The sequence below is a fragment of the Jannaschia marina genome (genome assembly GCF_013404595.1).
Taxonomy (GTDB): domain Bacteria; phylum Pseudomonadota; class Alphaproteobacteria; order Rhodobacterales; family Rhodobacteraceae; genus Jannaschia; species Jannaschia marina.
Genome location: NZ_JABVAX010000005.1, coordinates 108877 through 160823 on the forward strand (window position 1 = coordinate 108877; position 51947 = coordinate 160823).

A 51947-nucleotide genomic window follows, 5' to 3' on the forward strand; every position below is an offset into this window, starting at 1 on the left:
CGGTTAACCTTAATGCTGCCATCGACCGGTTAACCTTAATGCTGCCATCGACCGGTTAACCTTAATGCTGCCATCGACCGGTTAACCTTAATGCTGCCATCGACCGGTTAACCTTAATGCTGCCATCGACCGGTTAACCTTAATGCTTTCGCCTCCCTGAAGGGAGGCGCATCCGCGCCTCTCTCGCGATACCGAAACGCATTGGCCGCCGCGTTTTCTGCGCCCGCACGGTCGCCGCCTTCCTCTGGCCCGAAATACGCATCGCGCCCTCCGCCGGACGCGAGCCCGCCGGGACGGCCGATCCCGTTTCCCTCCTGTGACACGACTGCTAGATCTGCGCCATGAGCATCTTCCACCTCGCCTTCAACGTCCGCGACCTTGATACCGCGCGCGATTTCTACGGCACGCTTCTGGGATGCACCGAGGGGCGCTCGACCGAGACCTGGGTCGATTTCGACTTCTTCGGCCATCAGATCTCGCTCCACCTCGGCGCGCCGTTCACCCACCACCCCACCGGCAAGGTCGGCGACCGGATGGTGCCGATGCCGCACTTCGGCGTTCTGCTGCCGATGGAAGAGTGGCGCGCGCTGGCCGACCGGCTGCAGGCCGCGGGAACGGCGTTCGTTCTCGCCCCCTTCGTTCGCTTCGAGGGGCAGCCCGGCGAGCAGGCGACGATGTTCCTCCTCGACCCGTTCGGCAACCCGCTCGAGTTCAAGGGCATGGCCGACCTCGCCGGAGCCTTCGCCACGTGACGCGCATCCTCTTCGCGGCCCCGGAGCGCACGCAGGCGGCCTATCGCGACCTCCTGCCCGACGCCTTGCGCGCGGTCGGCGTCACCGCGACGATCCTGCCCGGGGCTGTCGAGCACGATCCGGCCGAGATCGACTGGATCATCTATGCGCCCTCCTCCGAAATGTCCGATTTCTCCGGCTATACCCGCCTGAAGGGGGTGCTCTGCCTCTGGGCCGGGGTCGAGGGGATCGAGGGCAACCGCACGCTCGCGGCACCGCTCACGCGGATGGTCGAGCCGGGGCTCACGCATGGAATGGTGGAATGGGTCACGGGCCATGTGCTGCGCCACCACCTCGGGATCGACGCGCACCTCGCGGCGACGGCATGGGAGCCGGTCGCGCCGCCCCTCGCCCGCGACAGGCCGGTCGCGATCCTGGGGCTGGGTGAACTGGGCGGGGCCTGCGCCACCGCGCTTGCGGCCCTGGGCTTTCCCGTGACGGGATGGTCGCGCAGCCCAAAGTCTCTGCCGGGCGTCCGCTCGCTCACCGGGCGCGACGGGCTGCGGACCGCGCTCACCAAGGCGGAGATCGTCGTGCTCCTGACGCCACTGACGGCGGAGACGGAGGGCCTGATGGACGCGCGGGCGCTCGGCTGGATGCGCGACGGGGCCATTCTGTTGAACCCGGGGCGCGGGGCGCTGATCGACGATGCCGCCCTCCTCGACGCTCTGCCGCGGCTCGGCCACGCGACGCTCGACACCTTCCGGGTGGAGCCGTTGCCGCCAGATCATCCGTACTGGCACCACCCTAAGGTGACCGTCACGCCGCATATCGCCTCGACCACCCGCCCGGCCGGAGCGGCCCGCGTGGTCGCCGAGAACATCCGCCGCGGCGAGGCCGGGCTGCCGCTTCTGCATGTCGTCGACCGCAGCGCGGCGTTTGCGCGGCCCGCGCCAGGGAGGAGGATGCAATGAAACTCACGTCCCTGACCGAGAGCCTGCCCGCGACCGTCCCCTTCGTCGGCCCCGAGGCCCAGGAGCGGGCGCGGGCCGCGGCCTTCGCCGCCCGGCTCGGCGCGAACGAGAGCGTCTTCGGACCCGCGCCATCGGCGATTGCCGCGATGGAGGACGCCGCCCGTGACGCCTGGATGTACGGCGACCCGGAGTGTCACGATCTGCGCCACGCGCTTGCCGCGCACCTTGGCGTCGCGCCGGAAAACGTCGTCGTGGGCGAGGGAATCGACGGGCTGCTCGGCTATCTCGTCCGCCTGCTGGTCGAGCCGGGGCGCGCCGTCGTCACCTCCGACGGGGCCTATCCGACCTTCAATTACCACGTCGTCGGCTATGGCGGCACGCTGCACAAGGTGCCCTATGCCGGGGATCACGAGGACCCCGACGCGCTCGTCTCTCGCGCGCGGGAGGTCGGGGCGGGCCTGATCTACCTGTCGAACCCCGACAATCCGATGGGCAGCTGGCACGACGCCGCGCGCGTGCAGGAGATGATCGACGCCCTGCCCGAGGGCTGCCTGCTCTGCCTCGACGAGGCCTATGCCGATCTTGCCCCGCCCGAGGCGATCCCGCCGCTCGACGTGCGCGACCGCCGGGTGATCCGGATGCGGACCTTTTCCAAGGCGCACGGGCTGGCCGGGCTTCGCGTCGGCTATGCCTTGGGGCACGAGGATCTGATCGGGGCGTTCGACCGGGTGCGCAATCACTTCGGGCTCGGTCGCGTGGCACAGGCGGGCGCGATGGCGGCGCTCGCCGACGGCCACTGGCTGGCCGAGGTGCGGGCCCGGGTGGCGCAGTCGCGCGATGCGATCGCCGCCATCGCGCGCGAGGCCGGGCTGACGCCCCTGCCGTCCGCGACCAACTTCGTCACCGTCGATTGCGGTCGGGACGGTGACTTCGCCCGCGCCGTGCTCGGGGGCCTTCTCGACCGGGACATCTTCGTAAGGATGCCGGGCGTTGCCCCGCTCGACCGGTGCATTCGGATCGGCTGCGGCACGGCGGCCGACATGGATGCGCTGCGCGCCGCGTTGCCGGCGGCCCTGCGGGACGCGGGGGAGTGACTTCCATTGCCCGTGAACCGCGCTAAGCTGCTGTCGAAGGAGGCCGGAGCGGATGCGCGACGACGATCATTTTGACCGGGTACAGGACTACACCAACGCCTTCCTCGGCATGGTCTACCTGCTGCTTGTCTTCGTCCTCGTCCTGATCTGGGGCGTCTGGGGCTACCCGATGGCGCTGGCGCTCTGCGCGGCGCTGCATTGGGCGATCCACCGTTGGGGCCTGCGTCGCCGGGCGCGCGAGGCGGCGTGGGACGCGCGGGTCGAAGCGATCTTGCAGAAGCGGCGGGAACGCGACTAGGGCCGGGCGCTCTCGTCCCGACCGATGTTCGAAAGCGCGTGGGCGCGGGTCAGGCTCTGAAGCCGGTCGAGGGCAGCATCGTCATGGGCCACCTGTTCGGCCAGCGTGATGTCCGGCGTCGCGGGCTCCGGATCGACGACGACCTCCGCGTCGGGGGGCGGCGTTTCCGCGGCAAGGGCCGGGGCAGCATCCAGATCCCCGGGCGCGGCCTCCCCGGCCGAGACCCGGTCCGCCGCATCGAGCACGCCGGCCAGGATCGGACCCCACATCAGCCCGAGGAGCCCCGCCGCGGCGATGGTCCGCGTCGGGCCAGCGGTCAGAAGCTCCCTCAGGGTGATCCGGTCGTCCGTGGTCTGATCCGTGTCCATTCGGGGTGTCTCGTGGTTGCGGTCCGGCCGACGCGGAAGAAGCACTTCGGGCCGGCGCGAGTTCTCGCCCAGAAACCGGGCGAAACTTGGGCGCGTTAAGTTTCCTTAACGTAACCTTAAGCGGTCCCGGCCATGACCGCCGCCGCCGCATCGAGCGCCCCCGACCCGTGGGGCACGCCAAGCGCCTTGAGCCCCGCATCGATCGTCGCGAGCGTTCCGAGCATCGAATGGCCCGAGACATGGCCCATATGCCCGATCCGGAAGAAGCCGTCGCCGGCCGGATCGCCGTGCGGGGCCATGCCGAGGCCGATGCCGAGCGTCAGACCCATCTCGTCCTCGCACCAAAGCCGCAGTTTGGTGCCCGCCTCGGGCAGGCGCACGGCCGTCACCGCGTGCGAACGGATCGCCGGGTCGCGGACGTTGAGCTCCAGCCCCGCGCCGGGCGTGTCGTGATCCTCCCACCGGGCGAAGGCCGCGTGGAGCGCACGGGCGAGCGTGCCATGGCGAGCCCAAGCCGTCTCGACCCCCTCCTCGTGCACCAGCATGTCGAGCGCCTCGCGCAGCCCGTAGAGATGATGCGTCGGGCCGGTCCCCTGGAAGTAGCGGAAATAGATCTCGGGCGTCGTGCGCGGCCGCCAGTCCCAGTAGAAGGTGGCGAGGTCCGAGCGGTCCCGTGCCCGGTCGGCGCGGTCGTTGTAGAAGACGAAGGCCATGCCCGCGGGCGTCATCAGCCCCTTCTGACAGCCGGCGAAGGCCACGTCGACGCCCCAGTCGTCCATCCGCATCTCGTCGCAACCGAGGCTCGCCATGCAGTCGGCATGGAGGAGCGCCGGGTGCCCGGCGGCGTCGATCTCGGCCCGGATCGCCTTGAGGTCGGCACGCACCGACGACGACGTGTCGACGTGGACGCAGAGGACGGATTTGATCTCGTGCGCCTTGTCCTCGCGCAGGCGCTGACCGATGGCGGCCGGGTCCATCGCGGCGCGGTTGCCGAAATCCAGCATCTCCGTGCGGATCCCCATGCAGCGCGCCACCTCGGCCCAGCCGTCGGCGAAGGTGCCCGTGCGCGGCACGAGGACGAGGTCGCCGCGCGCATGGGTGTTGGCGAGCGAAGCCTCCCAGGCGGCATGGCCGTTGCCGATGTAGATCGTCGCCTGATGCTCCGTGCGGGCGACGGCCTTGAGATCGGGGATGAGCGAATGGGTCAGGTCGATCAGCGGACCGACGTAGATGTTCGGCGACGGCCGGTGCATGGCCCGCAGCACGCGGTCGGGGATGATCGAGGGGCCGGGAATGGCCAGTGTCTGGGGACCGGGGGCAAGCGACATGGGGGCTCCTCTGCGCGACAGGCAAACCGCTACGCCCCGCGCCTTGCGGGGTCAATGTGCGCGCATGGGGGCTTGGCGCAGGCCCGGGCTTGCCCCATGTGAGGGGCATGACACGGACCATCCTGCGCATCTCCGGCGACGACCGCGAAAAGTTCCTCCACGGCCTCGTCACCCGGGACGTGCCCGAGACGGGACTCGGCTATGCCGCGCTGCTCACGCCACAGGGCAAGTACCTCGCCGATTTCCTGACCTTCCGGGATGCCGAAGCGCTCTATCTCGACGTGGCCGCGGATCTCGCGCCGGGCCTCGCGCAGCGGCTCGCAATGTACCGCCTGCGCTCGAACGTCACGATCGAGGATGCCGGGATGGACGTCGCGCGCGGCACCGGCGACGCGCCGGAGGGTGCGCTACCCGATCCGCGGCCGGGCATGGGCTGGCGGCACTACGGCGCGTCCGGCGACGACGGGACGGATTGGGACGACCTGCGGGTCGAGAACATCGTGCCCGAAAGCGGCATCGAGCTTGTCCCGAACGAAAGCTACATCCTCGAGATGGGGTTCGAGCGTCTCGGCGGCGTCGACTTCCGCAAGGGCTGCTTCGTCGGGCAGGAGATCGTGGCGCGGATGAAGCACAAGACCGAGCTGCGCAAGGGGCTCGTCCGCGTCCGGGGAGCCGTCGAGACCGGGTCGGAGATCACCTCCGGCGGCCGCGCGGCAGGCACGGTCCACACCGTTTCGGGCGACCGGGCACTGGCCTACCTGCGCTTCGACCGCGCCAAGGGCATGGAGACGGCAGGCGGGCCGCTCACGCTCGACTGAGCGCCGCCGGCGCAGGCCCCTGCGACCCCGAGCCCCGTCATCCTCGGGCTCGACACGGGAGATCACCGGGTCACGCCCGGTGATGACGCAGGCCCATCTGCAGCGTCCCTCTCGGCGGTCATCCTCGGGCTCGACCCGAGGATCTCGTGCCGCAGTGGTGCCCACAAACCCGGAGATCACCGGGTCGAGCCCGGTTATGACGCGTGCGGGTTTGGGGCGACGACAAAGGCAGCCCGCGAGGGTTTGCCCTCGGGCCTCGGGACACATAGCTAGAACGGGAAACCAGACACGAGGCCCCGATGACCCGCTTTCCCGCCAGCCTGACGACCCTGAACCGCGCCCTGCCCCGCGATGCCAATGCCGCGCCCGCCGGGGGCGAACCGCTGGGCGATCTGCCGGAGTGGGACCTGTCGGATCTCTATACCGGCGAGGACGCGCCCGAGCTCGCGCGCGACATGAAGTGGCTGGAAGCCGAATGCGCCGCCTTCGCCGCCGACTACGAGGGCAAGCTGGCCGAGCTGGACGCGGCCGAAATGCTCCGCTGCATCGAGCGCAACGAGAAGATCGACGAGGTCGCGGGGCGGATCATGTCCTTCGCGGGGCTGCGCTACTACCAGATCACGACGGACGGCGGACGGGCGAAGTTCATGTCCGACTGCCAGGACCAGCTGACCACCTTCACGACGCCGCTCGTCTTCTTCTCGCTGGAGTTCAACCGCATCGACGATGACCACTACGACGCCCTGATGGCGGCGAACGCGGATCTGGCGCGCTACCGCCCGGTGCTCGACCGGATGCGGGCGATGAAACCCTACCAGCTGTCGGACGAGCTGGAGAAATACCTGCACGACACCTCCGTCGTGGGTGCCTCGGCCTGGAACAAGCTCTTCGACGAGACGATCGCGGGCCTGACCTTCCCGGTGGGCGACGAGGAGCTCGGGATCGAGGCGACGCTGAACCTGCTCACCGACCCCGACCGCGCCAGGCGCGAGGCGGGCGCGCGGGCACTGGCGGAGGTCTTCGGCAAGAACGTCCGCACCTTCGCGCGCGTTCACAACACGCTCGCCAAGGAGAAGGAAATCTCCGACCGCTGGCGCGGGCTGCCGTCGCCGCAGGCGTCGCGTCACCTCGCCAACCACGTGGAGCCAGAGGTCGTGGAGGCACTCCGCAATGCCGTCGTCGCCGCCTATCCGCGGCTGAGCCACCGTTACTACAAGCTGAAGGCCAAGTGGCTGGGCCTCGACACCCTTCAGGTCTGGGACCGGAATGCCCCCCTGCCGATGGAAGAAACCCGCCTCGTCGGCTGGGAAGAGGCCCGCAAGACCGTCATGGATGCCTATGCAGGCTTCTCGCCCGAGATGGCCGAGCTGGCCGAGCCCTTCTTCGACAAGGGCTGGATCGATGCCGAGGTGAAGCCCGGCAAGGCCCCGGGCGCGTTCGCGCATCCGACGGTGACGAGCGTGCATCCCTACGTGATGCTCAACTACCTCGGGAAGCCGCGCGACGTCATGACGCTGGCGCACGAGCTGGGCCATGGCGTGCACCAGGTGCTCGCCGCCGGTCAGGGCGAGATGCTATCGTCCACGCCGCTGACTCTGGCCGAGACGGCGAGCGTCTTCGGCGAGATGCTGACCTTCCGCGCCATGCTCGACGGCGCGAAGGACGATGCGCAGCGCAAGGTCATGCTCGCCGGCAAGGTCGAGGACATGATCAACACGGTCGTGCGCCAGATCGCCTTCTACGACTTCGAGTGCAAGCTGCACGCCGCCCGCCGCGAAGGGGAGCTGACGCCCGAGGACATCGACGCGCTCTGGATGTCGGTGCAGGCCGAGTCGCTGGGGCCGGTCTTCGAGTTCATGGAGGGCTACGAGCACTTCTGGGCCTATATCCCGCACTTCGTGCACTCGCCTTTCTACGTCTACGCCTATGCCTTCGGCGACGGGCTGGTAAATGCGCTCTACGCCGCCTACGAAGACGCGCCCGAGGGCTTCGAGGACAAGTACTTCGACATGCTTCGGGCGGGCGGGTCGAAGCACCACAAGGAGCTGCTGGCCCCCTTTGACCTGGATGCGAGCGATCCGGCGTTCTGGGACAAGGGGCTCGGGATGATCGAAGGGTTCATCGATCAGCTTGAGGCGATGGAGGGGTGACGCACGCCAGGCGCGCTTGGTTCGGCGCGCCCGCATCGCGCCTGCCCGGCACCTCGCGCGGCCGCCTTCACGGGGCGTGGTCCGGTCTCCAGACGTAGCGATTGTCCGTCCCGTCGGTCGATTGGAAAATGAAGCCCCGCGCGCGGTAGAAGTCGTTCGCGGGGCTCCCCGCGAGGGCGATCAGCTCGATCCGCAGCCCGGCCCGGCGCGCGTCCTGCTGAATCGCTTCCACCAGACGACGGCCTGTTCCGCTCCCCTGCGCCTCGGGGTGGATGTAGAGATGGTCGAGATAGAGGTGATCCGGCCTCGGTCGCAGGACGAAGAAGCCGATCAGGTCACCGTCGCGCCGCACGATCCGCGTGACCTCCGGGTCGAAGGCGGACAAGAACCGCTGTCGCGCCCGGTCCGGGTCGAAGCGGCCGATGGCCTCGAGGCTGGGGCGCATCGCGGCGATCCGAAGCCCGGCAAGCGACTCGGCGTCTTCGGGGCGGGCGAGGTGGATCTGCAGGTCCATGCGGAGGCTTTCGCATCCCGCCACTCGGTTGCCAAGTCAGCCCAGCATCTCCGCCAGCACCGCATCCGGGCCGGATTTCTCCGCCGGCTCCGGGCGCGCGATCGCCGGTGTCTCGTGGATGTGGAGGTCGCCTTCTGCGCAATCGAGCATGAAGGCCGCGAGGTCGCCCGTGCGGGTGCGGATGAGGTCTTCGGGGATGACGTCGTCGAAGACCTGGAAATCGCCCGAGGCCGCCTCGTCCAGAAGCCAGCCGGGGCGGACCGCCGTCCAGCGCAGCCAGGGCGTCGCTTGCAGGATACGCTCCATCTCGCCCATCTGCGCGAAGATCCGCGACAGGCCGAGGCGCGCGGCGGCCTCGAACCAGATGGGGCCGCGCGACATCTCCTCCACGAAACTGGCCGAGATCGTCACCAGACGGTCAGGCCCCGCGACGCGCATCGCCGCCAAGAGGTTGCGCGTCCCCTCCGTGTGCAATGGCGGCGGGGCCAACGCCTCCTTCGGGCCTGCATCGATGCCCACGGCGTTCAGGACGGCATCGACGCTGTCGAGGTCCCCTTCGAGGCCATCGCGGGTCATCAGATCGCTCTCGACCCATTCGAGGCGATCGGCCGACCGCTCCCGCCCAGTGAGACCTTGGACAGAGGCGCGGACGCGGTGGCCGCGAGCGAGCGCCCGATCGACGAGCCGGGTACCGGTGGCCCCGTCGGCCCCGTAGATGAGTACATACATGGTGGTCCCTTTCAGCCTTGCCGGCAGAACCGCCGTGCCGGTGCCCCGGTTCCGGCTCTGGCCCCCGTGCGACCTTTCGCCTAGACCGGGTGTGACTTGCAAAGGGGAGCGACATGCAACTCTGGGTTGGCCTGGGCAATCCGGGCGCGAAATACGCGGGCAACCGGCACAACATCGGCTTCATGGCGCTCGACCGCATCCTCGAGGATCAGGGGGGCGGGCCCTGGCGGTCAAAGTTCCAGGGCCAGATCGCCGAGGTGCGCTTCGGGTCCGAGAAGGTCTGGCTGCTGAAACCCGCGACCTTCATGAACCTCTCGGGACAGTCGGTGGGCGAAGCGATGCGCTTCCACAAGCTCAGCCCCGCCGACGTGACCGTTTTCCACGACGAGCTCGACCTCGCACCCGGCAAGCTGCGCCTGAAGGCGGGCGGCGGCCACGCGGGTCACAACGGGCTGCGCTCGATCCATCAGCACATCGGCCCGGACTACGCGCGCGTGCGGCTCGGCATCGGGCATCCGGGCTACAAGGACCGCGTCTCGGGCTACGTGCTGTCGGATTTCGCCAAGGCCGAAGGCGCGATGCTCGACGACCTCCTGCGCGGGATCTGCGATGGCGCGGCGAAGCTCGCCCAAGGCGACGGACCGGGGTTCACGAATGCGGTGGCGCTGCGGGTGAACCCGCCCCGGTCGTCGGGCGGCGGCTCGGCGAAGCCGGCGAAAGCGGCAGATCCGAAGCCCGAGCCGCAACCCGAGGCCGAGGAAAAGCTCTCGCCCCTGCAACGGCTTGCCGCCAGATTCAAGTGACGTAATGCCTTGCTTGCGAGCCCCGGCCCGGCATGGTGACCTGCGGGCCGGAGGATCACGCATGAAGACATGGCTCAAACGGATCGGGCTCGTGCTGTTCGCCCTCGTGCTGGCGGGGGGCGGGCTCGCCATTGTCAAACGGGAGGAGATCACGCGCCTCATCGCCGTCAACACGCTCTTCGCGCCCGAGAAGATCGTGGCGAACTTCTCGAACATGCGCGGAGCGTTCCTGTGGACGCCGCTTTCGGAGGACGCAGGCCCGCCCCTGCCGCAGGGCACCGACACGCCCCTGCCGCCCGAGGCCGACACCTGGATCGCCGAACGGCGGATCACCGGGCTCATCGTGCTGCGCGGGGGCGAGATCACGCACGAAAGCTACCACCTCGGCACCGGCCCCGACGATCTGCGGATCAGCTGGTCGGTCGCGAAGTCCTTCCTGTCGCTCCTGACGGGCATCCTCGTGGACGAGGGGCGCATCGCCCTGTCCGACCCCGTGGAGAAATATGCGCCCGAACTGGCGAGCTCGGCCTATGCCGGAGCAACCGTGCAGGACGTGCTCCAGATGGAGTCGGGCGTCGCCTTCAACGAGGATTACTTCGACCCCGATAGCGACATCAATCGCATGGGACGTGTCATCGCCCTCGGTGGCGCGCTCGACGATTTCACCGCCGCGCTCGACACCCGGGACCGGGTGCCGGGCGAGCGGATGAAATACGTCTCGATGGACACGCATGTGCTCGGGATGGTCCTGCGCGGGGCCACCGGGGCTTCGGTCCCCGACCTGATGGCCGAAAAGCTGATCGAGCCGATGGGCATCGGGCCGGCCTATTTCGTGACCGATGGGGAGGGCACGGCCTTCGTCCTCGGCGGGCTCAACATGCGCACGCGCGACTATGCGCGCATGGGCCTGATGGTTGCGCAGGGCGGACGCCTCGACGGTGAACAGATCGTCCCCGAAAACTGGGTCAACATCTCCACCGTGCCCTCGGCCAGGACGGAGGCGGGGCGGATGCGTTATGGCTACCAGTGGTGGATGCCGGCGGACGGGCGGCCGGGCGAAGTCATGGCGCAGGGTGTCTACGGCCAGTTCGTCTACATCGACCGGGCCCGCGACGTGGTGATCGCCGTCAACTCCGCCGACCGCGGCTTTCGCGAAGCGGGCGTGAGCGAGGGCAACATCGAGATGTTCCGCGCCATCGCCGCCGCGCAGTGATCGCCCCGAGCAGCCTGTATGCTATCTGATCCTCCAGAGACAGGAGAGTCCGGATGACGACACCACCCCCCGGCCAGCTCGAGGCGCTCAACGTCCTCGGCCAGCCCCTTGCCCCCTGCGGAACCGACCCGATGACGGGGTTCTTCCGCGACGGCTGCTGCAACACGGGGCCGATGGACGGCGGCGTCCACACCGTCTGCGCGGTGATGACGGCAGAGTTCCTGGCCCATTCCAAGTACCTTGGCAACGATCTCTCGACACCCCGACCGGAATACAACTTCGCCGGCCTGAACCCCGGCGACCGCTGGTGCCTCTGCGCCGCGCGCTTCCTGCAGGCGCACGAGGAAGACTGCGCGCCTCGCATCATTCTGGCCGCGACGCATCTGCGCACGCTCGATATCGTGCCGCTCGACATACTCAGACGCTACGCCGAGGACTGACATGCGGAAGACACTGGCCGCGCTTTGCCTTCTGGCCGGGCCGGCGCTGGCTCAGGCCCCCGACCTGCGCCCGCCCGACGTGCTGCGGATGCGCGCCCTAGATGCCCATCTCGGCGCAGCCCTGCGCGAGGCCATAGCCGAGGGCGACCCGCAGGCGCTTGCGGTGCTGTTCGAGGCGATGCGGGGCGCTCCGGTGGCGCTCGATGACGCCGATCCGGAGGGGGTCTGGAACTGCCGCACGATCAAGCTCGGCGGGGGCGGCGTGCCTGCGGTGGCCTACCGCAACTTCCGCTGCGAGATCCGCACGGTAACCGACGGCCGCTGGGTTTTGACCAAGCTCACGGGCTCGCAGCGCACGACCGGGACGCTCGCCGTGCGCGCCGACGGGCGCATCCAGTATACGGGCGTGGGCCACGTCGGGACCGAGCCGGCGGTGCCCTACGAGGATCTGCCGCCGAAGGACCAGACGCCGTTGGAGCCGAACCAGACCACCGCCGATGTGGGCCTCTTCGAGATGATGTCCCCGGATCGCGCACGGCTGCTGCAACCTGCGCCGATCCTCGAGTCGCGCTTCGACATCCTCTACCTGACGCGCTGATGGAGAGCGGCTTCCATCCGATCCCGCCCGGCAAGGTCGCGGCCATCGTGACACATCTGGAGATGGTCGCGCCGCCCCCCGCGCGGGACGCGACCTGGCCCGAAGGTGTAACGCTGCGGCCGGTCGAGCGACCGAACGCGGATTGGTACCGCGACCTCTTCCACCGCGTCGGCGCGCAGGACTGGCTCTGGTTCTCGCGGCTGAGGATGGATGACGCGGCCCTCGCGGCGATCCTGCACGACCCGGCTGTCGAGGTTCACGCGGTCGAACGCGCGGGACGCGCCGAGGGCCTTCTGGAGCTCGACTTCCGCGACGACGAAAGCTGCGAGCTGGCCTTCTTCGGACTGACCCCGGAGGTTCAGGGCCTGGGTCTCGGGCGCGCCATGATGGCCACGGCGATCGCGCGGGCCTTTGCCAAGCCGATCATCCGCCTGCACGTTCACACCTGCACCTTCGACAGCCCCGTCGCCCTGCCGTTCTACATCCGCTCGGGGTTCCGGCCCATCCGGCGGGAGGTGGAAGTGGTCGACGATCCGAGGCTCGACGGCACACTGCCCGAAGAGGCCGCGCCACATGTGCCGGTGATCCGAGGGTAGGCGTCGCGCCCTCAGATCACCTCACCCATCTCCCAGCCCAGGGCTCGCGCGACGGTGAAGATGTCCTTGTCGCCCCGGCCGCACATGTTCATGCAGATCAGGTGATCGCGCGGCAGGTCCGGCGCGATCTTGGCGACATGGGCCAGCGCGTGGGAGGGTTCGAGCGCGGGGATGATGCCCTCGGTCTCGCAGCAAAGCTGGAACGCCTCGAGCGCCTCCTTGTCGGTGATCGAGACGTATTTGGCCCGACCGATCTCGTGCAGCCACGAATGTTCCGGTCCGATGCCCGGATAGTCGAGCCCTGCCGAGATCGAATGGCCTTCGAGGATCTGACCGTCGTCGTCCTGCAGGAGATACGTGCGGTTGCCGTGCAGCACGCCGGGGCGCCCGCCCGTAAGCGAGGCGCAATGCTCCATCTTCGCGTTCACGCCCTTGCCGCCAGCCTCCACGCCGATGATCGCGACATCCTTGTCGTCGAGGAACGGGAAGAAGAGGCCCATCGCGTTCGACCCGCCGCCGATGGCCGCGATGATCGTATCGGGCAGCCGGCCCTCGGCGGCCTTCATCTGCTCCTTCGCCTCCTTGCCGATGATCGCCTGGAAGTCGCGGACCATGGCCGGATAGGGATGCGGCCCGGCGACCGTGCCGATGCAGTAGAACGTATCCTCCACGTTCGTGACCCAATCGCGCAGGGCGTCGTTCATCGCGTCCTTGAGCGTGCCGCGCCCGGAGGTGACGGGCACGACCTCGGCCCCGAGGAGCTTCATGCGGAAGACGTTGGGGCTCTGCCGCTCGACGTCATGCGCGCCCATGTAGACCACGCATTTCAGCCCGAACTTCGCGCAGACGGTCGCCGTCGCAACTCCGTGCTGCCCCGCCCCCGTCTCTGCGATGATGCGGGTCTTGCCCATGCGCCGGGCGAGGATGATCTGGCCGAGCACGTTGTTGATCTTGTGCGCACCTGTATGGTTCAGCTCGTCGCGCTTGAGGTAGATCTTCGCCCCGCCCAGCCGCTCGGTCAGGCGCTCGGCGAAGTAGAGCGGCGAGGGCCGGCCCACGTAATTCGCCCAGAGATCGTCCATCTCGGCCCAGAAGGTCGGATCGGTCTTGGCGTGTTCGTATTGCGCTTCCAGCTCCAGGATCAGCGGCATCAGCGTCTCGCTGACGAAGCGCCCGCCGAAATCGCCGAAGCGACCGTTCTCGTCGGGGCCGGTCATGAAGCTGTTGAGAAGGTCTTCGGGCATGGTGTCGCTCCCCTGATGTCGGTTCCGGTGTAGAACGCGGCGCGTGGGCCTGCAACGGCCCGGGGGCGGGTTCAGGCGGTCGCGGCCGCGACGAAACGCGCGATGCGGGCGGCGTCTTTCCGCCCCGGCGCGGCCTCGACCCCAGAGGAGACGTCGACCTGCCGCGCGCCGGTCAGCCGGATCGCCTCGCCGACGTTTTCCGCAGTCAGCCCACCGGCCAGCATCCAGGGCTTCGGCCAGTCCCGCCCCGCGATCAGCCGCCAGTCGAAGCCCACGCCGTTGCCGCCCGGCAGGTCCGCCCCCTCGGGTGGTTTGGCGTCGACGAGAAGCTGATCGGCGACCCCGGCGTAGGCGTCGAGGGAGGGCAGGTCGGCTTCGGTCCGGAGGCCCACGGCCTTCATCACCGGCAGCCCCGTGCGTGCCCGCACCTCGGCCACGCGCTCCGGGGTCTCGCCCCCGTGGAGTTGCACCATGTCGAGGGGCACGGTGCCCATGATGCGGTCGAGGAACGCGTCGTCCGGATCGACGAGCAGAGCCACCTTGGCAAGGCCCGGCGGCGCGCGCAGCGCGAGATCCCGCGCCGTCTCGACCGAAACGTTGCGCGGCGATCTTCCGAAGAAGACGAGCCCCATATAGGCCGCCCCGGCCTCGGCGGTCGCGGCGACATCATCGGGCGAGCAGAGCCCGCAGATCTTGACCCGGACGCCCTGGCCCGGTCGTGTCACGCGCATCATATCTGGTCTGTCCCGGTGTTCAGCCGTCGCCGACGAGAGCGAGAACCTCATCCTTTTCCGAGGTCTGGCGCTTGGCCTTCGCAAGCTCCTTCTCGAGCTTTTCCTTCTGCGCCCGCTCGGACCGGGCCTCGGCCCGATGCTTGTGCTCGCGCAGCCATTCCCAGACGAAGCCCACTAGGAGGCCGAGAGCCATCGCCATGAAGATCACGAGAAACAGAGGCATCGTCACCGACAGGTCGACGCCGAACATGCCGCTCAGGTCTTCGGGGATCAGGCGCAGGGTTACCATCGCACGGTTCGCGATGGCGAGGACCACGAGGACGAGGGCCAGCGCGCCCAGGAACAGAAGTCGGATGAAGCTCATGCCCCTGACCTAGACCCCGAGCACGGCCCTGTCCAGATCGCGCGGTCAGGCCTTGCCGTTCAACCGATCGCGCAGAAGCTTGCCCGCCTTGAAGAAGGGCACGTGCTTCTCCTCGACCTCGACCGCTTCGCCGGTACGCGGGTTGCGGCCGGTCCGCGCATCCCGCTGCTTCACGGAAAAGGCCCCGAAACCGCGCAATTCGACGCGGTTGCCGCTGGAAAGGGTCTCGATGATCTCGTCGAAGATGGTGTTCACGATCTTTTCGACATCGCGCTGGTAAAGATGCGGGTTTTCGTCCGCGATCTTCTGAATCAGCTCGGAACGTATCATGTCTTCCCTTTCCTGCCTCTGCCAGAGGGCACGTCATCTTGTGCAGGCACGGCCGGTATATCCTTATTCTGACATACAAAAAAGGGGTCGCTATCGGCGAATTCGATGGATGGGCGAAAATCTGTCGGCCCCTCTCGCGCACCGGCAAGACCCTGCCCGTCCGTCCCCGAAGATCGCCTCAGGCGAGCGGTACTCAACCTATTGACGAAGAACCATTAACGACAGCGTTCATGGGGGCGCGTCCGCCGCGTCGTCCATGGCGTGCAAAGCCATTCCAGATGCTCAAAAAATGACACCTCTGCTGTCCATGGCGGCGAACAGCCGGTTGCCAAAAGAAGAAGGGCCCCGCGCTGCGGAGCCCTTCCGATTCTTGCGGATGTGGCACGGGGCCTACTTGTCGTCGCCCTTGAGCGCCGCACCCAGGATATCGCCCAGCGAGGCACCCGAATCGGAGGAGCCGAACTGTTCCACGGCCTCTTTCTCCTCGGCGATCTCCCGTGCCTTGATCGACAGGCCCAGGCGACGGTTCTTCGAGTCGACGTTGGTGACGCGCACGTCAACCTTGTCGCCGGCCGAGAACCGCTCGGGGCGCTGATCGGCACGATCACGGGCGAGATCGGAGCGACGGATGAAGGACTTCATACCCTCGTATTCCACCTCGATGCCGCCGTCCTCGATCTTGGTCACCTCGACGGTGATGATCGAACCGCGCTTCACGCCGCCGATGGCTTCGGCATAGGGGTCACCGTCGGCCGCCTTGATCGAGAGCGAGATGCGCTCCTTGTCGGTGTCGACCTCGGAGACGACCGCCTTGACGATGTCGCCCTTGCGGTAGTCGCCGATGACGTCCTCGCCCCGGCCTTCCCAGGTCAGGTCGGAGAGGTGGACCATGCCGTCGATGTCGCCCGGAAGGCCGACGAACAGACCGAACTCGGTGATGTTCTTGACCTCGCCCTCGACCTGCGTGCCCTCGGGGTGCGTCTCGGCGAAGACTTCCCACGGGTTGCGCATGGTCTGCTTGAGGCCCAGCGACACGCGGCGCTTGGCCGTGTCGATCTCGAGCACCATGACCTCGACCTCTTGCGAGGTGGAGACGATCTTGCCCGGATGCACGTTCTTCTTGGTCCAGGACATTTCCGAGACGTGAACGAGGCCCTCGACCCCCGGCTCCAGCTCCACGAAGGCACCATAGTCGGTGATGTTCGTGACGCGACCCGTGTGGGTGCTGTCGAGCGGGTACTTGGCGATCACGGTGTCCCACGGATCGTCCTGCAGCTGCTTCATGCCGAGGCTGATGCGGTGGGTCTCCTTATTGATCTTGATGACCTGCACCTTGACCGTCTCGCCGATCGAGAGGATCTCGCGCGGGTCGTTGACGCGGCGCCAGGCCATATCGGTCACGTGCAGTAGGCCGTCGACGCCACCGAGGTCGACGAAGGCGCCGTACTCGGTGATGTTCTTGACGACGCCGTCGACGGTCTGGCCCTCGGCCAGGTTGCCGATGACCTCGGCACGCTGCTCGGCGCGGCTCTCCTCGAGAATCGCACGGCGCGAGACGACGATGTTGCCGCGGCGACGGTCCATCTTCAGGATCTGGAACGGCTGCTTGAGGCCCATCAGGGGACCGGCGTCGCGCACGGGGCGCACGTCGACCTGGGAGCCGGGCAGGAAGGCCACGGCACCGCCGAGGTCGACCGTGAAGCCGCCCTTGACGCGGCCGAAGATGGCACCCTCTACGCGCTCTTCCTTGCCGTAGGCTTCTTCCAGGCGGTCCCAGGCGGCCTCACGGCGGGCCATCTCGTGCGAGATGACGGCTTCGCCACGGGCGTTCTCGACGTTGCGGAGATAGACTTCGACTTCATCGCCGACTTCGATCTCGGCCGGCTCGCCGGGGTTCGCGAATTCCTTGAGATCGACGCGGCCTTCCATCTTGTAGCCGACGTCGATGATGGCCTGGCCGGCTTCGATCGCCAGCACCTTGCCCTTGACCACCGACCCTTCGGTCGGCGTGTCGATTTCGAGGCTTTCGTTCAGGAGGGCCTCGAACTCCTCCATGGATGCGTTTTGAGCCATGTGGCGTCTGTTTCCTTACATTTGCATTTATCTGGCCGCGCGGTTGTCTCCGCCGGTCTTTCGTGGGTCGGATAGCGCGTGGAACGCAGGCAAATGCCGCCGATCCGTCGTGCTGTCGGGTGACGCGCGCGGATATGACGGATCTGGGCCGGGTTTGCAACCGTCCGGCCCGCGCGGCCCCGGTCAGGCCAGGAACTCGGCCTCGCCCAGATAGCGCAGCGTGACGCCAGCCCCCGTCGCGTCGCAGGGCGCGCGCACCTGGCGCTCCATCGGGCGGCCGTGGGGGATGTCGACGGCAATGAACCACACCACGTTGAACGGGACCGTCGCCTGCCCATCGACCCAGGGCCCCCACTTGTCCGACCAGGACCCGGCGAACCGCTCCGCCGCGGGGGCCTCCGCTGGCAGAGTCGGGTCGGCCACCAACGCCTCGGTGAAATCGTGGTCGAACCAGAGCTGTCCCTGGCTCTCGATGAAGTCCGACAGGGCGTAGTCGTCCCGCTCCTCGTCATCGCGCGACCAATAGTCGTCGCGTTCGCCCACGAAACTGTAGAACGCGGCCGGACTTTCGGCCTGCCCGATCCACATCTGAAGGATCTGCAGGCGCGGCGGCGGCGGAACATAGGCCGCCAGGAAGGCGCGCTCCACCTCCGTGATCTGAACCGTCGAAGCCCCCGTCAGACGCCCCCAGAGCGAGCGGGGCCGGGGCCCCAGCGACAGCAGAACGCGTTCCTCCCCTGCCGACGCGAAGCGAAACGGCAGCTGTCCGAAGTCGCCCTCCAGCACGATCTCGGTCGTGCCCGGCATCACGAAGATCGCCTTCAGCTGACCCGGTTCGATCTCGAACTGCCGCTTCTCGCGCCAGATGACGCCGACGGGCCCGCCGCCCTCCAGGTCGTTTCGGACCTGCATCTTGACCGTCGGTTGGTCCGGCGGGGGCGTCACAGCAGCTTCTCGGCCAGGAAGGCCCCGGTCGCGGCAAAGCTGCGCCGGGCGGAGCTTTCGACGTAGTCGTCGGGCCGCGCGGGGTTGGTGAAAGCGTGCTCGGTTCGCCCGAAACACAGCGCCTGCCAGTCGGCGCAATGGGCCTCCAGTTCGGCGACCATCACCCCGAATTCCTCGGGCGTGGCCAGCGGATCGGCCCAGCCGTGGCACAAGAGGACGGGCGGCATCGCCTGCGTGGGCGTCGGCGGCGCGTCGAAGACGGCGTGCAACCCCACGACGGCGTCCCCCTGCCCGCTTCGCGCGAGGTCGAGAACGGCCTTCCCGCCCAGACAGAGCCCGAAGGCCCCGACCCGGCCCACGCCCCAGCCGCGCACTTCGGCCAGCGCCGCCTGGACCCGCGCCACGAAGGTCGCGCGGTCGGCCTGCACCTCGGCCATCTTGGCCGAGGCCTCCGCCGAGACATCGGTGCGCCATCCCTCGCCGTAGTAGTCGATCGCCAGCACCGCATAGCCCCGGGCCGCCCAGAGATCCGCCTGTTCCATCTCGAAATCGCGCAATCCGGCAAAGGCCGGCGCGATCAAAAGGCCGGCCCCATTGGGCACCGCGGGCATGGCGCGGTATCCGACCAGCCGCCGATCCGCCTCGTATTCATAGCGCTCGCCCATCACTCGCCCTCCAACATGTCCGGCTCGAACGCTTCGATTTCCGCGACGGCCGCTCCCGCGATGCCCTTCACGTCGCCGTACATCCCCATCATCGCGCCGATCGCCTTTTCCAGCTGTTTTTCGCGGGTCGCCCATTGGGCGGTCATCTGTTTCTTCTCCTTCAGGAGCGCCTGCTGCATCGCCTCGAAGGGTTCGACGACCGCTTCCATACGGCCGCGGAACTGCGGCCCCGTCAGGTAGTCGTAGAGCATCCCAGACTTCGTCGCCTGCCCCTCGCGCGCGCCCCGCGCCTCGGCCACGCGCAGCATCCCGTCGCGGAGCGCATGGGCGAGCGGCACGGCATAGCGCGGGGCGACGACCCAAACGCCGTCGACCATGGCGAAGGTCTCGCATCCTTCGGGCCGCACCTCCGAAACCAGGACCGCCACATCGGCCCCGGCGGCGCGCATGTCGTCGCGCAGCTTCGGGAGCCAGTCCTTCGACCAGTTGGCGGCGCGTTTCGATTCCCAGATCACAGTGCCGGCCCCCGAGAACCGCAGGAGGCAATCCGCCCCCCGCATCCCCTTCGGCACCGGCTCGACCGCGTCCGCCGGGAAGGCGCGGGCCAGTTCCGCCTCGAGCACGAGTTCCGCGGCCTCGCCCTGCCGTTGCTGGGAGCCCTGCTCGACCTTCTTCTGCAGGACCTCGATCTGGCGGCGCAGCGTCTCCATCTGCGTGTCCTTCTCGGCCAGCTTGAGCGCCTGCGCCTCCTGCGCCGCCTTCAGGCGCTCGGTGGCCAGCGCCTCGGCCTCCTGCGCAAGTTTCGCGCGGGCCGCCTCGGTCGCAGCCGCAACCTGCTTCTGGACGGTCAGATCCATTTCGCGCGCGCGCTCCTTCAACTCGGCTTCGAGTTTCAGCGCCTGGGCCTGCGCCGCCTGCGCCTCGGCGAGCTTCGCCTCCCGCGCGGTGTCCTTCTCGCGCAGCGCGGCCAGTTCGGCCTCCCGCTTCGCTCCGACCGCCTCGATCTCGGCCAGTGTCTCGGATTGTGCCGCGCGCGCCGCCTCGGCGGCCTCCGCCTCGATCCGCGCCTTCTGCGCGGCGAGGGCCTCGGCCTGCGCCGCCGCCATCTCGCGCTTCGTCTGCGCGAGCAGGGGGCCGGCCATGGCCTCGGTCAGTCTGATCTCGCCGCCGCAATCGGGGCACGGAATGGTCGCGTCGCTCATGCCGCCACGCTGCCTCGGCACGCGGGGCGCTTCAAGCAGGTTCAGGCGTCAGATGTCCTGCCCGCGGTCCTGCAGACGGTCGATGAGCTTGCGCTGCTCGCCCCGGCTGTCGCCGCGCCCGAACTGCGTCTCGCCCGAGGTGAAGAGCGTGCCGTAGGTCGTCGCCGTGTTCACCGTCTGCCCGATGCCCGAGATCAGCTGCTCGCGCCGGAGCGCCCGCAGCGGATGGATGAAGACGGCCCAGACGCGCCCCTCGGCGATGGCGTAGCGGGCGTCGAGGGCGCTGTCGAAATTGGCCTGCATCATACGGGTCAGATCCGCCTCCGACAAACCCTCCGCCGAGCGGATCGGCACCATCGCCCGCATCCGGTCGGCGCGGGCATCCGTCACGACAAGGATGGGGACGTCCTCGATCGTGAGCCGGAAGGCGGGGCCCGCGCGCTCCGTCGCGGGGTCGAGCGCGGTCAGGATGTCTTCCATCCGGTCGAGATCCATGTCGACGATTGCGGCCTCCGGCCCGGTCTCGGGTGCCGCCGATTGCCCCTGCGCCAGACCCGAGAGGCCGAGGGCCAGCATCAGCGTCGCCGCGGCGAGGACGGGCATCCGGTAGCTGCGGGTTCGGTCGCGGCGGGACGGGACATCGAAGACGCGCGCGGGCGGAACGGGACGGGCGGGCATGGGGCACCTCCGGGGCAAGACACGAGCAAACCCTAGGCAGATCGGCCCGCCCGATCCATGCACCTTTCGGTGAGCGCCACGTGTGTGCGGACGCGCCCCCGCCCCCCTGCGTCAGCGCGCGTCGAGCGCCGCCTGCACCACGGCCGCCGCCGCCTCGACCGCCGTGTCGATGTCCATCTCGGACGTGTCGATGATCTGGGCGTCCGCCGCCGGCAGAAGCGGAGCCTCGGCCCGGTTCATGTCGCGTTCGTCGCGCGCGCGTACGTCCTCGAGAACGCCGTCGCGGGTCACCGCCTCGCCCTTGGCTGTCAGCTCCAGGAACCGCCGCTCCGCCCGCACCTCCGCCGAGGCGGTGACATAGAGCTTCACGTCCGCCGCGGGGCAGATGACGGTGCAGATGTCACGCCCGTCGAGCACCGCCCCCCCGTCGCTTTGCGCAAACGTGCGCTGGAAGGCGACGAGCGCGGCGCGCACCTCGGGCAGCGTGGCGACCCGGCTCGCGGCCTGCGCGACCTCGGAGGTGCGCAGGCGGGTCTCGTCGAGGTCCTCGGGCCGCAGCGCCTCCGCCGCCTCGACCGGGTCGGCCCCCTCGGCCAGCGTCTTGGCCCCGACCGCGCGATAGAGCAGCCCCGTGTCGAGATGCTTCATCCCGAAGCGCGCGGCGACCGCCTTGCTGATCGTGCCCTTCCCCGCCGCGGCGGGCCCGTCGATCGCGACCGTGAAGTTCATGCGCGCACCTGTGTCGTCATCGTGTCGTCCGCTTTCGGCGCTTGTGGTAGGCCGTCGGCAATCACGTACCAGTCTGGCGCGTCGGCGCAATAGATATGACCGGCGAGCGTCAGACCCGTCGCCCCGTCGAGCGCGCCCGCCATGACCGAGAGGTTCACGCCCGGCCCGTCCCAGAAGAGCTGCGACCCGCAGGTGCCGCAGAACCCCCGCCGCGCCACCTCGGAGGAGCGGAACCACGTCACCTCGCCCGTGATGTCGATCGCGCCGCGCGGGGCGGAGGTGGCGGTGACGAAATTGCCGGTGGCCTTGCGGCATTGCACGCAGTGGCAGGCGATGATCGGGCGCATCTCGCCCCGGACGGTGAACCGCACCTGCCCGCAGAGGCAGCCGCCGGTGCGCAGCGTGCTCACGGGTTCACCTCCGGCCCCGATCGCTCGGCTGCGTAGCACGGCAGGCCATCCGCCGGACGGACGTAGTCACCCCGGTCCGCGTAGAAGATATGCGCATCCATCGAAAGCCCCGTCTCCCCGTCGAGGGCACCGGCCATGACATAGGCCAGCCCGTCGCCCTCCTCCCAGAAGAGGTAGCTGCCGCAGGTGCCGCAGAAGCCGCGCCGCCCGGTCTCGCTCGACCGGTACCACCGCGGCTCGCCGTTCAGCTCGATCGCGTCCCACGGCACCGGCGTCGCGGCGGCATAGCTTCCGGTCTGGCGGCGGCACTGCCCGCAATGGCAGGCGGTCACGGGGCCCATGGCAAAGCGCGTCTCGAAACGCACCGCGCCGCACAGGCAACCGCCCCGTCGTCTCATGCTTTCCATCGCCGCTTGGCCTCCCCACCGGTTTCATGCAATGCGGGCACAATGCGACGGGTGATGATCATCGGCCAGCCCGGATCCGGCAAATCGACGCTCGCCCGCGCCATCGGCGGGATCGCGCATCTGCCGGTCGTCCACATGGATCAGATCCACTGGCTGCCGGGGTGGGTGCCGCGCGAGACGGCCGAGAAGACCCGCCTCTGCCATGCCGTCCATCGCCGGGCCACCTGGGTCTTCGAAGGCGGCCATTCCGCCACCTGGGAGGACCGGCTCGACCATGCGGACACTTTGATCTGGCTCGACCTGCCCACCGGCCTGCGCCTTCGGCGAGTGACGTGGCGCACGCTACGGCTCTGGCGGAGGAGCCGGCCGGACCTGCCCCGCGATTGCCCGGAGCGGTTCGACCTGGAGTTCCTGGGCTACATCTGGCGTACGCGGGAGACGGGGCGCGCCAACTGCGCCCGGCTCCATGCCCGTGCCGAAGGCCGCGCGGCGCGCTATCACCTGCGGTCCGCCGCCGAGGTGCGAGACTGGCTCGCCGCCCTCCGCGCGGCGGCAAAGGCGGGCAACCTCGGGATCTCCCACCGCTGAGGCGCGGCCGTCAGTAGCTCGACCGCCCGCCGAACGCGTCGACGAGCGCAGTCTCGGGCCATGTGCCCCGCGCCCCGCCCGCACGGATCAGCTGCAGCTGCGCCTCCGCCCCGGCGCGATCACCGGCCTCGAGAAGCCCCTGCCCCAGGTAACTCCGCGCCAGCCAGTTCTCGGGATCGAGCGCGAGGGCCGCCTCGTAGAGCGCGACGCCCCCCGCGAAATCCCCCGCCTTGCGCGTGGCATAGCCGCGCACCGTCAGCGCATCTGACGTTCCACCGTCCGACAGCGTGGCCAGCACCCGCAGGGCGTCATCGGCCCGACCATAGGTCGCCAGTTCCCGCGCGCCCTCGATCCGGGTGGCATCGTCGAGGCGGCTGTCGCGACTGTCGATGCAGGCCTTGCGCGCGGCGTCGTAGACCTGCGTGCCGGTGCACTGCTCGGTCGTCTGCGTGGGCGTCGTCGGGGCGGAGCCGGCCGCGACGGCGGCCAGCGGCGTCACCGCGATCAGAAGGGCAAGGCGAAGGGTCATGGCGTCCTCTCGGGTTGGCGTGCGTTCGCCCCGAAGGTGACGCATCGCCGGGCCAAGACAAGCCAAGTTAACGTGACGCGTCGCGCGCGAATATTATGCCGCCGTCGCGTGTTCGAAGCGCGCACCGAGCCCCTCCATGAGCGCCCGGAAGATCGGGAAGGATGTCGCGATCGGCCCGGCGTCGTCGACCGTGATCGCCCGTTTCGCCGCGAAACCGGCACAGAGGAAGCTCATCGCGATCCGATGGTCGAGGTGGACGGCAACGGTCGTGCCGCCCTCCACGCCGCCCGCGCCCCGGCCGTCGACCTCCCACCAGTCCGCGCCATCGCGCACGGTCACACCGGCGGCCCGCAGGCCCGTCGCCATGGCGTCGATGCGGTCGCATTCCTTCACCCGCAGCTCGGCCACGCCGCGCATGACGGTCGTGCCCGCCGCGTTCGCCGCGACGACCGAGAGGATCGGATATTCGTCGATCATGCTCGCCGCGCGCGCGGGCGGCACCTCGATCCCCTGCAGGTCGGGGGAGAATTTCGCGCGCAGGTCGGCCACCGGTTCGCCCCCCTCCTCGCGCGCGTTCTCGTAGGTCAGGTCGGCCCCCATCTCGCGCAGCGTCTCGAAGAGGCCGGCGCGCGTCGGGTTGAGGCCGATGTTGGGCACCAGCACGTCCGAGCCCGGCGTGATGAGCGCCGCACAGACGGGGAAAGCCGCCGAGGACGGGTCGCGCGGCACCTCGATGACCTGAGGTCGCAGCTCGGGCCGCCCGACGAGCGTGATCTCGTTGCCTTCCGCCGTCTTCCGCGTCTCGATCTCGGCCCCGAAGCCGCGCAGCATCCGCTCCGAATGGTCGCGCGTCGCCTCCCGCTCGATCACGACGGTCTCGCCCGGCGCGTTGAGCCCGGCCAGCAGCACCGCCGACTTCACCTGTGCGGAAGCCACCGGCGTCACGTAGCGCACCGGCACCGGCTCCGCCGCGCCCACCACCGTCATCGGCAGCCGCCCGCCCGTGCGCCCGTGCGCCACCGCCCCGAAGAGCGCGAGCGGGTCCGTCACCCGGGCCATCGGCCGCTTCCGAAGGCTCGCGTCGCCGGTGTAGGTCACGCTGAACCCATGGGTCGCCGCCGCCCCCATCAGCAGCCGCACGCCCGTGCCCGAGTTGCCGCAGTCGATCACATCCTCCGGCTCCATCAGCCCGCCGACGCCGACGCCGTTCACGACCCAGGTCTCGCCCTCCTTCTCGACCCGCGCTCCGAAGGCGCGCATCGCCGCCCCGGTGTCGAGCACGTCCTGCCCTTCCAGGAGCCCGGTCACCCGCGTCTCGCCCACCGCCATCGCGCCGAGGATCAGGCTGCGGTGGCTGATCGACTTGTCGCCCGGCACATCGGCCACGCCCGTCAGAGGCCCCGAGGCGGCGGCGGTCAGGGGGGTCGCGGGTCCGTGGCTCATGTCTCTCTCCTTCGCTCGGCCAGCGGAATAGACCGCGGGGCGGCGGGCGTCCATGCAGCATCTTCCTGCCCCAAATACTCCGCCCCCCTGTCCAGAGGCCCCGCGCCCGCCTATCTCTCCCCGGATGAGACGCAGAACACTCCTCGGCCTTGGTGCCCTCCTGGGCATCGGGGCCTGCACCGCACGCGAGGTCACCATGGGCAACCGCTACTACCGGGGCCCGGTGAGCAACCATTTCGACGGCGAGGCCTTCTTCAACCCCGGCGGCACGCCGCCGCGGGGGTTCGGTGATTTCCTGCGCTGGCAGGTCAGCGGGAACAGCGCCGACTGGCCCGACGGCGTCGCCGTGACACAAACGCGACCTGAGGCGCGGGGGGAGGACCTGCGCGTGACGCTCGTGGGCCATGCGACCGTGCTCATACAGGCGGGTGGCGTGAACATCCTGACCGACCCGGTCTGGTCGCAACGGGTCAGCCCGTTCAGCTTCGCCGGCCCGGCGCGGGTCACGGCCCCGGGGATCGCCTTCGAGACCCTGCCGCCGATCGACGTCGTCCTTCTTTCGCACAACCACTACGACCACATGGACATCTCGACCCTGCGCCGGCTACATGCGCGCGACGGGATGCCGGTCATCACCCCCCTCGGCAACGACACGATCCTGCGCGATGCGATCCCGGACATCGACGCGCGCGCCGGGGACTGGGACGACGTCTTCGAGGTTGCGGGTCTCTCGGTGCGGATCCTGCAATGTCACCACTGGAGCGCGCGGGGCACGCGCGACCGGCGGCACGCGCTCTGGTGTTCCTTCGCGATCGAGACGCCCGTGGGGCGGATCTACGTCAGCGGGGACACAGGCTACGACGAAGGCCGGCCCTACGCGGTGGGCGCGCGGCACGGGCCCTACCGCCTCGCCCTCCTGCCGATCGGGGCCTATGCGCCGCGGTGGTTCATGCGGCCCCAGCACCAGAACCCGGAGGAGGCGGTCGCGGGCTTCCGCACCCTTGGCGCGGCGCATGCGCTCGCGATGCACTGGGGGACGTTCCAACTGACCGACGAGGCGCGGGACGAGCCGCCGGAAATGCTGCGCAAGGCGCTCGCGGAAAACGGTATTCCCGAATCCCGTTTCCGCGCCGTCGCGCCCGGAACGGCCTGGGACGTGCCGGGTTGACGCATATCACTCGGGCCGGCGCGCGATCGTGAGCCGGTGCTGGTTCAAAGTGGTCCACGGACCGGGCCCGTGCTTCTTGAGTATCTCGCGCAGACCGTTTTCGAACTCGGGCAAACGATCACCGAGGCGCTCCGCACTGGAAACCGACCGGGACAGGGCGTAGGCGCGCACGCGCTTGTACGTCCAGCGGTGCTGACGCAGGGTCCCGTGATATGTGACTTCGGAAAAGGCAGAACGATAGAGTGGGAATTCGTTGCGCTCCCATTCCGGGCCAAACAGGGCACTTTCGCCCTCGGTAAGTTCCGGCTGACGTTGCAGGTAGGCCTTCACCTCCCTCCACCAGGCGTGCGCCGATCCCCGTCCGCCGCCGACCGGACTTTCTCCGAAAAGCGCGAGACATCCACCGGGGGCGACAAGGCCATCGAGATCCGCGAGCGTCTGGTCCCTGTCCATCCAGTGGAACGAGCGACCGAACGTGACAAGCGCCAACGGCCGGTCGACGAAGGACAGGTCGTTCGAGCTTCCGACAAGGAAACGCACATTCGACGGCGCGTCCCGTCGAGCGATGCGGATCATCTCCTTGCTCGGATCGACGCCCAGAACGTCACCTGAGTACTTGGAAAGCTCCTTCGCGATCATCCCGGGGCCGCACCCGAGGTCGAGCGCCGTGCTGTCCGGTCCGAGCCCGGCGATGCGTGCCGCGCGACGGATGACATAAGGCGCATAGACGACACGACCCTTCGTATAGTTTTCCGCGACCGCGTCGTAGCGGGTCGGTGTGAAAGGGACGCTCGTGGAACTGGCCATGATACCTCTTTGATGGTTTAGCCGGAGCTTTTCGTGAGCCGCTTGATCACGAACCGAAACGGAAGGTCAGGTAATGGGGCACCCGCCCCTCGCGGATCGCCTTGGCCTCGTAGCGCGTTCTTGTCCAGTCTTTCCAGGGGCTTCGCCAGTCTTCCGGGCCCTCGGCCAGCCAGGTGAAGCCGTGCTTCGGGACCTCCTCCAGCGTCTGGCGGACGTAGTCGGGGATGTCGGTGGCGACGCGGAACTCGGCCCCGGGTTTGAGGCACCTGGCGAGGGGCTCAAGATGCTCGGCCGTAACGAAGCGGCGGCGGTGGTGGCGGGTCTTGGGCCAGGGATCAGGATAGAGAAGAAACGCTTTGGAAACAGAGGCTTCGGGGAGGACGTCGAAGAGATCGCGCACGTCTCCGGGGTGGATGGCGACGTTCTCGACCCCAGCCTGGCGGATCTTGCCGAGAAGCATGGCGACGCCGTTGATGAAGGGCTCCGCGCCGATGATGCCGGCCTGCGGATTGAGCCCGGCCTGATGGACCAGATGCTCCCCGCCGCCGAAGCCGATTTCCAGCCATATCTCCTTATTCGGAAACAGTTTTTCGAGATCGAGCGGAGTGCGGTCGGGGTTCGTGTCCCAGTCCACAGCCCCGGGTGAAAGGGCGGCGAGATCGGCGTCGAGGTAGCTTTGCTGCGAGCGTTTGAGGGTCTTGCCCTTGGTGCGGCCATAGAAGTTTCGGTGGGGGCGGTCGGTCATGGGGATTTCGAGTATTTCTGGCAGGAAGAGGCCGTTTTGGGCATTTTGTACAAGGTGGCGGAGCCGGTCTGGACGTTTTGTACAAAACCGCTCAGCGCCGGATGTGGTTCACATGCCCCATCTTGCGACCGGATCGCACCTCGGCCTTGCCGTAGAGGTGGACCTGCGCGGCGCTCCGCGACAGCAGCTCCGGCAGCCGGTCCATGTCGTCGCCGATGAGGTTTTCCATCACGATCTCCGCATGGCGCTGGCCGTCGCCCAAGGGCAGGCCCGCGATGGCGCGGATGTGCTGCTCGAACTGGTCGACGGCGCAGCCGGCCTGCGTCCAGTGGCCCGAGTTGTGGACGCGGGGCGCAATCTCGTTCACGACGAGGCCCGCGGGCGTGACGAAGAGCTCCACGCCGAGGACACCGACGTAGTCGAGCGCGTTCAGGATCTGGCCGGCGAGCAGGGCCGCGTCCATCCGCTGCGCTGCCGTGAGCTCCGCCGGCACGGTCGTGGTGCGCAGGATGCCGCCCGCGTGGACATTCTCGCCCGGGTCGAAGCAGACGACTTCGCCCGAGACCCCGCGGGCTGCGATGACCGAGACCTCGCGCGTGAAGTCGACGAAGCCCTCGAGGATGGCGTCGGCCCCCTGCATCGCGGTGAAGGCCTGCGCGGCGTCTTCGGGGGCCTCGATGCGGACCTGGCCCTTGCCGTCGTAGCCGAGGCGGCGGGTCTTGAGGATCGCGGGCGTGCCGAGGTCGGCGAGGGCCGCGGTCAGCGCGGCGGCGTCGGGGATGTCGCGGAAGGGCGCGACGGCGAGGCCGAGGCCTTCGAGGAAGGTCTTCTCGGTCAGCCTGTCCTGGCTCACGGCGAGGGCGCGGATGCCGGGCCGGATGGGGCGCAGTGCTTCCAGAAGGTCGAGCGCGTTGGCGGGCACGTTCTCGAACTCGTAGGTGATGACATCGACCGCCTCGGCGAAGGCCTTGAGCGCGGCGAGGTCTTCGTAGCTCGCCTGGGTGCGGCGATGGGCGACCTGCTCGGCCGGGGCGGCCCCGGGCTCGTAGATGTGGGTCAGGTAGCCAAGGCGGGAGGCCGCGACCGAGAGCATCCGGCCGAGTTGCCCGCCGCCGAGGATGCCGATGGTGGAGCCGGGAGGCAGGGGCGCGTCGGTCATTCGGGGGTCTCCGGGATGGAGGCGGCGAGGTCGGCGCGCCAGGCGTCGAGCCGCGCGGCGAGGTCGGCGTCGGTCGTGGCGAGGATGCCGGCGGCCATGAGGCCCGCGTTCGCCGCACCCGCCTCGCCGATGGCCATGGTCGCGACGGGGAAGCCGCGCGGCATCTGGACGATGGAATAGAGCGAGTCGACGCCCGAGAGCGCGCGGGTCTGGATCGGCACGCCGATGACGGGCACGCGCGTCTTCGACGCCATCATGCCGGGCAGATGCGCGGCCCCGCCGGCACCCGCGATGATGACGCGCAGGCCGCGTTCGGCGGCCGTGCGGCCATAGTCCCAGAGGCGGTCGGGCGTGCGATGGGCGGAGACGACGCGGGTTTCATAGGCGACCGAGAGGACGTCGAGCATCTCGGCGGCCAGTTTCATCGTCGGCCAGTCGGACGTGGAGCCCATGATGATGCCCACGGGCGGCGTGTCTGAGGTCATGGGAGCCTCTCAGGCGATGATGTCGGGGGTCAGCTCGTCCTCGATCCGCTGGATGCGGTCCTTGAGGTTGAGCTTCTGCTTCTTGAGGCGCTTGATGACAAGCAGATCGGGGGCCCGGCTTTCCTCCAGCGCCTGGATGGCGGTGTCGAGATCGCGATGATCCTGGCGCAAAACCTCGAGCCGCATGCGCAGCACGTCGTCGTGGCTGAGTTCTTCGGGGGCGTGGTTCACCGGCGGACCTCTTGGCTCTCGGCCTGTTATACCGGGATCGCGCGCCCGTCCAATGTTTCACGGCCCTGTTTCACGCCCTTGTCGAACGGAAGGGCGATGCCCACATGTCAACCAACCCGGTGCCGCATCAGGGCCGGAGCAATTTCGGATCGCTTTGCGAAAGGACCCGGACCATGACGAAGCCGACCTTCGGCACCCATCCCTTCCTTCTGGGCTTCGACGAGCTCGAACGGCTGGTGGAGCGCACGGCGCGCACCGGCAATGAGGGATACCCGCCGTACAACATTGAACAGACGGGGCCGACGGGCGTGCGCATCACGCTGGCCGTGGCGGGATTCGCGGAAAGCGATCTCGCGATCACGCTCGAGGACCGACAGCTCGTGATCCGCGGGCGGGCCCAGGACGACGGGGCGGAACGCGTGTTCCTGCACCGCGGGATCGCGGCGCGGCAGTTCCAGCGGGCCTTCGTGCTGGCCGACGGCATGGAGGTCGACGGGGCGCGGCTCGAGAACGGCCTTCTGCACATCGAATTGAACCGATCGGTGCCTGAAAACGTTGTCCAGACGATCCGTATCGAAAGTGGCGGCCCCGGCGGGACGGGGTCAGAGGGCACAAACGGCTGACCCCGGCCCGCCGTCAGAGAAAGGAACGACCGTCATGTCCATGACCCAATCCGCAGATATCGACATCGAGGCCGTCGGCGGCGCGCTCGTCTACGTGCGCAAGGTCGATATGGAGGAGCTGCCGCCTGCCGTGCGGAGTGAGGCGCGCGAGGGCGGGCTGGAACAGCTCTACGCCCTGCACCGCGCCGATGGCGAACAGGTCGCCCTCGTCGGCGATCGAGGCCTTGCCTTCACCATCGCGCGCGACAACGACCTTGAGCCCGTCAGCGTCCACTGAGGGCATCTGGTTCTAGTCGTTCAGATCGGCGTGGAGCAGTCGAGAGATCGCGACGGCGACGTGCCGCGGCTGGGTCGGCTTCACCAGGATCGGAACGTCGTCGCCGTAGCGCGTCGTCAGGATATCGAGATCCGCGCGCCCGGTGTGGAAGAGAAACGGCACGCCCCGCTCCGACAGGCGATCGGCGATGGGGAAGCTCTTGCCGCCGTGGATGTCCACGTCGAGGATCGCGGCATCCACCTCCGGACCGCAGGCCGGCAGCGCGGTGTCGACGGTCGCGAAGGGGCCGGTCACATCGGCCCCGTGATCCTCGAGCGCAAGGCTGAGGTCGAGACCGATGAAGAACTCGTCCTCCACGATCAGGATGTTGCAGTCGTCGAGCATGGTCGCTCCGTCAGGTGTCATTCCGCGCGGACAGGCCGCGCGCTGTGACAAGCATTACGCAATGTGGCTTGCCTTGGTTCCTGCCTAGCGCGGAAAAAAGCTCTTAAAATTGCGCAATTTCATCCATAAGATGTAAGGCCAGATTGTCAGATCCCGATTAACGGGAAATGCCGACGGCTCGGGCCCTCCACGATCATGCGCCGGAGATGAGACCCATGGATTCGAGCTTCAGGAGAACCTGCTGCGCGCAATGGTCGACCTCCTGCCCTTCGGTATCGACGACCAGCTCGGCCTCGGTCGGGGCCTCGTAGGGGTCGGAGATGCCGGTGAACTCGGGGATCTTGCCCGCGCGCGCCAGCTTGTAGAGGCCCTTGCGGTCCCGGCGCTCGCATTCCTCGAGCGAGGTGGCGACATGGACCTCGACGAAGGCCCCGAAGGCTTCGATCATCTCGCGCGCGGCGCGGCGGGTGGCCGTATAGGGCGCGATTGGCGCGCAGATGGCGATGCCGCCGTTCTTGGTGATCTCGCTCGCGACGTAGCCGATGCGGCGGATGTTGATGTCGCGATGCTCCTTGGAGAAGGTGAGCTCCGACGAGAGATGCTTGCGCACCACATCGCCGTCGAGGAGCGTGACGGGGCGGCCGCCCATCTCCATGAGCTTGACCATGATCGCGTTGGCGATGGTCGACTTGCCCGACCCCGACAGGCCGGTGAAGAAGACGGTAAACCCCTGCTGCGAGCGCGGCGGCGAGGTGCGGCGCAGCTCGGAGACGACCTCGGGGAAGGAGAACCACTCGGGGATCTCGAGCCCCTCGCGCAGGCGGCGGCGGAGTTCGGTGCCCGAGATATTCAGGATGGTGACGTCATCCTTGTCCTTGATCTCGTCGGCCGGCTCGTATTGCGCCCGCTCCTGCACGTAGACCATGTGCTTGAAGTCGACCATCTCGACCCCGATCTCGGCCTCGTGCTCGCGGAAGAGATCCTGCGCGTCGTAGGGGCCGTAGAAATCCTCGCCTGCGGAGTTCTTGCCGGGGCCGGCGTGGTCGCGGCCGACGATGAAGTGGGTGCAGCCGTGGTTCTTGCGGATGAGCCCGTGCCAGACGGCCTCGCGCGGGCCGGCCATGCGCATGGCGAGGTTGAGGAGCGACATGGTGGTCGTGGAGGCCTGATACTGGTCGAGGACGGCCTCGTAGCAGCGCACGCGCGTGAAGTGATCGACGTCGCCGGGCTTCGTCATGCCGACGATCGGGTGAATGAGCAGGTTGGCCTGGGCCTCGCGCGCGGCGCGGAACGTCAGCTCCTGGTGGGCGCGGTGCAGCGGGTTGCGCGTCTGGAAGGCGACGATGCGCCGCCAGCCCAGCTTGCGGAAATAGGCGCGCAGCTCGTTCGGTGTGTCGCGACGGGCCCGGAAGTCATAGTGCATTGGGGCCTGGATGCCAGTGATCGCGCCGCCCACGTAGACGTCGCCCGCGGTGTTGTGCAGGTAGTTCACCGCCGGATGCGCCAGGTCGTCGGCCCCGAAGACCTTCTCGGCCTCGCGCGCCTTGTCGGGGCGATAGATGTCGGAGACCGAGAGCGTCGCGAGGATCACGCCTTCGGGGTCGCGCAGCGCGATGTCCTTGCCGGGTTCCAGCGTCTCGGCGAACTTTTCCGACACGTCGAGCGTGATCGGCATCGGCCAGAGCGTGCCGTCTGCGAGGCGCATGTTCTCGACCACACCCTCGTAGTCAGCCTGCCCGAGGAAGCCCTTGAGCGGGTTGAAGCCGCCGTTCATCAGAAGCTCCAGATCGCACATCTGGCGCGGCGTCAGATCCCAGCTGACGAGATCGGCGGCCTCGGCCTTCAGCTTCTGGGCGCTGTCGTAGTTGACGTAGAGCTCCGAAATGGGAGCGAGGTTCGCAATACCGAAGGACATGAATCAATTCTCTCGAATGGTGTCTGGTGCAGGTGCGGATGCGCGCGTCTAGACGCAAAGGTCCGGCGGATTCAAGCGCAGGTTGCCGGCCATGTGGCCCATCAGAGGTACGGCGCGAAGCAGGCGGCGTGATCGGGATCAGGCCGCGCCCCGGTGAGGACGGCGCGCGCGGCAAGGGCGCGCGCGTCGGCCGGGTCGCGCGCCAGGGCCGCGTCGATCGGCGCGGCATTGCCGGTGCGGATCGCGTCGACGAGCGGGCCGTCGCGCACCGGATCGGGTGCGGGACAGGTGCCGCCCGTGGAAACGGCGCGGGCGACCGCCGGGCTCGTGCCACCGGTCGTGGTGCCACCGCCGCAGGCCATGAGGAGCGTGACGATCGAGAGGGCGGACAGAGGTTTCAGGGGCATCGACGTCTCCGGCTGTATCGCGGCGAGCCTAACCGGGGTGCCGGCGGGACGAAACCGGGGGGTACATCGTCGCGCGTCTCCCCGCCCGCCGTGCCGCGGCCTACTCCGCCGGCTCGTCCACGGGCGCGCCGTATCCCAGCGGCTCCGACGGATCGCGGTCCGGGTCCCCCGGGCCGCCGGTCTCGCTGTCGAGCCCGTGTTCGGCCAGGAACTTCTCCGCCTCGAGCGCGGCCATGCAGCCCATTCCGGCCGAGGTGACGGCCTGGCGGTAGACGTGATCGGTCAGGTCGCCCGCGGCGAAGACGCCGGGGATGGAGGTCGCTGTAGAGTCGGCGGCGGTCTTGACGTAGGCCCCGCTGTGCAGCTCCAGCTGATCCTTGACGAGCTCGGAGGCGGGCGCGTGGCCGATGGCGACGAAGAAGCCCTCGACGGCGATCTCGCGGGTCTCGCCCGTCTGCGCGTGCTTGAGGCGCAAGCCCTCCACGCCGCGCGGCGTCTCGGAGCCGAGCACCTCGTCGACCTCGTGATCCCAGATGATCTCGATCTTCGGGTGCTTGAACAGGCGGTCCTGCAGGATCTTCTCGGCGCGGAGTGAATCCCGGCGGTGAATGAGGGTGACCTTCGAGGCGAAGTTCGTCAGGAACAGCGCCTCCTCGACAGCGGTGTTGCCGCCGCCCACGACCGCGATCTCCTTGCCACGGTAGAAGAAGCCGTCGCAGGTCGCGCAGGCGGAGACGCCGAAGCCCTTGAAATGCTCTTCCGAGGGCAGGCCGAGCCACTTGGCCTGCGCGCCCGTCGCGAGGATGAGCGCATCGGCGGTATAGGTCGTGCCGCCATCGGAGGTGGCCACGAAGGGCCGCTGCGAGAGGTCGAGCGACGCGATGTGATCGCCGATGATCTCGGTCCCGAGCGCGCGCGCCTGCGCCTCCATCCGCTCCATGAGGGCGGGGCCGGTGACCTCGATGTCGCCGGGCCAGTTCTCGACCTCGGTGGTGATGGTGAGCTGGCCGCCGGGCTGGATGCCCTGGATCAGCACCGGGTTCAGCATCGCGCGGCTGGCGTAGACGGCCGCCGTGTAGCCTGCGGGGCCGGAGCCGATGATGAGAACCTTGGAATGGCGGGTGTCCGAATCTGACATGGCGAGCCCCTTCAAGTCTGGAGGCCCGATATAGTCGCCAAGAGGGGGCGGAGAAACCCCCGCCCCCGGTGTTTCAGGCGGTCGTGATCGCGCCGCCCTACTGCGGCGGGGTCAGCTTGTGGATCATGCCTTCGTCCACCGCCGCATAGAGGCTGCCGTCCGGGCCGAGGACGAGCGAGCGGAAGCGGCCCGCCTCCATCGGCAGCGTCAACTCGGTCACGTCGACGACCTCGGTGACGTCGTCGTTGAACTCCATGATGTCGATACGCTGGCCGATGGGCGTGCCGCCGAAGCCGATGCCCATGATGCCGACGGCCATGGCCCCGTCCCAGTCGCCCCAGCCGGCCCCTTCGAGGAAGACGGCGGAGGACGTGCCCTGCGACCAGCCGTTGTTGTCCCACACGGGGCGCATGGCCTCCGGATAGGTCTCGGTGTCGGTCATCGGCATGAAGGAGGCGCGTTCGTAGCGGTCCATCCCCTCTTCCTGATTGGGGGAATAGCCACAGTAGCCGTCGGGGCAGTCGCCGCGTCCGGCCATGTTGTCGCGCGGGTCCCATCCGGCGTTGCCGCCGTTTTCGAGCACCGTGATCTCGTCGGAGTGCCAGGGGCCGTGCTCGGCGGCGATCACGTCGCCCGTCTCCGGGTGGAAGGCGATGCCCTGCACGTTGCGGTGGCCGTAGGTGAAGGTGCGCGGGTCGAAGCCCTCGGGCGGGGCGTTGTCGGGATGCGCGTTGCCGTCGGTGTCGATCCGCAGGATCTTGGAACCCATGAGCGTCGGGCTCTGCGGGATCTCGGCGTTGTGGTTGTCGCCCGTCGTGAGCCAGAGCGCGCCCTCGGCATCGAAGCGCACGCGCCCGCCGTTGTGCGCGCCGGGACCGCCGAAGGGGTGATCCGAGGCCGCCATCTTGTAGGGCACGTCATCGACGATGTCGGTGCGCTCGGAGACGCCCGAGAAATCCTCGGCCACGGTGAAGCGCATGAGCCGGTTGGTGTGCGGATCGGACATGTTGGACGTGGAGTAGACGTAGATCCGGCGGGTCTCGGCGAAATCCGGATCGACGGCGACGCCCATCATCCCCGCCTGCCCCTCGCAGAAAAGGTCGTCGGCGGTCGCCGGGTAACCCTCGGCCCCGGACATGCCCAGGAGCGGCGTGACCGTGCCGTCGGGCATCCGCACCGAGAGGCCGAGGCATTTCTCGGTGTAGAACATCGTGCCGTCCTCGAGGAAGGCCATGTCCCAGGGCGCATCGAGCCCCTCGAGCACGACCTCGTGGGCGAGGCTTGTGGTATTGGGGCCACCCTGCGCCAGAACGGGCGCGGCGGTGAACAGCGTGAGTGCGGCGAAACCGGCCGCGGCGTTTCCTAAATCACGGAACATGGACGTCCTCCCTAGGAATGCCGGCGCACCGCGGCAGACCCGGGTGCATCCGGACCCCGCCCTCGGGCGGGCCTCCGACGCTAGAGATCGCAGCGCCCTGCGACAACGGCGATGGCGCGCGAGGGATGCAGAACGAAACGATCTTGCCAAACGGCGAAACTTTCTTGCGCGACCGGGCCATTCATGGGACAGGAGTGGAATACGACCCGTCGCCTGCCTGCAAGGACCGCCATGCCGACCACCCGCCTCGACCCCATCGACCGTCAGATCCTGTCCGAGCTTCAGGCCGACGGGCGGATGACCAACGTGGAGCTGGCCCGGCGCGTCGGCATCAGCGCGCCGCCCTGCCTGCGCCGGGTGCGCGCGCTCGAGGAGGCGGGGCTGATCCAGGGCTATCACGCCGACGTCGACGCGCGGCAGCTTGGCTTCGAGGTGCAGGTCTTCGCCATGGTGTCGCTCACCCGCCAGGCCGAAAGCGACCTGACGGCCTTCGAGGCGCTCTGCCGTGACTGGCCGCTCGTGCGCGAGTGCCACATGCTCAACGGCGAGACCGATTTCATCCTCAAGTGCGTGGCCCCCGACCTCTCGACCTTCCAGTCGTTCCTGACCGGCGCGCTCACCGCGGCCGAGAACGTCGCCAGCGTGAAGACCGCGCTCGTGATCCGGGGGGCCAAGGACGCCCCGGGCGTGCCCTTCGAGGTGCTGGAAGAACGGCTCGCGCAGGAGGCGTGAGGGGGCGACCGCTGGACAGGGGACGGCTGGCAGGCGTGGTTGGCCGTGGCTCGGAACACCGGCCGTCGGATCGGAAGCGATGCGGGGCGTAGAGGGCAGCTTGGAGCCCATCTTCCGGAACTTCTATGACGCAGCGAATGTCTGCTTTCGAAGAAGTGAATAGGAGTCTCCGCAGAGCCAATTTGCATGCTACTACTGTGGGCGAGGTCAAGTATGATTGGGAAACTTCCACCACTCTATAAGTTCTTGGACAGAAACGGAGCCCGTCTCACGCTTGGGAACGGCACATTCCGGCATGCCAGGCCGTCATCTTTCAATGATTTGGAAGACCTAACGGTTAGAAGCGTTTTTTCGGAAGAGACGGAAGTCGCATTGGAGGTTTTAACTTCAGCGATGCCAGACGTGATAGCGCAGAACTTGGAAGCGGAACCGAATGGTGATCCAAAGCGACGCCTCATAATTAAGATGATTCAGCAAGCGATCAAGGCGAACCCAGAAGTCTTGGATGTGATCCGCGATGAGTTGCAGAAAGCGCCAGTATACGATGTTGAGGCCATGCGGCTGAAGTCCGAGAGTTTCGTTGCCGAGATCAATGATTTCATGCAGGGATATCGTATTCTCTGTGTGACACCGGCGCTCAACTCTGCTCGAATGTGGGAAGAGTACGCCGAGAACGGTCAAGGAGTTGCCCTGCGCATTGAAGGAAACTTAGAGAAAGACTCCAAGTTTCAATTGTTCCGCCCAGTTACTTATGCGGATCAAAGGCCGGCTCTTTACGAGAACACAGAACAGTTTATCGAAGACGCCGTATTTGGTGATCGTGAGAAGGTGCACGCCGCGATTTTGGAGAAAATCATCTATACGAAGACACGCGAATGGGAACATGAGCAAGAGTATAGGCTTTCTGTGCCGCTGCGGGCTGGAGAAGAACCTTGGGAGACGCTCCCTTACCACTCCGAAGAGGTCACCGAACTGCATATCGGGCCCAGAATGCCTGACGCGGACCGAGAAGAGATTCTGCAATTGGGCGAGCGTCGGAACCCAAACATTAAGGTGTTTCATCTAAGTGCGGATTGATGGCTTGCGGAACCGACACGAATTCATGGAAGCCGAACGTGAATTGATTTGGCCGCAAACGAATGCTTCCTACTCAGTCTCATAACGCTCCAATTGCAGCCTCAAGCGGCCTTTAGTTGGGAACACTCCAAAGTCCGCTTTGTGCGCATACCGACTGCACTCCGAACGGCTATCGCCGCCGGATCCGCCCTGTCCGCCTTCCGGTTTGAAGACCGAAGGCCCTCGACCTGACGGATCGGGTGCGGCGTATACGGACCGGGCCCATGCACCAGGCACCCCGTGGATTGCACGGCCGTTACACCTTGCCACCCGCCCCCCGACCCCTTGACGGACGCGGTCCGAACGCCACCCTGAAGCGGGAGCCGCATCAAGGGGATGACCGGACTGCCCATGGCCGACGAGAGCGAAGACAACGGGGCGGGCGACGCCGATCTCGCGGCGCGCGTGAAGGCGCGGGAGGCGCGCGAGCGGGAGCCGACGCCGACCGAACGCGCCCTGACGGCGGAGGAGCGCAGCACCGTCGGGCGGCACACCAAGCTCTCGGCGCTGGCGGTCTATTCGATCATCCTGCGCGAGGGCGAGGAGGAGATGCACCGCCCGAAGACCTCGCTCTGGTGGTCGGGGGTGGCCGCGGGGCTCGGCATCTCGACGTCGGTGCTGATGGTCGGGGTGATGCGGGCCGCGCTCGGGGCGGACCACCCCTATCTCGGCCTCTTCCAGGCCTTCGGCTACACCTTCGGCTTCGTCCTCGTGATCCTCTGCCGGCTGCAGCTCTTCACCGAGAACACGATCACGCCGATCCTGCCGTTCCTGGCCGCACCCTCGCGCGACAAGCTCTACGACATCGCCCGGCTCTGGAGCATCGTCTTCGTCGCCAACATGGTCGGCACGGCGACGACCGCGCTCCTGGCCGTGCACGGGGGCATCCTGTCGCCCGAGGTGCTGGGCGGCATCCTCGACATCTCGCGCCACGTGGCCGGCTTCACCTGGTCCGAGGCGCTCCTGCGGGGCATCCCCTCGGGGTTCTTCATCGCCGCGCTCGTCTGGATGATGCCCTCGGCCAAGGGGTCGGAGCTTCTGCTCATCATCATGTTCACCTGGCTGATCGCGGCGGGGGATTTCACCCATGTGGTCGCCGGATCGAACGAGATCTTCGTGCTGATGTTCAACGGCGAACTCGGGATCGGAGCCGCTTTCGCGGTGCATATCCTGCCGATGCTGATCGGAAACATCATCGGCGGGACCGGGCTCTTCGCGATGCTGGCCTACGGGCAGGTGCACGACGAGATGTAGGGGCCGTGCGAGGGGCCGGCCCCTCGCGCTCCCCGGAGTATGTCCGGCAGGAAGACGGGGGATCCCCGGTTCGTCAGAGCTTGAGGGCGGGGATGATCTGCTTCTTGCGGCTCATGACGCCGGGCAGGACGACCATGTCGCCCGAGACGCTGGCATCGAAGCTCTTCTCGGCGACCGTCCTGGTGAGATCGTTCGGCACGAGCAGCGTCGCTTCCTCCGAGAGGATGTCGACCACGAAGAGCAGAACCTGCTCGACCCCGTCCTCGGCGGCGACCGCGGGCATCGCCTCCATCAGCGCCGCCTTGCGCGACAGCACGGCCTCGGGCGACGTGGTCTCGAGCACGGAGACGCGGAACTTGGTCCCCTCGACGGCATATTCCTTCGAATCCATGCGCAGGAGCTCCGCCTCGGAGAAGGCGGAGACGTCGGACTTGGCCGCGAACATCTCGGCCGCATAGGCCGGGATGTCGATGCCAAGGTCGCCCGCGAGCCGCTCGGCCAGCGCGCGGTCGTGGTCGGTGGTGGTGGGCGAGCGGAACTCGAGCGTGTCCGACAGGATGCAGGTCAGCATCGCGCCCTTGATCGCGTCGGGAGCCGCCGAGAGCGACTGACCCATGAGATCGGCCATGATCGTCGCGGTGCAGGCGAGCGGACGAATGGTGATGTCGATCGGCCCGGACGTCTCGAGCCCGCCGACGAGCTTGTGGTGGTCGATGATCGCGCGCACGTCGGCGGCGTTGATGCCCGCCGGCAGCTCCGCCGGGTTGTTGGTGTCGACCACGACGCAGGGCTGGCCCGCCTCGACGTCGTCGATGATCTTCGGCTTCGGCAGGTCCCACCTCTGGAGCATCCAGGCGGCTTCGGTGTTCGGTTCCCCGAGGAGCGCGGGGGCGGCGGCGGTGCCGGCGACCTCGTTGAGATACCAGGCCCAGGCGATCGGCGAGCCGGTGGAATCGGTGTCGGGGGATTTATGGCCGAAGACGAGGGTGGTCATGGCGGAATGTCCTGTGCTCAAACGCGGGTGTCGCGCGGGGCCATAGCGCAGGCGTCGTCGCGTGTCACGCCTCGGGCGCGGCCGGTCGGCGGCGGGAGGCTCCTCGGAGCGGAGTGGACCGGAGCGTACCCGGCGCGTAGACTGCCGATACGATGTGGCGGAGGGTGACATGGGCGACGGGGAACCACTGATCGAAGGCGATCACATATTCGCCGCGGATGCGCGTTTCGGCGGGCTGATCGCCGGTTCGGCCCGCGTGGCCGAGGGCGTCGCGGTCACGCTCGACGGGATGGTCGGGGGCGACTTGCGTATCGAGGCGGGGGCCAGCGCCACGGTCAACGGGATGGTCGGCGGAGACCTCCACGTGGCCCCGGGCGGGACGCTGCACCTCAGTGGGATGGTCGGCGGCCGGGTGGTGGATCGCGGCGGCGCGTCCGCCTCCGATGGCTGACGCCGGCACGGCGAGCCGCGCGCCCGAAACCGCGCTCTATGCGCCCGTCAAGGCCTTCCTCGAGGCGCAGGGCTATGCCGTGAAGGGCGAGGTCGGGCCGGCCGACGTGGTCGCCGTGCGCGGCGTGGAGCCGCCGGTGATCGTGGAGTTGAAGACCGGGTTCTCGCTCGCGCTCGTGCATCAGGGGATCGATCGTCAGGCGGTGACGCCGCATGTCTATCTCGCGGTGCCGGAGGTCGCGGGCAAGCGCGGATGGTCGACCCTGCGCGCGAACCTGAAGCTCGCCCGCAGGCTCGGGCTCGGCGTGCTGACGGTGCGGGCGTCGGATGGTCTCGTGACGGTGCATTGCGACCCGGGGCCGTTTCGCCCGCGGCTGGTGAAGAAGCCGAAGGAGGCGCTCCTGCGCGAGTTCGCCGCGCGCACGGGCGATCCGACGGCGGGCGGCTCCACACGCAGGGGGCTGGTCACGGCCTATCGGCAGGACGCGATGCTGGTCGCGTCGTTCCTGATCCACGTCGAGACGGCGCGGGGTCGCGACGTGAAGGCGGCGACGGGGGTCGCCCGGGCGACGAACATCCTGCGGGACAACCACTACGGCTGGTTCGAGAAGGTGGAGACGGGCGTCTATCGGTTGAGTGCCGCGGGGCGGGAGGTCGCGGACGCCGGGTGACGCGGCGGACCGGAGCGGCAGGAGATCGTCGGGTCGAGCCCGACGATGACGGAGCGTGGCGTGCATCCGCTCCGGAGCCGCGCAAGGTTTTCGGCGAAAACCTTGCCGAAACTTTTCCGTGAAAAGTTTTCACCCCGCTCGACAGCCGCGCGACGGGGGCGCAGACAGGCGCAATGCCGCTCGCCGTCCTGACCCTCGTCGCCCTCTGCTTCCTCGCTGCCAACTCCCTGCTGACGCGCGCCGGCGTGCTCGACGGGACGGATCCGATGGCCTTCGCGGCGATCCGAGTGGCTGCGGGGGCCGGCGTGCTCGCCCTCCTCGCGATGCGCCGCGGCATCACGGTCACCGGCGGGCGACGCTGGGGGGCAGCAGTAGCGCTCGTGGTCTATCTCATCGGCTTCTCGCTCGCCTATCGCACGCTCGACGCGGGGCTCGGCGCGCTCTTGCTGTTCGCGACCGTACAGCTCGGGCTCTTCGCGCTCTCGATCTGGCGGGGGGAGCGGTCGGGGCCCGTGCGCCTCCTGGGGATGGGTCTTGCGCTCGCGGGGCTCGTCTGGCTGCTGCTGCCGGGCGGCGGCACGCGCGCCGATCCGGTCGATGCGGCCCTCATGGTGGTCGCGGGGCTGGGCTGGGCAGCCTATACCTTCGCCGGCAAGTTCGAGCCGAAGCCGCTCGCCGGGACGGCCGGGAATTTCCTCGTCGCGACCGCGCTCATGGCGCTGGCCGTTCCGCTCTGGTGGGGCGCGGCCGTCACGCCCTTCGGCGCGGTGATGGCGCTCGCCTCGGGTGCGATCGCCTCGGGCCTCGGCTATGCGCTCCTCTTCCGCGTGCTGCCGCGGATGGGCGTGGCGACGGCGGGTGTCGCGCAACTCGGCGTGCCGGTGATCGCCATGCTGGCCGGGGCTGTCCTGCTGGCGGAGGTGCCGACCGCACGCGCCCTCCTTGCGGCGGCGCTCGTCCTTCTGGGGATCGCGCTGGCGACGCTCCGGCCGAGGCGCGGGGGGTGAAGACGCAGCGTCGCGCCACGCGGAACTGGCAGGCAGGCGATCGAGCGCCTAGATCAGCGGAATGTTGCGTCTTGCCCTCTCTCTGCTTCTTGCCCTCCTCCCGGGCCTGCCCGCGCGCGCGGGCGACAGCCCCCCCGAAGGTCCGGCCTGCGTCGTCCTGCTCCACGGGCTTGCACGGTCCGATGCCTCGCTTCTCGTGCTCGAGGAGACGCTCGCGCTGCAGGGCTACCGCGTCGTCAACAGCGACTACGACAGCGCCGCCGACACGATCGAGGGGCTGGCCGTCTCGTCCCTGCCGCCCGTGATCGCCCAGTGCGACGACGCGCCCGAGGTCCATTTCGTGACCCATTCGATGGGCGGCATCCTCCTGCGGCAATGGATGCGGGAGAACGAGCTGCCGCGCCTCGGCCGGACGGTGATGCTCGCCCCGCCGAACCACGGCTCGGAGATCGTCGACACGATGGCCGACCTTGCCGCTTTCGAATGGATCAACGGCCCCGCGGGGGCGCAGCTCGGTACCGACGGCCTGCCGGGGCAGCTCGGTCCTGTCTGGCCGGGCGTGGGCATCATCGCCGGCACGCGTAGTCTGAACCCGGTCTGGTCGACGGTGCTGCCGGGGGCGGACGACGGCAAGGTGTCGGTCGCCTCGACCCGGGTGGAGGGGATGGACGACCATATCGAGGTCGGCGCGACGCATACCTTCATGATGAATCAGCCGCTGGTGCTGGTGCAGGTGCTGCGCTTTCTCGAGACCGGGGCCTTCGACCCGGAATTGACGCTGGCCGAGGCGGTCGAGGTGCTCGCCTCGGGCTGACGCCCCGGTCAGTCGGGCAGCAGGCCGCGTGCGTCGAGCGCCGCGATAAGGGGGGCGATCTCCGCTTCGCTCTTCCGCCAACCCTCCTTCGAGGAGCGATAGAGCGGCTGGCGCACCTGCGCGAAGCTGAGCGTGCGGACCTGGCCTGCATGCTCGTGGAACGACAGGACCCTTTCATCCCAGTCGAGCCCGGCATGGGCAAGAAGCGCTCGGGATTGGCCCTCGGGATCATCGAGCAGGTCTTCGTAGGCGATCCGGTGGATCGTGCCCGGCGGCAGCACCCTCTCCCAGAAGGCGACGGCGCGCCGGAAGAGGCCGATCTGTTCGGCGATGCCCTCCTGCGTGGCGGCGTAGCGGTGGCTGCCGTCACGGAAGTGATTGCGCCAGATCGACAGGCCGACGTCGCGCGGGTCTCGGGTGACGACGACGACGCGGGCCGCCGGCAAGATCGCGCGGACGAGCCCGATGTCGAAGAAGGTATGGATCGACTTGTCGGTGATGCGGGCGGTGTCGGAGGTGCAGGAAACGGCGCGGCGCGCGGCCTCGGCATAGGTGTCCCCGGCGGCGGTGAGGACGTCCGCAGTGGGCGTCTCGCCCCGCTCGATGCCCGCGACGAGGCTGGCTGCGGCCCCCCGCAGGACGCCGAGTTCGCCACAGGCGGTCACTTCGGGATGCGCGGCGAGGATCGTCTCGACGAGCGTGGTGCCCGAGCGCGGCAGGCCGGTGACGAAGATCGGCGCGGCCCCGGCGGTGCTGGTCGCCCCGGCGGCGCGGGCCGCTTCGAGGGCGGGCCAGGTGGTCTGCGTCGCGCGTTCGAAGACCGCCTCGAGCTGGCGCGGATCGTAGGGGTAGCTCTTGAGCATGGAGGCGTTCGCCGCCGTCAGATGGCGCGCGGCCGCCGCGGGGTCGTGCGGGCCGAGCGCACGGGCGAGCGCATAGTCGAGCATCCGGCGACCGGGGGCCGACACGTCGGGGCGCGCGAGTGTCTCCCGCATCAGGGCGATCGCCGGATCGTCGGCGGCGAGCTTAACGCCATAGGCAAGCGCGCGGGCGGCGACGCCATCCGCCGGGTCGGCCGCGAACGCGGCACGCAGGTCGGCCTCGGCCCCCTCGGTGTCGCCATCGGTCAGCCGCTGCTGGCCACGGGCGGTCCGGGCGGCCGCGTGGTCCAGGTCGGTCGCGAGGATCTCGTCGAAGAGAGCGCCCGCCGCTTCGGTATCGCCGGTGTCGCGCAGGATCCGGGCGAGCAGCATCTTGGCATCGGCCGCCTTGGGCGAGCGGGCGCGGGCATTGGCGACGGCCTCGGCGGGGCGGTCGGCGCGGGCTGCGGCCTCTGCGGCGAGGGCGAGGACGGAGTCGTCCTTCGGGTGACGGGCGAGCAGCCCTTCCGCGACGGCGAGCGCGCGGGCCCCGAGGTCCGATTGCAGCGCGATGCGCCCGTAGATGAGATGCGCCGCCTTCGAGAGCGGCGCGACATGGGCCGCGCGGCGCGCCTCGGCCAGCGCGGGGGCCAGCGCGCCCTGCGCCGAGAGCGCACGCACGAGCCCGAGCCGCAGGTCGAGGGCATAGGGTTCGAGGCGCAGCCCCTGCCGAAACGCCTCGACTGCCTTCGCGGGCTGCCCGGCGGTGAGCCGCGCCTGCGCCAGAAGACCCCAGACCACCGCGCCCGGCCGCGCCTTGAGCAGCGGTGCCGCCCGGGCTTCCACCGCGCGCAGGCCCGTCGCTTTCGAGAGCTGCGCCAGATCCGCGCGCGTCGCGGCCCCGGTGCCCGACGCCCGCGCGCCCTGCCCCGTGCCGGCCGCCTGCACCATGGCGACGAGCGCCGGCGGCAGCCCTGCCTTGCGCGCCCGCGCCACCAGCTTGCCAGCCCGGCCCGCACGGGCCTCGGCCAGCGCATATTCGAGCCAGACGATCGGTTCCTTCGGGGCGAGCATGAGGCAACGGTCGAAGGCCACCCGCGCCGCCTCGTCCTCTCCGAGCGCGGCTTCGGCCTGCGCCAGTTGCAGCCAGCCCTCGGCCAGCGCGCCGTCGACGCCGAGCAGCGGACGCAGCAGATCGCGGGCCTCGGAGGGGCGTTCGGCCTCGAGCGCGGCGCGGGCGTCGGCGAGGATCCGGGCGGCAGGGGACGGCGCATCGGTCATGGCCTCGCGCTAGCACGCGGCGGAGAGCGGCGGAAGGCAGGGCCGAAACCGATTGTTTCGCCATCTCGCGTAGATCGCGCCGGTTCGGATGGATTATACCGGCTGCAGCGGTGGGGGCCGCGACTGCCAGGACGACCTCGTCATGACTGCATACCAGCGGCTTCCCTCCGCCTCGTTCAGCCCGGTTCCGGGCCCCGACGGCGACGTGCAGGAGGCCGAGACCCGGACCTCCGCACCCTATGATCTTGCCTGGATCGACCATCGTGGCACCGCCACCTGGGATCGCCGGTCCCTTCCCGACACCCCCGAGGTCGAAGCTGCCGTCTCCAGCTTCGCGCGCGGCACCATGCTGCGCGGGCCAAGGGGGCCCGTCGCGGTCGAGGACCTGATCCCCGGTGACCGTGTCTCGGTGCGCGGCGGCGGCACGGCCCAGATCGACTGGATCGGGTCGCGCAGCTATGCCGGGCAGGATCAACGACCCCTTTTCTACCGGGTCGCCGCACGCGCCTTCGGGGCCTTCGGGCCGGATCAGGATATCCTGCTCGGGGCGGCGGCCCACGTGCTGATCGACAGCCCGCGCTGTCGCGAACTGATCGGCGGGCCGCTCGCCTTCGCGCCGATCGCCGCCTTCGAGGACGGGCACCGCGTGGCCGCCATCGCGCCGCCGGGCGAGGTTGTGGTCTACGGGATCGCCTGCCGCACGCAGGAGGCCATGCTGGCTGAGGGCCTGCCGGTCGAGAGCTATCACCCGGCGCGGGCCACGGCGCAGAGCCTTACGCGCACGGTGCTGGCCGACATGGGCCGCCTCTTCCCGCAGACCGCCACCGGCGCGGGATTCGGCGCGCCGCGCATTCCGTACCTCACGATGACCGAAGCGCGGCAGCTGGCGACCGTCGGGGCCTGAGCCTCGCTTTACGCCGCCTTCACATCGGGTAAGTGTCGGGCACCGCAGCAGCCCGGGGCCTCCCATGCAGATCATCTCCGCCCTTTCCGAGGTCTCCGCCCGCTACCAGGCGCTTTTCGTCGACCTCTGGGGCTGCGTCCACGACGGCGTCCGGCCGCTGCCCGGCGCGGTCGAGGCGCTGCAGGCCTATCGCGGCGGCGGCGGCATCGTGATCCTCGTGACGAATTCGCCCCGTCCGCGGGCGGGCGTGGCCGCGCAACTCGAGGACATCGGCGTGCCCGAGGACGCCTATGACAACATCGCCACCTCGGGCGATTCGGCGCGGGTCGCGATGTTCGACGGCGCGGTCGGCACGAAGGTCTGGCACCTCGGGCCCGCGCATGACGCCATGTTCTTCGAGCCGCCCGCGATCCTGAGCGACCCGGTGCCGGTCGAGCGTGTCCCCCTCGATGAGGCGGAGGGCATCGTCTGCACCGGCCCCTTCGACCCCCAGGCCGATCCGTCGACGCTGCGGCCGGAGTTCCTCGCCGCCAAGACGAAGGGCCTGAAACTCCTCTGCGCGAACCCCGATCTCGTGGTCGACCGGGGCGGGCGGCGGGAGTTCTGCGCCGGCTCGCTCGCGAAGCTCTATACCGAGATGGGCGGCGAGAGCCTCTACTTCGGCAAACCGCACCCGCCGATCTACGACCTCGCGCGCCGTCGACTGGCCGCGATCCGGGACGTGCCCGACGCCGGGATCCTCGCCATCGGCGACGGCCCGGTCACGGATGCCGCCGGTGCCATGGGCGAAGACCTCGACCTCCTCTTCATCTCCGGTGGCCTTGGCGCGGCGGAGACCGGAACCGCCCCCGGCGGCGACCCGGACCCGGCGAAACTCGATGTCTATCTGGCGGAGACGGGGGTGGCACCGACCTATGTGATCGGAACACTTCGGTAACGATTGTTTCCGATATGCGCCGATCACGACTTTTTATTTCGTGAAGGATTGCCGCAACGCGGCGTAGACGCTATGTCACTTCCAGGGACCATCCGGAGGATTCGGCCATGCTCGACAATATGCCCCGCGGCACGATCTGCATCGAGGACATCGAAATCGGCATGTCCCGCAGCCTGCGCAAGATCATAACCGACCGCGACATCGAGCTCTTCGCCGAGGTTTCGACTGACCACAATCCGGTGCATCTCGACGACGACTACGCCCGCGACACGATCTTCGAGGGCCGCGTCGCCCACGGGATGCTGACCGCCGGACTCATCTCCGCCGTCATCGGCGAGCAGCTGCCGGGCCACGGCACGGTCTACCTCGGGCAGTCGCTCAAGTTCCTCGCGCCCGTCCGCCCCGGCGACATGGTGGAGGCGGTCGTCACCGTCACCGACATGGACATCGCCAAGCGTCGCGTGACGATGGACACCCACTGCGAGATCGACGGCAAGAAGGTCGTAAAGGGCGAGGCGATGGTTCTGGCTCCGTCGCGCAAGTTCGACTGACGCATATCCCCGGACGGCGCGGCGCTTGCGCCCATTGGGCCGGCGGGATAGCCCGCTTGCATGCGGATTTTTCGGGATCATCGTGACATTCCGGCCGACGCGCGCGGGGCTTCCGCAGCGATCGGCAACTTCGACGGCGTGCACCTCGGCCACCGCTCGGTGCTAGACCTCGCGCGGCGCGACGGTGTGCCCCTCGGCGTCGTCACCTTCGAGCCGCATCCCCGCGAGGTCTTCGCCCCCGAGGCCCCGCCCTTCCGCCTGATGTCCGCGGAGGCGCGGGCCAACCGGCTGGCGAAACTGGGCGTCGACGTGATGTTCGAGCTGCCCTTCCCCGCGATCGCGCCGCTTTCGGCCGAAGCGTTCATGGCCGAGGTGCTGGCCGGGGGCCTCGGCCTCGCCCACGTCGTCACCGGCGCGGACTTCCGCTTCGGCAAGGGGCGCGCGGGCGACGTCGCCGCGCTGGCCGAGGGCGGGGCGCGGCTCGGCTTCGAGGTGACGACGGCGGCGCTGCTGGGCGACGCGACGCCCGTCTCCTCGACGGCGATCCGCAACGCGCTGAGCGACGGCCGCCCCGGCGACGCCGCAGAGATGCTGGGTCACTGGCACCGTATCGAGGGCCCCGTGCTGCACGGCGAGAAGCGGGGCCGGACGCTCGGCTACCCGACGGCGAACATGTCCGTTGCCGGCCTGCACCTGCCGAAGCTCGGGGTCTACGCGGTGCTCGTCGACGTTCTGGAGGGGCCCCATGCCGGCAGCTACCACGGCGTCGCCTCGCTCGGGGTGCGGCCGATGTTCGGCGAGAACACCCCCAACATCGAGACCTTCCTCTTCGACTTCGAGGGCGACCTCTACGATGCGCATCTGTCGGTGGCGCTCGTGGCCTACCTGCGCCCGGAACTCAGCTTCGAAGGGCTCGACGCGCTCGTCGCGCAGATGGACGACGACAGCGCCCGCGCCCGCGCCGCGCTCGCCGACCTGCCCCGTGGATGACCCGATCGAGCGCGACGGGCTCCGGCCACGCTTCTGGGAGCGCGGACTGGCGGACCTGAGCGAGAGGGAATGGGAGGCGCTCTGCGACGGCTGCGGCAAGTGCTGCCTCAACAAGCTCGAGGACGAGGAAACCGGCGACGTCGTGCTGACCCGCATCGCCTGCCGGCTCTTCGACGATCAGACCTGCCGCTGCTCGAACTACGCCGAGCGGCTGCGCTTCGTGCCCGAGTGCGTCGTCCTGACGCCCAGGACCCTGCCCGACGCGGCCTATTTCATGCCCGAGACCTGCGCCTACCGCCGCCTCCACGAGGGCCGCGCCCTGCCCCATTGGCACCCGCTCCTGACCGGAGACCCGATGTCGCCGCACCGGGCGGGCGCGTCGATGATGGACGAGACGCTGTCCGAGACGCTCGTGCGGGAGGAGGACTGGGAGGACCACCTGATCGAGGAGCCCACGGGAGGGGCCTGATGAACCTGAACTTCGCCTCCGACAACACCGGACCCGTCCACCCGAAGATCCTCGAGGCGATGGTCGCCGCCAACGCGGGTGCCGCCATGCCCTACGGCAACGACCCATGGATGCCGCAGGTGACGGAGCGGATCCGCGACCTCTTCGACTGGCCCGAGGCGGAGGTCCTGCTGGTGGCGACGGGGACGGGAGCCAATGCACTCGCGCTCGCCGGGCTGGTACCGCCCTGGGGCTCCGTCCTCTGCCACCGGATCGCGCATATCGAGGAGGATGAATGCGGCGCGCCCGAATTCTACACGGGCGGCGCGAAACTCACGCTGGTGGACGGCGCGCAGGGCCGCGTCGATCCCGACGCCCTCGCCACCGCGATCGCCCGCACCGGCGGGTCGGTGCACAATGTCCAGAAAGGCGCGCTCTCGCTCACAAACGTGACCGAGGCCGGCACCGTCTATGCGCTCGAAGACCTCCACCGCCTGACGCGGACGGCCCGCGACGCCGGCCTTGCCACCCACCTCGACGGCGCGCGTTTCGCCAACGCCTGCGCCGCGCTCGGCTGCAGCGCCGCCGACATGGCGCGTGGCTTCGACATGGTGAGCTTAGGCGGCACCAAGAACGGCTGCATGGGGGTCGAGGCGATCGTCATGCGCGACCCGGCCCACCACTGGGAGATGCAGCTCAGGCGCAAGCGCGCCGCTCAGCTCTGGTCGAAGCACCGCTTCCTCTCGGCGCAGATGCTGGCCTACCTCGAGGACGACCTCTGGTTGGAGACGGCCCGCTCCGCCAACGCGGCCGGGCAGCGCCTCCTCGCCGGCCTCCGCAAGGTCGGGGCGGATATGGACTGGGAGCCGGCGGCGAACCTCGCCTTCGCCCGCCTGCCCCGTGCCGCGCACGACCGCGCACGTGCCGAGGCGCAGTACTACCTGATGGACGAGGCCGAGCGCCCGCTCTGCCGCCTCGTCTGCGACTGGACGAAAACAGACGCTGAAGTCGACAGGCTCCTCGCCCTCTTCGCGGGCTGAGGCCTCTTCCTGCTCCAAATACTCATCGGCGCGGCGGGCCGAACGGGCACGGCCTTCGGGCTTACTTCCCCGAAGCCTCCAGCGCGTCGAGCCGGGCCTTCAGCGCCTCGTTTTCCTCGCGGGCCTTCTGGGCCATCGCACGGACGGCGTCGAACTCCTCGCGGGTGACGAAGTCGCGGTCGGCCATCCAGCGGTCGAGCATCGACTTCATCGCCGTCTCGGCTTCCTCCTTCGCGCCCTGGGCCACGCCCATCGCGTTGGTCATCAGCTGACCGATGTCGTCCATGATGCGGTTGCGGGTCTGCATGTCTCGGGCCTCCGGATTGATTGCAGATGATATGGGGGCCGGTGCCGCGAACCTCAAGGATTGACCGTGCCGCGGGGGGCGGGCATTGCACGGGGCATGTTCGCCGCCCTGCCCCTCGTCCTGCCGTTCCCCGACATCTCGCCCGATATCTTCCGCCTCTCGATCGGCGGGTTCGAGATCGCGCCGAAATGGTACGCCGCCGCCTATATCTTCGGCATCCTCGGCGGGTGGCTCATGGCCCGCTGGCTCGTCATGCGGCCACGCTTCTGGCGGAACGGTAAGCTGCCGATGACCAAGGGACAGGTCGAGGACGTGATGACCTGGGTGACGCTTGGCATCGTGCTCGGCGGGCGGCTCGGCTACGTCGCCTTCTACCAGCCTGGCTACTACCTGCAGAACCCGGGCGAGATCCTGGCCGTCTGGCAGGGGGGCATGTCGTTCCACGGCGGGGCGCTCGGCGTGGCGCTGGCCGTCGGCATCTACGCCTGGCGCAAGGGCATCTCCGTGCCCGCCATCGTCGACATCGCGGCCCTCGTCGCGCCCCTCGGGATCGGTCTCGGGCGGGTCGCCAATTTCGTCAACGCCGAGCTCTGGGGTCGCCCGTCGGAGCTGCCCTGGGCGGTCATCTTCCCCGGCGGAGCCGCGCAGGCCTGCGCCAACGTTGGCGAATTCTGTGCTCGCCACCCGAGCCAGCTCTACGAGGCGATCCTCGAAGGTCTCATCCTCCTCATCGTCCTCTGGATCGTCGCGCTCCGCGGCGGCCTCAAGGTGCCCGGTCTGATCTTCGGACTGTTCCTCGTGGGGTACGGGGCCGCGCGCACCTTCGTCGAACACTTTCGCGTCGCCGACGCGCAGTACATCACCCCCGACAATCCGCTGGGCCATGTCGTCGGCACGCCCGAGTTCGGCCTGACGATGGGGCAGCTCCTGTCGCTGCCGATGGTGGCCGTCGGCCTCCTCGTCCTCCTGATCGCGCGGCGCGCCCGGCCCGCATGAGCGCCCTGCGCGACCATCTCGTCACCCGGATCCGCGCGACCGGCCCGCTGACGGTGGCCGACTACATGGCCGACTGCCTTCTCCACCCGGTGCACGGCTACTACGCGACCCGTGATCCACTCGGGGCGGCGGGCGATTTCACCACCGCCCCCGAGATCAGCCAGATGTTCGGCGAGATGCTGGGTCTCTGCCTCGCCCAGACCTGGATGGACCAGGGCCGCCCCGCGCCCTTCGCGCTGGCCGAGCTCGGGCCCGGCCGGGGCACGCTCATGGCCGACATCTTGCGCGCAACCCGCGCGGTGCCGGGTTTCGCGGAGGCCGTTGAGGTGCACCTTGTCGAGGCATCGCCCGTCCTGCGCGCGCGGCAGGCGGAGACGCTCGCCGGTCACGCCCCCGTCTGGCACGACACCGTCGAGGGGCTTCCGGACGGACCGCTCTTCCTCGTGGCGAACGAGTTTCTCGACGCCCTCCCGATCCGGCAGCACGTGCGCGACGGCGGCGGCTGGCGCGAACGGCTGGTGACGGTCGAGGGCGCGGCGCTGGCCTTCGCGCTCTCGCCGCCCCTCCCCGTGCCCGAGCTCGACCACCACGACGTCGCGGACGGCACGCTCGTCGAGCGCTGCCCCGCCCTGCCCGGCATCGTCGCCAGCGTGGCCGCGCGGATCGCAAGCCACGGCGGGGCGGCGCTCTTCCTCGACTACGGACACTGGCGCAGCCGCGGCGACACGCTCCAGGCGCTGCGCGGCCATGCGCCCGAGGACCCGCTGGCAAACCCCGGCGCGGCCGACCTGACCGCTCATATCGACTTCGAAGCCGTTGCCCGCGCCGCCGTGCCGGCCTGCGCGAGCGGGATGACGGCGCAGGGCGTCCTGCTGGAACGGCT

General features: G+C 68.9%; 61 protein-coding genes (1 of these 61 running past the window's edge). 30 read left to right on the forward strand and 31 right to left on the reverse strand.

The annotated features are described in order from the left end of the window. Positions 1–341: 341 nt before the first annotated feature. The 4 genes from HSX43_RS10885 to HSX43_RS10900 are packed head-to-tail and all read left to right on the forward strand — an operon-like array spanning position 342 to position 3097. On the forward strand, positions 342–752 hold the full coding sequence (locus HSX43_RS10885) for a VOC family protein (RefSeq protein ID WP_179380155.1): 411 nt from the start codon (positions 342–344) through the stop codon (positions 750–752). Then, the gene (locus HSX43_RS10890) at positions 749–1705 is read left to right on the forward strand and encodes a 2-hydroxyacid dehydrogenase (protein ID WP_407929377.1); all 957 of its coding nucleotides are present in this window, start codon (positions 749–751) and stop codon (positions 1703–1705) included. The genes HSX43_RS10885 and HSX43_RS10890 overlap by 4 nt, the downstream gene beginning before the upstream one ends. Then, positions 1702–2799, forward strand: coding sequence for a pyridoxal phosphate-dependent aminotransferase (locus HSX43_RS10895; protein WP_179380156.1), 1098 nt, complete (start codon positions 1702–1704; stop codon positions 2797–2799). The genes HSX43_RS10890 and HSX43_RS10895 overlap by 4 nt, the downstream gene beginning before the upstream one ends. Positions 2800–2851: 52 nt before the next feature. After that, entirely contained in the window at positions 2852–3097 is a 246-nt protein-coding gene (locus tag HSX43_RS10900; RefSeq protein WP_179380157.1) for a hypothetical protein, read from the forward strand. Here the strand turns inward: HSX43_RS10900 and HSX43_RS10905 are convergent. After that, positions 3094–3465, reverse strand: a complete 372-nt coding sequence (locus HSX43_RS10905; RefSeq protein WP_179380158.1) for a hypothetical protein — start codon at positions 3463–3465, stop codon at positions 3094–3096. The genes HSX43_RS10900 and HSX43_RS10905 overlap by 4 nt on opposite strands. Positions 3466–3581: 116 nt before the next feature. Then, positions 3582–4793, reverse strand: a complete 1212-nt coding sequence (locus HSX43_RS10910) for a pyridoxal-phosphate-dependent aminotransferase family protein (RefSeq protein ID WP_179380159.1) — start codon at positions 4791–4793, stop codon at positions 3582–3584. 107 nt (positions 4794–4900) lie between these two features. On the opposite strand from HSX43_RS10910, the gene ygfZ reads away from it, so the two are divergent. Further along, positions 4901–5611 carry a CAF17-like 4Fe-4S cluster assembly/insertion protein YgfZ gene (ygfZ, locus tag HSX43_RS10915; protein ID WP_179380160.1) on the forward strand — a complete coding sequence of 237 codons (711 nt, stop codon included), beginning with the start codon at positions 4901–4903 and terminating at the stop codon, positions 5609–5611. A gap of 299 nt (positions 5612–5910) precedes the next feature. After that, a complete protein-coding gene (locus HSX43_RS10920) occupies positions 5911–7761 on the forward strand; it encodes a M3 family oligoendopeptidase (RefSeq protein ID WP_179380161.1) in 1851 nt (616 codons plus the stop codon). A gap of 67 nt (positions 7762–7828) precedes the next feature. Here the strand turns inward: HSX43_RS10920 and HSX43_RS10925 are convergent, their stop codons facing one another. Then, positions 7829–8275, reverse strand: a complete 447-nt coding sequence (locus tag HSX43_RS10925; RefSeq protein WP_235962621.1) for a GNAT family N-acetyltransferase — start codon at positions 8273–8275, stop codon at positions 7829–7831. 36 nt (positions 8276–8311) lie between these two features. Continuing rightward, complete coding sequence (locus HSX43_RS10930) at positions 8312–9004, reverse strand: NAD(P)-dependent oxidoreductase (protein ID WP_208454566.1); 693 nt, start codon at positions 9002–9004, stop codon at positions 8312–8314. 113 nt (positions 9005–9117) lie between these two features. Between HSX43_RS10930 and pth the strand changes: the two genes are divergently transcribed. The 5 genes from pth (at position 9118) to HSX43_RS10955 (ending at position 12654) form a co-directional block, all read left to right on the forward strand. After that, entirely contained in the window at positions 9118–9807 is a 690-nt protein-coding gene (gene pth / locus HSX43_RS10935; RefSeq protein ID WP_179380162.1) for an aminoacyl-tRNA hydrolase, read from the forward strand. Between the two features lie 61 nt (positions 9808–9868). Then, complete coding sequence (locus tag HSX43_RS10940) at positions 9869–11020, forward strand: serine hydrolase domain-containing protein (RefSeq protein ID WP_179380163.1); 1152 nt, start codon at positions 9869–9871, stop codon at positions 11018–11020. 53 nt (positions 11021–11073) lie between these two features. Further along, complete coding sequence (locus tag HSX43_RS10945) at positions 11074–11460, forward strand: DUF2237 family protein (protein ID WP_179380164.1); 387 nt, start codon at positions 11074–11076, stop codon at positions 11458–11460. Position 11461: 1 nt separating this feature from the next. Beyond that, positions 11462–12058 (forward strand): DUF4893 domain-containing protein, encoded by a 597-nt coding sequence (locus HSX43_RS10950; protein ID WP_179380165.1) that lies wholly within the window; start codon positions 11462–11464, stop codon positions 12056–12058. Further along, a complete protein-coding gene (locus tag HSX43_RS10955) occupies positions 12058–12654 on the forward strand; it encodes a GNAT family N-acetyltransferase (RefSeq protein WP_179380166.1) in 597 nt (198 codons plus the stop codon). Before HSX43_RS10950 ends, HSX43_RS10955 begins: the two co-directional genes overlap by 1 nt. Before the next feature lie 11 nt (positions 12655–12665). Here the strand turns inward: HSX43_RS10955 and trpB are convergent, their stop codons facing one another. The 12 genes from trpB to HSX43_RS11015 form a co-directional block, all read right to left on the reverse strand. Further along, the gene (trpB, locus tag HSX43_RS10960) at positions 12666–13898 is read right to left on the reverse strand and encodes a tryptophan synthase subunit beta (RefSeq protein WP_179380167.1); all 1233 of its coding nucleotides are present in this window, start codon (positions 13896–13898) and stop codon (positions 12666–12668) included. 71 nt (positions 13899–13969) lie between these two features. Beyond that, positions 13970–14629: a phosphoribosylanthranilate isomerase gene (locus HSX43_RS10965; RefSeq protein WP_179380168.1), complete on the reverse strand. Its 660-nt coding sequence runs from the start codon at positions 14627–14629 to the stop codon at positions 13970–13972. Between the two features lie 22 nt (positions 14630–14651). Next, entirely contained in the window at positions 14652–14996 is a 345-nt protein-coding gene (locus HSX43_RS10970) for a LapA family protein (protein ID WP_179380169.1), read from the reverse strand. A gap of 45 nt (positions 14997–15041) precedes the next feature. Continuing rightward, positions 15042–15326 carry an integration host factor subunit beta gene (gene ihfB / locus HSX43_RS10975; protein WP_179380170.1) on the reverse strand — a complete coding sequence of 95 codons (285 nt, stop codon included), beginning with the start codon at positions 15324–15326 and terminating at the stop codon, positions 15042–15044. Between the two features lie 390 nt (positions 15327–15716). Then, positions 15717–17399, reverse strand: coding sequence for a 30S ribosomal protein S1 (gene rpsA / locus HSX43_RS10980; protein ID WP_179380171.1), 1683 nt, complete (start codon positions 17397–17399; stop codon positions 15717–15719). A 183-nt stretch (positions 17400–17582) separates the two neighbouring features. Further along, positions 17583–18311 carry a hypothetical protein gene (locus HSX43_RS10985; protein ID WP_179380172.1) on the reverse strand — a complete coding sequence of 243 codons (729 nt, stop codon included), beginning with the start codon at positions 18309–18311 and terminating at the stop codon, positions 17583–17585. A 29-nt stretch (positions 18312–18340) separates the two neighbouring features. Continuing rightward, positions 18341–19009: a dienelactone hydrolase family protein gene (locus tag HSX43_RS10990; RefSeq protein WP_179380173.1), complete on the reverse strand. Its 669-nt coding sequence runs from the start codon at positions 19007–19009 to the stop codon at positions 18341–18343. Continuing rightward, the gene (locus HSX43_RS10995; protein ID WP_179380174.1) at positions 19009–20211 is read right to left on the reverse strand and encodes a DUF2130 domain-containing protein; all 1203 of its coding nucleotides are present in this window, start codon (positions 20209–20211) and stop codon (positions 19009–19011) included. Before HSX43_RS10995 ends, HSX43_RS10990 begins: the two co-directional genes overlap by 1 nt. Positions 20212–20259: 48 nt before the next feature. Further along, on the reverse strand, positions 20260–20889 hold the full coding sequence (locus tag HSX43_RS11000; RefSeq protein WP_235962622.1) for a hypothetical protein: 630 nt from the start codon (positions 20887–20889) through the stop codon (positions 20260–20262). Positions 20890–21000: 111 nt separating this feature from the next. Further along, positions 21001–21618: a (d)CMP kinase gene (locus HSX43_RS11005; RefSeq protein ID WP_179380175.1), complete on the reverse strand. Its 618-nt coding sequence runs from the start codon at positions 21616–21618 to the stop codon at positions 21001–21003. Further along, complete coding sequence (locus tag HSX43_RS11010; RefSeq protein ID WP_179380176.1) at positions 21615–22028, reverse strand: GFA family protein; 414 nt, start codon at positions 22026–22028, stop codon at positions 21615–21617. Before HSX43_RS11010 ends, HSX43_RS11005 begins: the two co-directional genes overlap by 4 nt. Further along, entirely contained in the window at positions 22025–22426 is a 402-nt protein-coding gene (locus tag HSX43_RS11015) for a GFA family protein (protein ID WP_235962623.1), read from the reverse strand. Before HSX43_RS11015 ends, HSX43_RS11010 begins: the two co-directional genes overlap by 4 nt. Before the next feature lie 51 nt (positions 22427–22477). Here HSX43_RS11015 and HSX43_RS11020 point away from each other — a divergent pair, with 51 nt between their 5' ends. After that, positions 22478–23023 carry a P-loop NTPase family protein gene (locus HSX43_RS11020; RefSeq protein ID WP_179380178.1) on the forward strand — a complete coding sequence of 182 codons (546 nt, stop codon included), beginning with the start codon at positions 22478–22480 and terminating at the stop codon, positions 23021–23023. A 10-nt stretch (positions 23024–23033) separates the two neighbouring features. Here HSX43_RS11020 and HSX43_RS11025 read toward each other — a convergent pair whose 3' ends face one another. Together HSX43_RS11025 and aroA are read right to left on the reverse strand one after the other, a co-directional pair. After that, on the reverse strand, positions 23034–23552 hold the full coding sequence (locus tag HSX43_RS11025; RefSeq protein WP_179380179.1) for a tetratricopeptide repeat protein: 519 nt from the start codon (positions 23550–23552) through the stop codon (positions 23034–23036). Positions 23553–23645: 93 nt separating this feature from the next. Further along, positions 23646–24995: a 3-phosphoshikimate 1-carboxyvinyltransferase gene (gene aroA / locus HSX43_RS11030; RefSeq protein ID WP_179380180.1), complete on the reverse strand. Its 1350-nt coding sequence runs from the start codon at positions 24993–24995 to the stop codon at positions 23646–23648. Between the two features lie 124 nt (positions 24996–25119). Here aroA and HSX43_RS11035 point away from each other — a divergent pair, with 124 nt between their 5' ends. Then, positions 25120–26163 (forward strand): MBL fold metallo-hydrolase, encoded by a 1044-nt coding sequence (locus HSX43_RS11035; RefSeq protein WP_179380181.1) that lies wholly within the window; start codon positions 25120–25122, stop codon positions 26161–26163. 6 nt (positions 26164–26169) lie between these two features. Here the strand turns inward: HSX43_RS11035 and HSX43_RS11040 are convergent, their stop codons facing one another. From HSX43_RS11040 to HSX43_RS11060, 5 genes are all read right to left on the reverse strand, one after another. Further along, on the reverse strand, positions 26170–26970 hold the full coding sequence (locus HSX43_RS11040; RefSeq protein ID WP_179380182.1) for a class I SAM-dependent methyltransferase: 801 nt from the start codon (positions 26968–26970) through the stop codon (positions 26170–26172). Positions 26971–27016: 46 nt separating this feature from the next. Next, positions 27017–27715: a tRNA (guanine(46)-N(7))-methyltransferase TrmB gene (trmB, locus tag HSX43_RS11045; RefSeq protein ID WP_179380183.1), complete on the reverse strand. Its 699-nt coding sequence runs from the start codon at positions 27713–27715 to the stop codon at positions 27017–27019. Between the two features lie 91 nt (positions 27716–27806). Further along, on the reverse strand, positions 27807–28874 hold the full coding sequence (locus tag HSX43_RS11050) for a 5-(carboxyamino)imidazole ribonucleotide synthase (protein WP_179380184.1): 1068 nt from the start codon (positions 28872–28874) through the stop codon (positions 27807–27809). Then, positions 28871–29359, reverse strand: coding sequence for a 5-(carboxyamino)imidazole ribonucleotide mutase (gene purE, locus HSX43_RS11055; RefSeq protein WP_179380185.1), 489 nt, complete (start codon positions 29357–29359; stop codon positions 28871–28873). Before purE ends, HSX43_RS11050 begins: the two co-directional genes overlap by 4 nt. Before the next feature lie 9 nt (positions 29360–29368). Beyond that, positions 29369–29545: a YdcH family protein gene (locus tag HSX43_RS11060; protein ID WP_179380274.1), complete on the reverse strand. Its 177-nt coding sequence runs from the start codon at positions 29543–29545 to the stop codon at positions 29369–29371. Positions 29546–29763: 218 nt separating this feature from the next. On the opposite strand from HSX43_RS11060, the gene HSX43_RS11065 reads away from it, so the two are divergent. Together HSX43_RS11065 and HSX43_RS11070 are read left to right on the forward strand one after the other, a co-directional pair. Beyond that, positions 29764–30213 (forward strand): Hsp20 family protein, encoded by a 450-nt coding sequence (locus HSX43_RS11065; RefSeq protein WP_179380186.1) that lies wholly within the window; start codon positions 29764–29766, stop codon positions 30211–30213. A gap of 40 nt (positions 30214–30253) precedes the next feature. Then, positions 30254–30490: a DUF1150 family protein gene (locus HSX43_RS11070; RefSeq protein ID WP_179380187.1), complete on the forward strand. Its 237-nt coding sequence runs from the start codon at positions 30254–30256 to the stop codon at positions 30488–30490. A gap of 12 nt (positions 30491–30502) precedes the next feature. Here HSX43_RS11070 and HSX43_RS11075 read toward each other — a convergent pair whose 3' ends face one another. The 5 genes from HSX43_RS11075 to HSX43_RS11095 form a co-directional block, all read right to left on the reverse strand. After that, positions 30503–30895, reverse strand: a complete 393-nt coding sequence (locus HSX43_RS11075; RefSeq protein ID WP_179380188.1) for a response regulator — start codon at positions 30893–30895, stop codon at positions 30503–30505. Positions 30896–31067: 172 nt separating this feature from the next. Continuing rightward, the gene (locus tag HSX43_RS11080; protein WP_179380189.1) at positions 31068–32789 is read right to left on the reverse strand and encodes a bifunctional sulfate adenylyltransferase/adenylylsulfate kinase; all 1722 of its coding nucleotides are present in this window, start codon (positions 32787–32789) and stop codon (positions 31068–31070) included. A gap of 101 nt (positions 32790–32890) precedes the next feature. Further along, complete coding sequence (locus HSX43_RS11085; RefSeq protein WP_179380190.1) at positions 32891–33196, reverse strand: hypothetical protein; 306 nt, start codon at positions 33194–33196, stop codon at positions 32891–32893. A 100-nt stretch (positions 33197–33296) separates the two neighbouring features. Next, positions 33297–34334, reverse strand: coding sequence for a thioredoxin-disulfide reductase (gene trxB / locus HSX43_RS11090; protein ID WP_179380191.1), 1038 nt, complete (start codon positions 34332–34334; stop codon positions 33297–33299). Between the two features lie 97 nt (positions 34335–34431). Further along, positions 34432–35712 (reverse strand): PQQ-dependent sugar dehydrogenase, encoded by a 1281-nt coding sequence (locus tag HSX43_RS11095; RefSeq protein WP_179380192.1) that lies wholly within the window; start codon positions 35710–35712, stop codon positions 34432–34434. A 231-nt stretch (positions 35713–35943) separates the two neighbouring features. Between HSX43_RS11095 and HSX43_RS11100 the strand changes: the two genes are divergently transcribed. From HSX43_RS11100 to HSX43_RS11110, 3 genes are all read left to right on the forward strand, one after another. Continuing rightward, the gene (locus HSX43_RS11100) at positions 35944–36444 is read left to right on the forward strand and encodes an Lrp/AsnC family transcriptional regulator (protein WP_179380193.1); all 501 of its coding nucleotides are present in this window, start codon (positions 35944–35946) and stop codon (positions 36442–36444) included. Between the two features lie 213 nt (positions 36445–36657). Continuing rightward, positions 36658–37521 (forward strand): DUF2971 domain-containing protein, encoded by an 864-nt coding sequence (locus HSX43_RS11105; protein WP_179380194.1) that lies wholly within the window; start codon positions 36658–36660, stop codon positions 37519–37521. Between the two features lie 375 nt (positions 37522–37896). Then, positions 37897–38814, forward strand: coding sequence for a formate/nitrite transporter family protein (locus tag HSX43_RS11110; RefSeq protein WP_179380195.1), 918 nt, complete (start codon positions 37897–37899; stop codon positions 38812–38814). Between the two features lie 73 nt (positions 38815–38887). Here the strand turns inward: HSX43_RS11110 and HSX43_RS11115 are convergent, their stop codons facing one another. Beyond that, positions 38888–39808 carry a manganese-dependent inorganic pyrophosphatase gene (locus HSX43_RS11115; protein WP_179380196.1) on the reverse strand — a complete coding sequence of 307 codons (921 nt, stop codon included), beginning with the start codon at positions 39806–39808 and terminating at the stop codon, positions 38888–38890. Between the two features lie 169 nt (positions 39809–39977). Here HSX43_RS11115 and HSX43_RS11120 point away from each other — a divergent pair, with 169 nt between their 5' ends. The 4 genes from HSX43_RS11120 to HSX43_RS11135 all read left to right on the forward strand — a co-directional run bounded on the left by HSX43_RS11120 (position 39978) and on the right by HSX43_RS11135 (position 42750). Then, positions 39978–40259, forward strand: a complete 282-nt coding sequence (locus HSX43_RS11120) for a hypothetical protein (protein WP_179380197.1) — start codon at positions 39978–39980, stop codon at positions 40257–40259. Beyond that, positions 40252–40929, forward strand: coding sequence for a DUF2161 domain-containing phosphodiesterase (locus HSX43_RS11125; protein WP_179380198.1), 678 nt, complete (start codon positions 40252–40254; stop codon positions 40927–40929). Before HSX43_RS11120 ends, HSX43_RS11125 begins: the two co-directional genes overlap by 8 nt. Positions 40930–41102: 173 nt before the next feature. Then, the gene (locus HSX43_RS11130) at positions 41103–41936 is read left to right on the forward strand and encodes a DMT family transporter (RefSeq protein WP_179380199.1); all 834 of its coding nucleotides are present in this window, start codon (positions 41103–41105) and stop codon (positions 41934–41936) included. Between the two features lie 61 nt (positions 41937–41997). Continuing rightward, positions 41998–42750 carry a lipase family protein gene (locus tag HSX43_RS11135; RefSeq protein WP_208454567.1) on the forward strand — a complete coding sequence of 251 codons (753 nt, stop codon included), beginning with the start codon at positions 41998–42000 and terminating at the stop codon, positions 42748–42750. Between the two features lie 8 nt (positions 42751–42758). On the opposite strand, the gene HSX43_RS11140 is transcribed toward HSX43_RS11135, so the two are convergent. Then, positions 42759–44891: a tetratricopeptide repeat-containing sulfotransferase family protein gene (locus tag HSX43_RS11140; protein ID WP_179380200.1), complete on the reverse strand. Its 2133-nt coding sequence runs from the start codon at positions 44889–44891 to the stop codon at positions 42759–42761. A gap of 142 nt (positions 44892–45033) precedes the next feature. On the opposite strand from HSX43_RS11140, the gene HSX43_RS11145 reads away from it, so the two are divergent. From HSX43_RS11145 to HSX43_RS11170, 6 genes are all read left to right on the forward strand, one after another. Next, positions 45034–45795, forward strand: a complete 762-nt coding sequence (locus HSX43_RS11145) for a Hint domain-containing protein (RefSeq protein WP_179380201.1) — start codon at positions 45034–45036, stop codon at positions 45793–45795. 64 nt (positions 45796–45859) lie between these two features. Then, on the forward strand, positions 45860–46732 hold the full coding sequence (locus HSX43_RS11150; protein WP_179380202.1) for a TIGR01459 family HAD-type hydrolase: 873 nt from the start codon (positions 45860–45862) through the stop codon (positions 46730–46732). Between the two features lie 107 nt (positions 46733–46839). Continuing rightward, entirely contained in the window at positions 46840–47283 is a 444-nt protein-coding gene (locus HSX43_RS11155) for a MaoC family dehydratase (protein ID WP_179380203.1), read from the forward strand. Positions 47284–47343: 60 nt separating this feature from the next. Further along, a complete protein-coding gene (locus HSX43_RS11160; RefSeq protein WP_179380204.1) occupies positions 47344–48273 on the forward strand; it encodes a bifunctional riboflavin kinase/FAD synthetase in 930 nt (309 codons plus the stop codon). Continuing rightward, complete coding sequence (locus tag HSX43_RS11165; RefSeq protein WP_179380205.1) at positions 48266–48742, forward strand: YcgN family cysteine cluster protein; 477 nt, start codon at positions 48266–48268, stop codon at positions 48740–48742. The genes HSX43_RS11160 and HSX43_RS11165 overlap by 8 nt, the downstream gene beginning before the upstream one ends. After that, complete coding sequence (locus tag HSX43_RS11170) at positions 48742–49761, forward strand: threonine aldolase family protein (protein ID WP_328795298.1); 1020 nt, start codon at positions 48742–48744, stop codon at positions 49759–49761. The genes HSX43_RS11165 and HSX43_RS11170 overlap by 1 nt, the downstream gene beginning before the upstream one ends. Before the next feature lie 61 nt (positions 49762–49822). On the opposite strand, the gene HSX43_RS11175 is transcribed toward HSX43_RS11170, so the two are convergent. Next, positions 49823–50068 carry an accessory factor UbiK family protein gene (locus HSX43_RS11175; protein WP_179380206.1) on the reverse strand — a complete coding sequence of 82 codons (246 nt, stop codon included), beginning with the start codon at positions 50066–50068 and terminating at the stop codon, positions 49823–49825. Positions 50069–50164: 96 nt separating this feature from the next. Between HSX43_RS11175 and lgt the strand changes: the two genes are divergently transcribed. Both lgt and HSX43_RS11185 read left to right on the forward strand, forming a co-directional pair. Next, positions 50165–51064: a prolipoprotein diacylglyceryl transferase gene (lgt, locus tag HSX43_RS11180; protein ID WP_179380207.1), complete on the forward strand. Its 900-nt coding sequence runs from the start codon at positions 50165–50167 to the stop codon at positions 51062–51064. Next, on the forward strand, positions 51061–51947 hold the 5' portion of the coding sequence (locus HSX43_RS11185) for a class I SAM-dependent methyltransferase (RefSeq protein WP_179380208.1). The gene runs 172 nt beyond the window's last position; the window shows 887 of its 1059 coding nt (coding positions 1–887); it begins with the start codon at positions 51061–51063; its stop codon lies off the right edge, out of view. The genes lgt and HSX43_RS11185 overlap by 4 nt, the downstream gene beginning before the upstream one ends.

Excerpts from the sequence above, each read along its gene's own strand:
- HSX43_RS10885 (WP_179380155.1), top strand. The coding sequence starts at position 342 with ATGAGCATCTTCCACCTCGCCTTCAACGTCCGCGACCTTGATACCGCG.
- HSX43_RS10895 (WP_179380156.1), top strand. The coding sequence starts at position 1,702 with ATGAAACTCACGTCCCTGACCGAGAGCCTGCCCGCGACCGTCCCCTTC.
- HSX43_RS10900 (WP_179380157.1), top strand. The coding sequence starts at position 2,852 with ATGCGCGACGACGATCATTTTGACCGGGTACAGGACTACACCAACGCC.
- HSX43_RS10905 (WP_179380158.1), bottom strand. The coding sequence starts at position 3,465 with ATGGACACGGATCAGACCACGGACGACCGGATCACCCTGAGGGAGCTT.
- HSX43_RS10910 (WP_179380159.1), bottom strand. The coding sequence starts at position 4,793 with ATGTCGCTTGCCCCCGGTCCCCAGACACTGGCCATTCCCGGCCCCTCG.
- ygfZ (WP_179380160.1), top strand. The coding sequence starts at position 4,901 with ATGACACGGACCATCCTGCGCATCTCCGGCGACGACCGCGAAAAGTTC.
- HSX43_RS10920 (WP_179380161.1), top strand. The coding sequence starts at position 5,911 with ATGACCCGCTTTCCCGCCAGCCTGACGACCCTGAACCGCGCCCTGCCC.
- HSX43_RS10925 (WP_235962621.1), bottom strand. The coding sequence starts at position 8,275 with ATGGACCTGCAGATCCACCTCGCCCGCCCCGAAGACGCCGAGTCGCTT.
- HSX43_RS10930 (WP_208454566.1), bottom strand. The coding sequence starts at position 9,004 with ATGTATGTACTCATCTACGGGGCCGACGGGGCCACCGGTACCCGGCTC.
- pth (WP_179380162.1), top strand. The coding sequence starts at position 9,118 with ATGCAACTCTGGGTTGGCCTGGGCAATCCGGGCGCGAAATACGCGGGC.
- HSX43_RS10940 (WP_179380163.1), top strand. The coding sequence starts at position 9,869 with ATGAAGACATGGCTCAAACGGATCGGGCTCGTGCTGTTCGCCCTCGTG.
- HSX43_RS10945 (WP_179380164.1), top strand. The coding sequence starts at position 11,074 with ATGACGACACCACCCCCCGGCCAGCTCGAGGCGCTCAACGTCCTCGGC.
- HSX43_RS10950 (WP_179380165.1), top strand. The coding sequence starts at position 11,462 with ATGCGGAAGACACTGGCCGCGCTTTGCCTTCTGGCCGGGCCGGCGCTG.
- HSX43_RS10955 (WP_179380166.1), top strand. The coding sequence starts at position 12,058 with ATGGAGAGCGGCTTCCATCCGATCCCGCCCGGCAAGGTCGCGGCCATC.
- trpB (WP_179380167.1), bottom strand. The coding sequence starts at position 13,898 with ATGCCCGAAGACCTTCTCAACAGCTTCATGACCGGCCCCGACGAGAAC.
- HSX43_RS10965 (WP_179380168.1), bottom strand. The coding sequence starts at position 14,629 with ATGCGCGTGACACGACCGGGCCAGGGCGTCCGGGTCAAGATCTGCGGG.
- HSX43_RS10970 (WP_179380169.1), bottom strand. The coding sequence starts at position 14,996 with ATGAGCTTCATCCGACTTCTGTTCCTGGGCGCGCTGGCCCTCGTCCTC.
- ihfB (WP_179380170.1), bottom strand. The coding sequence starts at position 15,326 with ATGATACGTTCCGAGCTGATTCAGAAGATCGCGGACGAAAACCCGCAT.
- rpsA (WP_179380171.1), bottom strand. The coding sequence starts at position 17,399 with ATGGCTCAAAACGCATCCATGGAGGAGTTCGAGGCCCTCCTGAACGAA.
- HSX43_RS10985 (WP_179380172.1), bottom strand. The coding sequence starts at position 18,311 with ATGCAGGTCCGAAACGACCTGGAGGGCGGCGGGCCCGTCGGCGTCATC.
- HSX43_RS10990 (WP_179380173.1), bottom strand. The coding sequence starts at position 19,009 with ATGGGCGAGCGCTATGAATACGAGGCGGATCGGCGGCTGGTCGGATAC.
- HSX43_RS10995 (WP_179380174.1), bottom strand. The coding sequence starts at position 20,211 with ATGAGCGACGCGACCATTCCGTGCCCCGATTGCGGCGGCGAGATCAGA.
- HSX43_RS11000 (WP_235962622.1), bottom strand. The coding sequence starts at position 20,889 with ATGCCCGCCCGTCCCGTTCCGCCCGCGCGCGTCTTCGATGTCCCGTCC.
- HSX43_RS11005 (WP_179380175.1), bottom strand. The coding sequence starts at position 21,618 with ATGAACTTCACGGTCGCGATCGACGGGCCCGCCGCGGCGGGGAAGGGC.
- HSX43_RS11015 (WP_235962623.1), bottom strand. The coding sequence starts at position 22,426 with ATGAGACGACGGGGCGGTTGCCTGTGCGGCGCGGTGCGTTTCGAGACG.
- HSX43_RS11020 (WP_179380178.1), top strand. The coding sequence starts at position 22,478 with ATGCGACGGGTGATGATCATCGGCCAGCCCGGATCCGGCAAATCGACG.
- HSX43_RS11025 (WP_179380179.1), bottom strand. The coding sequence starts at position 23,552 with ATGACCCTTCGCCTTGCCCTTCTGATCGCGGTGACGCCGCTGGCCGCC.
- aroA (WP_179380180.1), bottom strand. The coding sequence starts at position 24,995 with ATGAGCCACGGACCCGCGACCCCCCTGACCGCCGCCGCCTCGGGGCCT.
- HSX43_RS11035 (WP_179380181.1), top strand. The coding sequence starts at position 25,120 with ATGAGACGCAGAACACTCCTCGGCCTTGGTGCCCTCCTGGGCATCGGG.
- HSX43_RS11040 (WP_179380182.1), bottom strand. The coding sequence starts at position 26,970 with ATGGCCAGTTCCACGAGCGTCCCTTTCACACCGACCCGCTACGACGCG.
- trmB (WP_179380183.1), bottom strand. The coding sequence starts at position 27,715 with ATGACCGACCGCCCCCACCGAAACTTCTATGGCCGCACCAAGGGCAAG.
- HSX43_RS11050 (WP_179380184.1), bottom strand. The coding sequence starts at position 28,874 with ATGACCGACGCGCCCCTGCCTCCCGGCTCCACCATCGGCATCCTCGGC.
- purE (WP_179380185.1), bottom strand. The coding sequence starts at position 29,359 with ATGACCTCAGACACGCCGCCCGTGGGCATCATCATGGGCTCCACGTCC.
- HSX43_RS11060 (WP_179380274.1), bottom strand. The coding sequence starts at position 29,545 with ATGCGGCTCGAGGTTTTGCGCCAGGATCATCGCGATCTCGACACCGCC.
- HSX43_RS11065 (WP_179380186.1), top strand. The coding sequence starts at position 29,764 with ATGACGAAGCCGACCTTCGGCACCCATCCCTTCCTTCTGGGCTTCGAC.
- HSX43_RS11070 (WP_179380187.1), top strand. The coding sequence starts at position 30,254 with ATGACCCAATCCGCAGATATCGACATCGAGGCCGTCGGCGGCGCGCTC.
- HSX43_RS11075 (WP_179380188.1), bottom strand. The coding sequence starts at position 30,895 with ATGACACCTGACGGAGCGACCATGCTCGACGACTGCAACATCCTGATC.
- HSX43_RS11080 (WP_179380189.1), bottom strand. The coding sequence starts at position 32,789 with ATGTCCTTCGGTATTGCGAACCTCGCTCCCATTTCGGAGCTCTACGTC.
- HSX43_RS11085 (WP_179380190.1), bottom strand. The coding sequence starts at position 33,196 with ATGCCCCTGAAACCTCTGTCCGCCCTCTCGATCGTCACGCTCCTCATG.
- trxB (WP_179380191.1), bottom strand. The coding sequence starts at position 34,334 with ATGTCAGATTCGGACACCCGCCATTCCAAGGTTCTCATCATCGGCTCC.
- HSX43_RS11095 (WP_179380192.1), bottom strand. The coding sequence starts at position 35,712 with ATGTTCCGTGATTTAGGAAACGCCGCGGCCGGTTTCGCCGCACTCACG.
- HSX43_RS11100 (WP_179380193.1), top strand. The coding sequence starts at position 35,944 with ATGCCGACCACCCGCCTCGACCCCATCGACCGTCAGATCCTGTCCGAG.
- HSX43_RS11105 (WP_179380194.1), top strand. The coding sequence starts at position 36,658 with ATGATTGGGAAACTTCCACCACTCTATAAGTTCTTGGACAGAAACGGA.
- HSX43_RS11110 (WP_179380195.1), top strand. The coding sequence starts at position 37,897 with ATGACCGGACTGCCCATGGCCGACGAGAGCGAAGACAACGGGGCGGGC.
- HSX43_RS11115 (WP_179380196.1), bottom strand. The coding sequence starts at position 39,808 with ATGACCACCCTCGTCTTCGGCCATAAATCCCCCGACACCGATTCCACC.
- HSX43_RS11120 (WP_179380197.1), top strand. The coding sequence starts at position 39,978 with ATGGGCGACGGGGAACCACTGATCGAAGGCGATCACATATTCGCCGCG.
- HSX43_RS11125 (WP_179380198.1), top strand. The coding sequence starts at position 40,252 with ATGGCTGACGCCGGCACGGCGAGCCGCGCGCCCGAAACCGCGCTCTAT.
- HSX43_RS11130 (WP_179380199.1), top strand. The coding sequence starts at position 41,103 with ATGCCGCTCGCCGTCCTGACCCTCGTCGCCCTCTGCTTCCTCGCTGCC.
- HSX43_RS11135 (WP_208454567.1), top strand. The coding sequence starts at position 41,998 with ATGTTGCGTCTTGCCCTCTCTCTGCTTCTTGCCCTCCTCCCGGGCCTG.
- HSX43_RS11140 (WP_179380200.1), bottom strand. The coding sequence starts at position 44,891 with ATGACCGATGCGCCGTCCCCTGCCGCCCGGATCCTCGCCGACGCCCGC.
- HSX43_RS11145 (WP_179380201.1), top strand. The coding sequence starts at position 45,034 with ATGACTGCATACCAGCGGCTTCCCTCCGCCTCGTTCAGCCCGGTTCCG.
- HSX43_RS11150 (WP_179380202.1), top strand. The coding sequence starts at position 45,860 with ATGCAGATCATCTCCGCCCTTTCCGAGGTCTCCGCCCGCTACCAGGCG.
- HSX43_RS11155 (WP_179380203.1), top strand. The coding sequence starts at position 46,840 with ATGCTCGACAATATGCCCCGCGGCACGATCTGCATCGAGGACATCGAA.
- HSX43_RS11160 (WP_179380204.1), top strand. The coding sequence starts at position 47,344 with ATGCGGATTTTTCGGGATCATCGTGACATTCCGGCCGACGCGCGCGGG.
- HSX43_RS11170 (WP_328795298.1), top strand. The coding sequence starts at position 48,742 with ATGAACCTGAACTTCGCCTCCGACAACACCGGACCCGTCCACCCGAAG.
- HSX43_RS11175 (WP_179380206.1), bottom strand. The coding sequence starts at position 50,068 with ATGCAGACCCGCAACCGCATCATGGACGACATCGGTCAGCTGATGACC.
- lgt (WP_179380207.1), top strand. The coding sequence starts at position 50,165 with ATGTTCGCCGCCCTGCCCCTCGTCCTGCCGTTCCCCGACATCTCGCCC.